Source organism: Acinetobacter sp. AS23 (assembly GCF_023612055.1).
Classification (GTDB): Bacteria; Pseudomonadota; Gammaproteobacteria; order Pseudomonadales; family Moraxellaceae; genus Acinetobacter; species Acinetobacter oleivorans.
Genome location: NZ_CP082274.1, coordinates 1,960,831 through 2,018,501 on the forward strand (window position 1 = coordinate 1,960,831; position 57,671 = coordinate 2,018,501).

Below are 57,671 nucleotides of genomic sequence, written 5' to 3' on the forward strand. Positions count from 1 at the left end.
AATCTTTGTTATTTTGGTAGAGCGTACTGTTTGCAATAGACCAATGGTCATTTAAATCTTTAATGACTTTTAATTGAGTGCTAAATCGCTTGGCACTATTTTTATCTTCACTACGCCCTGAAACATTATCATCTAGCTTGACCAATTCATTACCGGGGATTGATGGATCATAGACCCAACCTTTAATCGTTCCTGCTTGATCAGCAGTTGAGTTCGGTAACGGCGTGGTCTGAACTCCACCAACAGCAACATATTGGTTTTTATCGTTCTTCTGACGAGTTTGCCAACCAATCACTTTAGAATTTGCCGCACCCGATTCAAATACAGGAGACCAAAAAGTCGAACCATTTTGAATAATAGGCGTAGCCCTACCTTTGTAATAAAGGCCATTATCAACAGATTGCTGCGACGCTCTATTCCAGCCATGCGTCACGTTAAAATCGTAATAGTCATCGTAACTGATATTCCAATCTACCCTTAAACGATCATTTGGACGCCAAGCAAGTGCCCCATAAAATGCATTAAAGTTATTTTTCACATTGTCATAATAGTCATCTATTTTTTGTGTTGTTGCGCTTACGCGAAATGCTAATTCTTTTGAAATGGGTGCCGTATGATCAATACTGACAGAGAAATTAGGCTCTGCACCTTTACCTGAGTAAATGGAACCTACAGTCCCAGAGATATTGGTTTCGGCTTTATTAAAATTAGGCTTTTTGGTTAGGTAGTTAATATATCCGCCAGAACCTGAAGTCGGCGCAAAAATTACACCTGTTGGCCCTGCCACAATATCAGCTGCTTCATAAGCATTGAGATTGGTTGGATGGCGGGTACTGTAAATGCGTTGGCTATCTTGAAAAACTTCCGAGTTCTGTCCACGAATTTGTGGAGCAAAGTTAGCATTTTGTCCCCCGCCTCGCGTAATGCTAGGCGCATATTTGACGAGATCATCCGCACTACGAATAACATCTTCTCTAAATTGTTGTTCTGATACTTGGGATACTACACGTGGGGTATCCAATACAGAGCTATCCGTTCCATAAATTGAGGTAACTTTGCGTTTGGGAACAACGGTAGTTTTCTTGGTTGCTCCAGTAACGACTACATCGGACAAAGTAATTACATCACTTTCAGAATCACCTGCTTGTTGTGGTGTTTCTTTGGCAAAAACATATAACGGTAAAGTTGCCCCTAATACGCTAAGCGCAATAACTAAAGGTTTTAATTGAAAAGGCTGTCTCATATCACACTCAGTAAAGTAAATTTACAATGCGTTACGCAAAGCCTATGCCAACCATTAAAGGGTCAAATAATTTAACCTAACCATTTGATTTAGTTGTTTTTAATTTATCAGTGTTTACTTATCAATTCTATTCATGTTTATTTTTTCAACAAAGCTGTTGAAATAGAGACACTCACCAAAAACAATAATTATATAAGCTATTGATAAATATATTAAAATTACATAAAAATATTGGCATTTATTCTGCAATACCTTAGAAGATGAAGATCTAATCAGGTATTTATAATGACAAATCAAACATTTCAGTTATCACGTCGAAAATTTTTAACACAAAGTCTCACGGCGCTAGGTGGCGTCTCTTTGTTGGGCAGTTTATCGGGCTGTGGCCCCTCTCCAGATAATAGTAACGAATCAAAAACTACCTCTTCAGCACCTAAGCATGGAGGAGTTATACGCTTAGGTTTAATTGGAGGACAACAATCAGGCAGTCTAGATCCTCATCTTTCAGCATCGGGAAGTGGTATTACACGAGGTTTCGCTATTTATAATAAGTTATGGGAATGGGATGAAAATATGCTGCCCCGACTTGCTTTAGCGGAGTTTGCAGAACCTAATCACAATGCAAGTGAATGGACCATCCGTTTACGCAAAGGCTTAGAGTTTCATCACGGTAAAACCATTACGGCAGATGATGTAATTTTTTCAGTGAAACGTCTAACAGATCCTAAACTCGCTTCACCATTTCGTAATCTAGTGCAGTGGATTGACCGAGATCGTATTCAAAAACTAGATGAATACACCGTTCGTATTCCTTTTATTAGTACGATTCCTGGCTTTGTTGCACTGCCCGAAACTTGGGTAAACTTTGGAGGAATTGTACCGACTGACTTCGACCCTATTCATAATCCAGTCGGAGCTGGTCCATATAAAGTCAAAGAGTTTATTCCGGGGCAACGTTCTGTTTTTACCCGTTTTAATAACTACTTTAAAGCAGACAAACCTTATGCAGATAGTTTTGAAGTGATTGATTTTAAAGATCAGGTCTCTCGATTAAATGCTTTATTGGCTGGGCAAATTGACGTCGCAAATGCGATTTCACCCGAATATATTAAAATTTTGGAGCAAGCAAAACACATTCAAACCATACGCTCTGCGACCAATACGCATAATAGTTTTGACTTTAATACCCAACAAGCGCCGTTTAATGACCCTAGAGTGCGCCAGGCATTCCGTTTGATTGCAAACCGAGAAGAGTTGGTACAACGAGGCTTAAATGGGCAAGGTCGAATCGCTAACGATCTTTATTCGCCGCAAGACCCAGCCTTTCTTAATTTGCCGCAGCGCCAACAAAATATTGCCGAGGCAAAAAATCTATTAGCCCAAGCAGGTTTTAAAGATGGTTTGAATGTAGAACTTGTTACCCCAGTGAGTAGCGCTCAACCTGCATTAATTTTTGCCGAGCAAGCGAAACAAGCCAATGTGAATATTCGAGTTAAACAAGTGGATTTTGCAACGTTTAATGGCCCTGACCGCAGTAAGTGGCAGCTATCGAGTAATGCGACCAATGTCGGCACGCCTTATTTATCGACGGCCGTTGTTAACGATGCCCCAATTTCCACGACCAATCGTGTGAACTTTAAAGACCCTGAATATAGTGAGTTATTTTTTAAAGCACTGGCAGAGCCTGATTTAGCCAAACGCAAAATCCATTTAGCGCAAGCACAAAAAATTCAACATGAACGTGGTGGAATGCTCATTTGGGGATTTAGCCATACGATTGATGCGGCAGCTAAAAATATTGGTGGTTTAGCTCCTGAACATACGATTTTTCCAACATGGCGCTTTGAAAAACTCTGGAAAGCTTAATACTCACAATATAAAGAAGCTGCCGAAGCAGCTTTTTTTATGAAGGCCTAATTATTTAGGCACGGTAATCACAGAGAGTTTATCTACGCCTACACGTTCAATACTTGCCAATAATTTTGCAACTGTTCCATACGGTACGGTCTCATCAGCATTTAAGTTTAATGCTAATTTAGGGTTACTGCTTTTGCGTGACTTTATTTCTTGTTCAAAGTTCGCAAGTGTCACCTTATCTTTATCAAGGAATATTTCACCTTGTGGATTTACACTAATCACCACAGCTTTGTTTTGATCTGTAGATTGAGTTGGAGCCGCTTTTGGTAAGTTCACTTTCACCGTATTTGTTAACAAAGGAGCTGTCACAATGAAGACGATGAGTAAGACCAACATGACATCGACTAGCGGCGTAATATTAATTTCACTGACGACATCGTCTTCTTGAGAGGTAGAAATTGCCATTATGCAAACACTCCTTTCTCTTTCACTTCTTTAGCAGAAGTATCTTTAAGCGCCGTATTACCGGTTGTACCCTTTTTTGCAGTTGGTAGTTGGAATCCTGCTTTTTGATTCAGGCTCACGAAGTCCGTTGCAAAATCATCAAGATCTGCGCCAATTGTTTTTACTTTACGCACAAAGTAGTTATAGGCAAGTACCGCAGGTACAGCAACTGCGATACCAATACCCGTTGCAACCAGCGCTTCTCCAATTGGTCCTGCAACGACATCCATACTTGCATTACCTGAATGAGCAATTGCTTGTAATGCATGGATAATCCCAAATACTGTACCGAACAGACCAATGAATGGGGCGTTATTTCCAATAGAAGCCAGTAAGGCTGAACCTTTTTCTAATTGACGGCGCTCAGTTAGAACTTGCTTACTTAAATGGCGCTCTAATAAGTCCTGACGGCTCCAACTGTTTTGTAAATCTTGATGTGTCTTTTCATCTGCTTCAATTAAAGTCTGAAAACCAGTGTTAGCCACTCGCGCTGCTGGGCCTTCACCAAGTTCAGACTTAGTTACTGCATCTGATAAATTTTTTGCTTTCCAAAACTCTTCTACAAAAAGCTTACTTTGTTTTGTTGCTCGCTGCGTCTGGACCACTTTAACCACAATCAACACCCAAGTCACAATTGAGAAAGCAACTAATAACCAGATCGTGCCGTCATGGATCAATGAATTAATATCTGACATGAAAATATCCTCTTAATTTAAATTTTATTTCGGTAATTGATAATGAATTGGAACATCGACCCAGCCTTCTACAGGGGTTTTCCCTTTTAGCGCAGGTGAAAATTTCCATTGCTTTACTGTTCTTACGGCAGCACTGTCTAGAAGTTTTTTGCCACTACTTTGCTTGACACTGACTGTATCCGGGCTGCCATTTGCTAATACTTTGACCCGTAAAATGACAGAGCCTTCCCAACCACGTTCTAAAGCTTGTTCAGGGTATTCAGGTGCAGGGTTACTGAGATATCCGGCATAACCTTTGGCTTCAGTCACAGGTAAATTGTCATCTGACGCTTTTACAGGCTCAGCCACTTTTTTAACCGGTTCTGCGACTACTTCTTTTGTGACCACAGGTTCTGCAACTTTTTGTGGAGTTGGTTCAGCCACTGCTTTTGCAACTGGCTTAGGTTGCTCCACACTTTTTTGGACAGGTTTTGGCTGTTCCACTTGTTTAGGAATTGGCTTGGGTTTTTCCACCACAGGTGGAACTTTTGGCTTTTCAGTAATCGGTGGAATTTTGGGTTCAATCACTTTAGGTGGTTCAACCGGTTTTACGATTTCAATAACCACAGGTTCTGGTTTATGAATATCTAAAGCTGGTGTCGGCAATTGTTTTGCGACATACCAAATTCCAAGATGTGCTGAAGCAACCGCAATAATTGCGATTAAGACTTTATTCAACTTCACTGGAGCAGGTTGAATAACGTCTTGATCATGCCGTGCAAACGGATCTGCAATTTCAGTTGTGGCTGCAACTGTCGCAAATTGCTCAAAGAGCAAAGCCCGCTTATGGGGATTAAAGATTTGATCACGCATAAAAATTTAAACTAAAAATAAAAGATTAAGTGGTAAATTGCACAAGCCATGCCAAAACTATAAGTTATTATTTTTTATTAATTTAATTTGTATTTTTCAAATGATTGATACAAAAGATGTTGGTTTTCAGACAGTGTTATGCTGTTCAAACAACAAGATCCCTTTGATATCGCAAAGGGATCTAAGTTTATTATTTTAATTTATATCCTACTAAGGGTAAGACTTCTTCAGCTACTCGATATGCTTCTTCTAAGTGTGGATTACTGGCTAAAATAAAATGTCCCACCCCAATATCAATATATTCTTGCAAACGTTCTGCGACTTGCTCATAGCTCCCGACTAAAATACAGTTTGGGCCACCTCGTACATTTGACATTCCCGCCCACACATTCGCACTCACAAATAAGTCTTCAAAACGGTTGCCCTGTGCCAAAGCTTGTTGGCGCTTCGCTCCTACAGATTCAGTGTCTTTGCGTTCAAAAGCATTGCTATCGACAGCAATAGTTTCATACATTTGTTTCAGTTCTTGAAAGGCTTGTTCTTGGGTTGGGCGTGCTAAAATATCAATACGCATGCCAAATTTAACTTTTCGTTCCGGCGAATTCTGCTCAAAGAAATTTTGAGCCTGCTCGATCACTTTCTTCTGTTGGTCTACAGGTTCACCCCAAGTTAAATGGATATCTGCGTGACGTCCTGCTACTTGTAAAGCTGCATCGCTTGCACCTGCTAACCATAAACGTGGAACGTCATATTGATTCATTGGGTATTTCAGGCCACCTTGTTCAACATGGAAAAACTTTCCATCGTAATTGAAAGGTGCATGGTGCGAATAACCTTTCACAAATTCTAAAAATTCATTGGTCCGTGCATAGCGTTGATCATGTTCAATAAAGTCCCCATATGCGCGTTGTTGTGCACCGCCTCCCCCTGAAATCACATTCCACTCTACTCGCCCCTGACTTAAACGCTGCAAACTTGCAGCCATTTGGCTTGCATAAGCAGGATGAATAAACCAAGGCTGAATTGCGATGAGCAAACGAAGTCTTTTTGTCTCTCTTGCCAATGCAGACGCTAACACCCATGGTTCTTCAGTATGCGGAAAAGCAGGAATGAGTGCGCCATGAAAACCAACAATATCGGCTGCTTTCGCGACTTGCTCGACATAGTCATAGTAAGCAAATAACTGATCTTCATGTTGCGGTGCAACACGTTGTGGAGATTGAACTGCTGGAGTTAATTGATTCCATTCACCGCGTGTGTGTAATTGATGTGCTCGACGACCATCCCCATGAACAGGGATTCTCCATAAAAACTCAACTGACATAATGAATCTCGATAATTTAAAGATTTGACGATATTTAATTCGTTAAAAGTCTTATGAGCAGGAATCATGCCGTTATTTTTTTAAATTAATTTTTATCTATACTACTGTTTTATATGAATATTAAAAAATCGAGTTTAAAGGCTGTGTTGATATTTCAACAGTTAAACGCTAAAGAGTGTCCCAATCACAGCACAACGGCGGCATTTAACCTCAATAATAATTCTAAAAAATTATAATTAATTGATTTGTTTAATATAATTTTGTTGGCGTGGTTCTTGCTCAATACCCTTATATTTTTTAATTCTTATGATGATATGCGTATTTTTCCACGTCTAGTTTTAGGTTTTAGTTTTTTGGGTCTAGTTGCTTGTGGTGCACAAAAAACAGAAGAGACGACCCCAAAACAGTCTGAACAGCAACAACTCCGAATTGCTGTCGTTGCGAATGGCACTTCGGGTAGTTTGGACTTTATTGGTGTGCCACAACTCATTTCACAAGATCAAATTTTTCTAAAAGCATTAAAGCAAAATCACATTGAATTGAAATGGGAACCTGTGACCACTGCTGCTGTAGCAACTCTGGTTAATGAAAGTTTTCTAAATAATAAAATCGATTTTGCTTTTTATGGGAATCTTCCTGCTGTAGTCCTGAATGCCACAGGCGTTAAAACACAAATTGTTGTACCCGGAGGTATTGGTAATAACGTCTACCTTATTGTTCCAGAAAATTCACCTATTAAATCTATTGAAGAATTAAAAGGTAAAAAAATTGCATTACATCGTGGTCGTCCGTGGGAAATTAACTTTGGGCAACTCATACAAAGTAAAGGATTAAGCTTAAAAGACTTTCAAATTGTGAATTTAAACCCGCAAGCTGGGGCTGCCGCTTTATCTGCTAAAAGTGTAGATGCCTTTTTTACCTTAAGTGATGCACTTACTTTACAAGATCGCCATTTGGGTAAAATTATTTGGTCATCACAATCTTTGCCAGCAGACTGGAAAATGCGTGCCGAACTCTGGGGTAGCAAAAGTTATATTGAGCAACATCCAGATACCACACAATTACTTGCTGATGCGACAGTACGTGCAATGGACTGGATTGCGCACCATCAAGATGAGTTTCAGCAAAGTCAAACCAAGTTTGGCCAACCTCTGAGTGTGATTCAACGTGAAAGCCAGAACACGGCAAGCACATGGCAACAAGACTGGTCTCCAGACTATCAAGTCGATTTTCTGAAACAGCATTATTCAAAAGTCATTGATCATGCTGTGAAAAATCAGCTTATTCAAACACCAATCAAAGCAGATGAACTGTTGAATCCGAAGTTTACCCGTCAAGCGATTCAAAATTTACAGGCCAATCATGCCTCAAATAAGCAGGGAAACTAGACAATGAAAATACTAGTAAAGCCACTTATTGAGCAAAATAACGTTTTATTTAAAACCCCACTCCGTAAGAAATTTTCTTCTAAAAAGGTGTATGGGCTGCTCTCTGTGATTTCACCCTTATTAGTATTACTCATTTGGCATTTGATTAGTTCTTTACAGATTTTTCCAACCCAAATTTTGGTGCCGCCTAAAACTGTCTGGAATACTTTCATTGCGTTGTTACAAAGCGGTGAGCTTCAAATGCATCTCAAAGATAGTCTTTCACGTTTGTTTTTGGGATTTTCTATTGCAGCAATCAGTGCAATTGCTTTTGGTATTGCCTACGGGGCAAATACTCTCTTTCGCAATTACACTTATATTTTATTTAACGTTTTTTATCAAATTCCAATCTTTGTCCTTATTCCTATTTTTATTTTAGTTTTTGGGATTGGTGAATTATTTAAAATTTTACTGATTATCAAAGCCTGCTTTTTTCCAATTGCATTAGCAACGGCCGATGCAGTCAAAAATATTCCCAAAAAATATATTGAACTAGGACAAATCTACAAGCTTAAAACACGAGCTTGGCTCAGGCTTATTATTCTTCCATCCATACTCCCGCCGTTAATTGGTGGGCTACGAATTGCACTTGGCCGCGCATGGTTGATTTTAGTTGCCGTTGAACTACTGGCAGCTGGAACGGGTATTGGGCAAATGATGGAACTAGGACGTCAAATGTTGCGCTTAGATGTTGTGATGGTTGGTGTGTTTATCACAGGCGTGGTCGGGTTTGGTTTAGATAAAGTTTTACGTTTAGTGGAACAACGCTTTATCTCGCCTGCGCTCAGTTCGGGGGAGAAATAATGTCTCAGCGTTCATTTACTTTAAAACAGACATGGCAACGGCCAATCATTTTAGTACAAGGCTTAGTACTACCATTATTGTTATTAGGCTTATGGCAATACAACTCAAGCTTAGGTGCCAGTCATGCCTATGCATTTGTTCCTTTGCAAAACATTTATTTCGCATTTATCAAATTGCTTGAAACAGGTGAATTGTGGCTAAACACGTGGGGAAGTCTTAAAAAAGCTGGAATTGGATTCATCTTAGGTTCGATAAGTGGATTAATTTTAGGTACTTTGCTTGCCTATTCAAAAGTTTTAAATGCTTTAGTTTCTCCACTATTTAACAGTATTCGACAAGTTCCGTTACTGGGTTTAACACCTTTAATTGCCTTATGGTTTGGTAACGGAGAAGAAGCAAAAATCTTTATTATCGCGCTTGCCTCATTTTTTCCATTGGTCATTAATACATTTCAGGGCCTTAGCCACAACGATGCAAAATACGATGAAATCGCACGTATTTATCAATTTTCATTCTGGCGCAAATTTAAAAAAATACGCCTTCCCCAAGCCCTGCCCCATATTTTAACTGGTCTAAATTTAGCTGTGCCCTTTACTTGGATCACCACTACAGCAAGTGAATTACTATTCAATGCAGGTGCAGGACTCGGCAACTTAATGATGAAAGCCGAGATTAACGCTGAAATGGATATTCTGTTGGTTTGCGCGATAACTGTTACCCTTTGTGGGGCCTTTATGACAGCAAGTATTCATCTTATTTCAAAACGTCTGCTGCAATGGCGTACCTAATTTGTCTTTTTAAAAAATATTGTTAGGAATTTATATGTCTTTCTCACTACTTTCTATTAAAAAACTCAATAAATCTTTTCAACGTGATCAAAATACTTTGACCGTTTTAGATGGGATTAACCTCAACATTGAGCAAGGCGAATTTATCTCGATTGTTGGTAGCAGTGGCTGTGGAAAATCAACACTATTACGTCTTATTGCTGGATTAGATCAAGACTATGACGGTGAAATTTTACTAAATCAAACCCAGATCAAAGGCACAGATTTAAAACGAGGTCTTATTTTTCAAGAACACCGATTACTTCCATGGCTTACTGTTTTTGAAAATATCCATTTAGCACTTGAGGAGACTCCACTCACCCGTGAAGAGAGAAATTTACGGGTAAATGAACATATAGAAATTGTCGGACTGAAAGGTTTTGAAAAGGCTTATCCACATGAGCTTTCGGGTGGCATGGCACAACGTGTTGCAATTGCCCGTGGACTCGTCAATAAACCCGATATTTTACTTTTGGATGAGCCTTTTGGCGCTTTAGATGCCATCACACGGAGTCACTTACAAGCTGAACTTCAACGTATCTGGCAACACGAAAAAATCACCATGATTTTAGTCACCCACGATATTGAAGAAGCTGTCTATCTCGGAGACCGTGTCATTGTAATGTCAGCCCGACCAGGAAAAATTAAAGAAATTATTCAAGTTCCTCTGACACATCCTCGACATAAAGAAAGTGAACTTTTATTTGGTTTTCGCAATCAGGCACTTAATATGCTAGATCACACAGCATAATTAATTTGAATATTGATCGATATTAATATGATTTAGAAAATAGATAATATCGTGATATTAATATTCTTTACACTTAATTAATATAGGATAGAGAAAATGGGTTTATCTATTTGGCATATTTTACTGTTTGCAGTTATTGTTATTTTATTATTTGGAACTTCAAAGTTAAAAAACCTAGGTAAGGACTTAGGCGGTGCAATTAAAGACTTTAAAGATTCAGTTAATTCTGACGATCAAAAATTATTGCAAAACCAACAATACAAAGATATTAGTCCAGTTGAGCCACATAATGAAAAACAAAATAAAATATGAGTGATTTATTATTATGTTTAATATCAGCTTTGGAGAGTTATTAGCTTTTGCAATTATTGCACTTATTATTTTAGGACCTGAAAAGCTTCCTCACACGTTAAGATCAGTCCTCCTTAAATACAGAGCAGTTAAAAACCAAATTAGTAAAATTCAAAATGATATTGAAAATGAACTTGACCTGATCGAACTTAAGAGAGTCATGCAAGAAGAGCTGCAAAAAATAAAACAAAATGAAGAGCAGCTCAAACAACAACTCGCTCTTATGCAACAAGAAATTGAAAATGTACAAACATCTGTTTTTACGGAACAAAAAACCAAAGCACGGCGCATCAATGACTACATCTATACCCGCTCACAAGATGAGTTAAAGACACCATTTTTAGCTCATTTTAAAACAGCCAATAAATTCAGTGAGGATCAAGCCGCATGACGGAACATATTGTCAGTGAAAGCCTCACTGAAATGAAATATAGCGAACATTTAAAAGAATTAAGAAAACGGCTGATCTATAGCATTGGTATTGTTTTAGCGATTTTTTTATTATTACTCCCGCTTGCTCAGAAGAACTACCATTTTCTTGCTCATCCTTTAATTTCATTGCTCCCTAGCAATTCGACCATGATTGCAACAGATGTGATGAGTACATTTTTAGCGCCATTTAAACTCAATATTTATTTTGCGATTTTATTAAGTATTCCCTTTATTCTTTATCAGTTTTGGCAATTTGTAGCTCCAGCTCTTTATCAAAAAGAAAAAAGGTTCGGTATAGCACTTGTGCTTTCGAGTAACCTCCTATTTTATTTAGGAATTGTGTTTGCCTACACTTTAATTTTGCCACTTGCTTTAAAGTTCTTCGTATTGGCATCGCCCGATAATGTGTTACCTATGACGGATATCAATAGCTATCTGGATTTTTGTTTAAAGCTTTTTCTAGCTTTTGGTCTGGCATTTCAAATTCCAGTTTTAACTTATATTCTTATTTTTATTGGCCTTATTTCTATTCAACAGCTAGAAGCACATCGTAAGCACATCATTGTATTTTTCTTTTTTATTGCAATGTTTATTACCCCTCCTGATGTTTTTAGCATGCTTGCTCTTGCAATCCCAATGTGGTTGTTATTTGAATTGGGTTTATGGGTCACAAAATTCACAACGCAAAAAAACATCCATTAAAAAATGGATGTTTTTTCTATGTAAAACCCTTAAGCAATTTCATTTTCATTCTTATTAGGTAGTAAGTTATATCTTGATAAAAGATTACGTAAAACATTACGCGATAGGCCTAACATTTTTGCTGTCTTGACCTGATTATTCCAGCAACTTGAAAATGCAGTATTTACTATTTTATCTTCAATAATATGCCATGCTTCCCCATCATATTCTTGAAACAAACGCTTCAAAATACTTTCAAACTCTTGAATAAGATCATTGTCTGGTAACACGGCAGAACCCGTTTCCTCAGAAAATCTTAAATGCTCAAGATCAATTGTTTTACCGCCACTCACCAGCAAAGCATAATGAATATTGTTTTCTAGCTCACGAATGTTACCTGGCCAGCTATAGTTCAGCAGTGCATTTCTTGCTCTATCACTGATGTTTGGCTTAGTGGTGATAAGCTTCTGAGAGTATGAACTTAAGAAGAAATCAACCAGAGGTAAAATATCTCCTTTACGTTCACGCAGTGGCAAAATATTAAGCACAACTACATTCAAGCGATAATATAAATCTAGACGAAACTTGTTTTCTGCTACAGCTTTACGTAGATCGACGTGCGTCCCCGACAGAATACGGACATTAATTGGAATTGGTTTTCGACCACCCACACGTACGACTTCTTTTTCTTGCAATACCCTTAACAGCTTAACTTGTAAGGATAGAGGTAACTCACCCACCTCATCTAAAAATAAAGTACCACCATCGGCTGTTTCAAAAATACCAGCTCGAGTTTTGTTTGCACCCGTAAAAGCGCCAGCTTCATAGCCAAACAGTTCAGACTCAGCAAGAGTCTCGACCAAAGCACCACAATTGACCGCAAGAAAAGGCTTATTTTTACGATCACTTTTCAAATGAATTTCGCGTGCAATTAACTCTTTACCTGTTCCAGACTCTCCTTGAATGATGACACTAGCAGAGCTTGGAGCAATCGTTTCAACTTGATTTAATAATTTACGGGAGTTCTGATCTGAAAAGATAATTGCTTTTGCTCTTATTGGTTTTACAGGAACACCATTATCAGGCAAAGTAATTACTTTATAATCATTATCTAAAAAGGTCTTCATAATTACCCCATAAAACTTATGATATAAGCATTCTAAAAGGCTATATTACATTTCAGTTCGTTTTTTAATAAATAACAAATAAATATATTTAATCCAAAATTCACCTATTTTATTCTGAAAATATTTTCTCTTATAAATTAAAAATAAACACAATTCTTTTTTTATGATATGTTGCTTCTCAAACACAATGTTTATTTTTTGATTAAATCCAAACACTCTAAAAAATTATAATCCATTTCTATATTTGATTTATATAGGTATAAAGCTTGGCATTTATTTTGCTCATCTATTTAAAATCCACAAAATAGGTTTAATAATGAGCATCGAATTTGTAGGTATGGTTTTCCCTAACCAATGGTCTGAAACCAAAGGAACGCGAATTGGCCATAAAATTGACCTCGAATATCTACGTTACCACGCACGGGCACATGAATATGCGGGTTTTGATAAAGTCTTAATTGCTAGCGGACCAACTAGTCCAGACAGTACACAAATCGCGGCATACCTTGCCCAACATACAGAACGTCTTGGATTTATGATTGCCCATCGTCCTGCACTGCTCACTCCAAATCTTGCTGCGCGTTCTTTTGCTACGCTTGACCATACTACAGGTGGTGGAAGAATCCGTTTACATGCAATTACGGGAATTACAGCGGAGCCTCAAGAAGGTGATTATATTGTTGATAAAGTTCAGCGCTATGAACGGACGGGTGAATATCTAGATATCATCCAGAAACTTTGGAAAAGCGATCAACCGATTAGCTATGAAGGTAAATATTTTAAGTTAGATAATGCTTTTTGCCCGTTAAAGCCCGTCAACGGTACAATCCCGATTTCATTCGGTGGTTCATCAGACATCGCTTATGATATTGCAGTCCGCCATGCAGATCTCTATTCACTATGGGGTGAACCACTGGCTGGAGTAAAAGAGCAAATTACTAAATTGAAGCTCGCAGCAGAAAAAGCCAATAAACCGCAGCCTCCTGTTAGTTTATCTGTACGTCTTATCATTGGTGCAACCGAAGAACTTGCTTGGCAACGAGCAGAACAGATTCTTGCAGATATTCAAAATAATCCGACTTTTCAAAATAACGGCACATTGTCGGGACATAAAATCAAAGGCATCGGTTCACAGCGCTTATTGGCAGCAGCCCAGCAAGGTGATCGACATGACCGCGCATTATGGATGCCAACCGCAACTGCTGTAGGGGCTTATGGCGATACGACGGCCCTTGTTGGTACACCAGACACCATTATTGCCTCATTACTCGATTATGTAGATTTAGGGGTAACGACTTTTTTAAATCGGGGCTACGATCCGATCTATGATACGGTCGATTATGGTCGTTATATTATCCCCGCTGTACGTGAAGAGGCAGCCAGAAAATTAAAACAAATCGCTTAAACATTTAAAGCAAAAAGCCGCTCATTCAATATCTTTGAAGAGCGGCTTTTTTTAATAAAGATTTTCTTCAGTGAGAAAATCTTTAGTCCTTTTTTTATTGCAAGTCAGGTTTACAAATAGCCTGAATTTTCTCTCCCGCAATCACCTTTTTAGCAAACGGAACTGAATCTTTTAATGAGGCATTCACAGTTTCGCTATGTCCTAAGCCATGATACAAATGACCTTCGACCACAGTACCTGCTTTACAAGCATCTGCCACCAGCTTCATTTGAGAACGAGCATCTGGAGTTCGGTCATTTGCCCCTGTTCCAATAAATAATGGATGACTGATTTTTAATGTAGGGTAATAACCATAATCATTTGACTGTTTCTCTTGCAGCTTTTTATAGCTTGCCGGTGGATTGGGTTTATATGCTTGTGCTGGCGAAAGTCCTGCGGTTTGAATATCTCCCATAAAACTTGTTAAGCAGGCATTTCTTGCTTGTTCAACTAAAGGAGCAGCTTCAGGAGTGAAAATATCTTCTGTTTTAATTTCTGGATATAAACTTTGTGTCACTAAAAAACTATAGATGCCATAAGCCAGTGATGGGCTGACTTCGTAAGGATTTAACTTTAACTGATTTTTTTCAGGCGTCGCTTCAGGATCTTGATAAATCACGCCTGTACCAATTGAACCTTTAATATTTAAGTCAGGTGCATACGTTGCTGAGTAGGAAGAAGCCGCAACAGCCCCAGCGCCTCCTTGTGATTGACCAACAATCACAAACTTATTAGCAAGTGGCAACTTGGTTTTTAAAGCAGCTCTGCCACTATCTAAAATACTATAAGCCAGCATTGGGTTATTAATTAACAAGTGCGGTCCTGCAACACCTAACCCTTCGTAATCTGTGGCAACGACAGCAAATCCTTCTTTAAGCCAACGATTTAGATATTGTACATCTCGGTATGATCGTCCACTCCAAGACGGCGCACAAGCATCGGCCAACCCTACAGTACCATGTGCCCATAACACCACTGGCCAACCCTCTTTAGGCGGCGTTCCTTTTGGTAAGTGAATACTTCCTGAAACCACAATAGGTGTTTTGCTATCTTTACCACTCGTAGAACTGTAGAGAATCCGAATAGCCTGACTGTCATTTGCCAAACGAATATAAGGATTATGAATCGCTTCTGTTTTTAATAATTTTCCTGCTTGTTCAGGAATAGCCGATTTCCATGTATAAAACTCGGAAACTCGACCATCTCCATATTTATCTTCAGGTGTTGGAGCTTGTTGAGCGGTCGCCAAGCAACTTGAAGTTAATATCGTTGTGATTAAAGAAAACTTGCATAAAGTTGATAAAAAAGTATGTTGCATTGTCATTTACCTTAAAAACTGTCTCATGATTTTTGATTTAAAATTCGTAACTTACGCGGCCATATAAATACGTTCCAAATGCTCCTTCAGGCGCATTAAAACTATATTTGACAATGTTGCCGACCGAGGAATCTTTGGCTTGATCAGGATGGCTATTAAATAAGTTGATCGCCCCTAAATTGAATTTCAGGCCTTTCACGAATGCATCCGCTTTGTAGCCAATATCCAAATCTGCAATCCACTGAGGGTCAAAGGTTTGGTCTAGTGCAGTATTGGTATTATTTAAAGTGGTCCATTTATCGTAGCGACGGACTGCTGTATTCACGCTCCATGCTTGATTTGACCAAAGTGCGCCAAGCGTTAACTTTGTTTTCGGTGCAGCAGACTCAATGAGGCTTTGTGTATTTCGTCCTGCAATGCTTGAAACGGGAATTCGCTCACCTTTTGCGGTGATAGAATCTCGAGTTTCGGTAATTTCATTTTTGTTATAGGCCAGACCAAGGTTCAGATTTAACTTGCCATATTGTTCAAGGTTTAAATCATGCTTAAGCGCGAGCTCTAAGCCTTGAGTACGTGTATCTAGTAAATTATTAAAGAACGCTACATTGGCAATATTCGAATACGGTGTATTTGAAAAAGCATTGGTAATTACACTTCCAGTAATATTGTCTGAAAGCAAAATACGATTTTTAATATCGATTTGATAAAGATCTAAAGTTGCTGATGTATTAACAAATGGCTTCCAAACAAAACCTAAAGAATAATTCGTCGATTTCTCAGGTTTAAGAGCAGTTCCGCCAATGAGTAAAGCCGCCTCACTTCCTGCAACTAAAGTTCTTTGTTGAACATCTTGCCAACCTGAAGGGGTCTGCACTGTTTGTACGCTATAAGCCGAATAGCCCTGCTGTGCCAATGACGGCGCTCTATAGCCTGTATTTACTGAACCACGTACCGTAAATTTAGGTGATACATCATATTTAGCAAATAATTTTCCATTTGTGGTCGATCCAAAGTCTGAATATTTTTCACTCCGGACTGCTGCTCCGACATTCAAGTCTTTAATAATATCTGCTTCTAAATCTAGGTAGACACCGTAAACATCGCGGCTAATTTTTCGTTCATCTTGATCTGTAATTCCGGCATATATTCCCGGAACACCAACGCCTAAAGTTGTGCTTGGATTGAAATATGGACCGCGGGTATAGGCAATCGGATCACCAGCATTTTGCTTATATTGCTCCCAACGATATAAAACCCCTGTAGATAACGTGAGTGGGCTTGCTAACCAGTCAATTGCAATATCACGGCTGTAATCTAGCCCTGTATTTAATTGTGAAAAAATATTTTCACCCAAGTCATAGTTTGAAGGAGAATTTGGCCCGTAACTTGGATTAATGCCATTGCCTTGTTCTGTGCTGACTTTATTTTGTCCATAGGTTGCATAAAGATCATATTTACCTGACTTCTGCTCTCCTTTTTTAACTCCAACTGTCGTTGCAAAATCATCTACAGTGACTAAGCTTAATGGTGAGCGTCCATCTGGATAACGTTCTTTAAAATAGCTGGATTGATTCAGTACGGTTTTGGTTGTTGGAGGCTCATAAAAATTTTCCCCTATTGTTTTACGGTGTCCATAGCTACTAAAACCATAAAGTGCAACGTCATCTGTCAAAGGCAAATCTAGATTGGCAGTCACATTGATTTGATCTTTTTGTTCGGGGGAGCCAAATTTCCATGTTCTATAGGGTGTATTTTGTTCTGTATATTGAGCCTTGGTTGAACCATCATAAAAAGTTCGCGTATCAGCTGCCGTGTTACTTGCAGCTTCACGTTTGCCTAAATCTAATGCAACCGTCAATGCACCATCATTAGGGAGCGCAAAACCTTTCCAAAGATTAACTTTATGTTGTTCACCATCTCCTTGAGTGTAGCCACCCGTTTGATAGCTTACGCCACCGCCATGATCTCGTGATTTCAAAATAATATTAACGACGCCGGCAATTGCATCTGACCCATATTGTGCGGCAGCACCATCCCGCAAGATTTCTATACGCTCAATCGCGCTCACAGGAATTAAACTTAAGTCAGTTACCGCCGCGCCTCTTCCACCTGCATACGCTTGGCGGGTGAAATAAGCGGATGTATGACGACGTTTTCCATTAATTAAAATTAGAGTTTGATCAGCAGATAATCCTCTAAGTGCAATACTTGGCGGAACTGATGCTCCAAAACCACCTGCTGGAGAACTCGGTAAAGTTACCGAGGGAGACAGCCGTGTTAACGCTGCTGCAAGATCAGTCGCACCAGTCTCTTGTAACTCTTTGGCAGTTAAAATATCCACGGGTGCAGGTGCATCGAGAGAATTACTAATTGCTCGTCTAGAGCCTGTGACCACCACAGATTGTAATGTGATGGCATCCTCTTTCTCTGGCAAATTCTTTTGATCATTTGCCAAAGTAATTGAGGCAGTGAGTGTACTCAGTGCAAAAATTGAGGAGTGAAGAATGAATTGAGAAAAATATGTACGCATATTGGCTTCCTTAACGATCTAGACCGATATAGCAAAGCCGATGCCAAATATTTTATTATTTATTATCAATATATTAAGGTGATCAAATAAAAGAATCATTGTTTAAATTTAAACAATGATTCAAAAAAATGTTTATAAAACTACAGTTGTTAAATTTGCAGATCGTTTAAACAAGTTGGTTTTGTAAATATGACTGATATAACTGAAAGTAAGCTGACTGCTGCTGTATTAACTGCTCATGCGAACCTTCTTCTACGACATGGCCATTTTCAATCACGACAATTTTGTCGGCCTCACGAATAGTACTCAGCCGATGTGCAATAACAATACAGGTTCTATTTTGGCATAAGCATCTGAGCGCATATTGTATTTTTTGCTCGGTATAAATATCGATTGCAGAGGTGGCTTCATCTAGAATTAATATTTTGGGGTTTGCCAAATAAGCACGAACTAAGCAAACAAGTTGCCTTTGTCCATGACTAAGATTTTTACCAAGCGCCCCAACTTCGGTTAAATAGCCTTGCGGCAGTTGTTGCAATATCTCATCCGCTCCTAAGTCTTCAATAACTTGGATAAGTTTCTGATCTGAAGCATCAGGTTGAACTAGACGTAAGTTATCTAAAATTGTTCCACTAAATAAAACATTATCTTGTAAAACGATACTCACATGCTGTCTTAAACTTGCAAGATGAATACTCTGTATTGGATAACGATCTAGAAAAATTCCACCTTGCTGGGGTTCATAAAATCGCGTTAGCAACTGAACCATAGTACTTTTGCCATGTCCAGTTGGGCCTACAATCGCAATTATTTTTCCAGCTTCAATGTCCAAATTAAAGTTTTGTAAAACAGGTTTGTGAGTATAGGCAAAATCTACCGACTGAAATCGAATATGACCATTCAACTGTTCAAGCTTCACAGCATTCGATTGTTCTTGAATCGTAGATTGAGTGTCTAAAAGTAGAAATATACGTTGCGCACATGCCGCTCCATTTGCATAACGTTCAAATAAATCGGTCAGTTCCTGTAAGGGTGCTAAGAATAAAAACACATAGAAAATACTCTCTGCAAACTGCCCTATACTAATCATGCCATCACTATAAGCATAACTACCAATCACAATGAATCCGGCAGTAGCTAGAGTTGAAAGTAAACCTGTAAAGGGAGCAAACCAACTGGTTCGCTTGCTTCCATAAATAATAGAATTATTAAAGTCTTTTAATAATTCTTGATAACGAGATTGATTGGTTTCGGTGTAATTTAACTGCTGAATAATTTTTGCTCCATTTACTGTTTCAACTAAATGAGCAGTAAATCGACTGCGTTCCTCCGCAACTCGTCCCCAATGTTTTTGTGATGACTTTTTAAAAATAGCGGTCATTCCAAATAAAATAGGTAGCGTCGCAAATAAGCACCAGAAAAATGGTGGATAGATATGCCAAAGCAGTACTGAAGCTAATCCACAACGCAAAATTGCCGAAAGTAACTCTGGTGGTCCTTGTATTAAAACAGGCTCTAGTGTTTCGACATCACGATCAGCCCGTGAAATAATCCTGCCAGCCTTGGTACGATCAAAATAACCAATATTTAAACTTTGGATATGCTGAAATAACGACCGCCTTAAACCATTAATTACTTTCAAAGCTGCTCGGCCTGAAAGATATTTTGATACGCCCGCTAAAGCAAAACGACAAATCCAACTTAAGGTTAAAATGCTAATCGCAATGAATAAAACAGGCTGATTCAATACCATTTTTCCAGCAATGTGTTGAAAGCCCGAATCTAAAATATATTTCACCACCCAAGGCCGAACAAAAACGCTCATCACTTGTAAAATTTCTACTGCAATTAGAACTAGGAGCAAGTAACGGATGGGATAAACTAAAGGAATAAGTTTTTTTAGCATGCCTCTATGAATTGAGGTATTTGCCAAACTTTCTTCAATTTGTAGATCAGCTGATTTTGTAAATGGGCGGAAATTTTTAACACTGGTATTCATGTATCAATCTCCTGCTGCTCTAACTGAAAGCCCATCAACTCTCGATAAAACAAACAATCTTGAACCAATTCATCATGTGTGCCTTGGGCAATCATATGACCATGATCAAGCACAATAACGCGATCAGATAAAGCAATCGTGGTTTGTTTATTAGAGTTAATAATGATTGTTTTCTTAAAATGGTTTCCATTATCAGACAGCGCTGATAGACGCTGTAAAACTTGTTTTTCTGTAGTCGCATCTAAGGCACTGGTAGAATCATCTAACGCTAAAATTGGCGAATTTTTTAAAATAGAACGGGCCAAGGCAAGTCGTTGTTTTTGTCCTCCAGACAAAGTAACGCCCTTGTCCCCAATCAACGTGTCTAAGCCATGATCAAGTCTTTGTAATAGTTCAGATGCAGAAGCTAAATGTAAAGCCTCTTTCATCTCTTGCTCAGTTGCATCTTGCTTAGCAACTCTTAAGTTATCTGCCAGTGTGCCACTAAAAAAGAAATTTTCTTGAGGAATGATCTGAACCAAATGTCGTAATTCAAATAGGCTTAAATCTTTAATATTCGTCCAGCCCATTTGCTCAGAGCCAATCAAAACTTGCCCTTCTGTCGGGTCAATAAACCGATTGAGTAAATTCATCAAAGTCGTTTTACCTGACCCCGTTTTACCGACAACAGTAACGACTTCACCTGCTCGAAATTCAACACTGCATTGCTTTAAAATATAATTTTTTGTTGTTTTATCCTGAAAGCTGACATTTTCTAATTTAATGCTTAACTCATCACGCGATTGCAACGTTAGAGGATATTGTTGATCTTCAATTGCGGACTTCTCATCTAACATTTGCCAGATTCTTGTCGCGGACGAACGCGCATCAGCGAAAATATGTAAGACCTGACCAATGCTTTCAATGCGAAACACCAATAAATTTGCCATGAGAATGGCAGCTACAAATTGCCCTACTTGCAACTGATTTTGACCAATTAAATAAGCACCAAAAGCAATGACCCATAAGTAAGAACCCGCAATAATCACTTGCGGAATAGGCAACCTTTTTGCACTTGTCTTGATGGTCTGAATAGAATGATGAATAAATAGATCTACAGCATGGTTAAAACGTTGTAAAAGTTTCTCTTCGAGTTGAAACGCTTTGACCACCCGAATTCCATTCACGCTTTCTGCCAAGGTATCGCTGACTTTTTCATATGCAGATGCAACTTGATGGTCCAGAACCACCAATTGATTGGTCAGTTTAAAGAGGACCCACAGCCCTAAAAAAATAAATAATAAAGGGACTAGTCCGAGCCAAGGATGATACCAACACAAGAGTCCAACGGTTACAGCGACAACAAGACTGGATTCAAACACTTGACGCCAAAAATTGATGAGCGCTTCTTTTAATTTATCTGAATCACGTGTTGTACGAGATAATACTTCTCCTAGCCCATGTTTCCAGTGCCATGAAACATCTAAATGCTGTACTTGGCTAAAGATTCTTTCTCTTAAAATACTCAGTAGTTGCTGACCAATGGTTAAAGCACTTAACCCTGCCAGATACTGAATAACAGCTCTAATACTGGCAATACTCGCCAGTAGAATGAACCAAAACCAAGGATTTAAAGGATCAGTAATAGCATGCTGAAATAAGGTTTCTCGTTCACTATGTTTTAAGGTATCAATCGCATGTCCGATTGAATACTGTTGAAGTGCTAACCCGATATTCGCAATAACAAATAAGGTCGCCGTCAATACGAAACGAAATGGCATAAAACGATATAAAGCCAAACTTCGTAATAATGGATAATTTTTAAACATAAAAGATAGTAAAAATTTAAGATTCCGTTTTATTGCGAGATTCATGCCAAATTAATGGCCTTAAAAAATATTTTAAATTATTGTTTTATATTACTTTTATACAGCGATATTTATGGAGGTGTTGTTTTTAAAACAACAGCGTAATTCTTGTGTTGTAATCGCAACAAAATTTGATATATCAACATCACAAAAAAAGATATTAAAAATAATTAATAAATATCAATAAATTAATGAATGGCATCAATTTTGCTTTAAAGCATGAAAACCACTAAAGGATGTCATGATGACAACACTTCAAACTCAACCATTAAACACACTTTGGTATACACGCTGCCCTGTACCAACTGGTCTAGGCATTTCAATTCAAAAAGGTTGGCTCAAAGAAAAGTTTAATGAGCAACAGATTGAAATAAAATCAATTCGAGAATCAAACTCCAAAGATATTCGTAACTCTCATTTTAATCATACCCTTGCCAACTCTGTTCGACACGGCGGTAGTATTCCAGCTATCTGGGCGTTTGCATCGGGTCAAAAAACCAAAGTGATTGGCTTATCTTGGGCGGATGAAGTTCAATTGTTATTAACGCGCTACGATTCAAACATCAAAACTGTTGCAGACTTAAAAGGCAAACGTTTTGGTATTCCACTGAATCAAGATGCAATTATTGATTTCTCGCGTGCACAGGCGATTCGTGGTTTAGAAAATTCATTAAAAACCGTAAATTTGAAGGTAAGTGATCTTGAGTTGGTTGATTGTTTACGAGCAGACATTTTAGCCGCCCAACAACAACAGCCTGAAGAAAATGATTCTAGTTTTTATGGCAATCGCAACAAAATTAATGCAAGTGCAGAGATCGTGGCATTAATTAAAGGTGATGTTGATGCTATTTTCCTAAAAGGTGCACATGCTGCGCAAATTGCTCATGATTTCGCCCTGCATACCATTATTGATATTGGCTCACATCCTGACCCTATTCTACGCTCCAATAATGGAACACCAAGAACGCTGACTGTCGATGAAGATTTTCTAACACAATATCCAGAGCAAGCCCAATCAATTGTCGATGCTGTTTTACAAGCAGAACAATGGGCACATGCACATGCCGATGAAACCCATCGTTATTTGGCAAAAGAATGTAATAGTAGTGAGCAATGGGTACATGCTGCTTATGGTGCAGACGCACATTTGAAACTGAACACTAACTTTGATGAGACTTCTATTATTGCTTTACAAGACTTGAGTGATTTTCTCTATCGCTGGAATTTCATTCCTGCACAGATTAATGTTCGTGAATGGCTGGCGCAGGATATTTCTATTCAAGCTCAAGTGGCTTAATAGTACAAAAGCAAAAAGGTTGTCTTGATGACAACCTTTTTTATTTTTGAATCCAAATTCAAGTAACCGTAAACTATCGTAGTAGTTAGCATCGGTAATGTTAATCTCTTTAATAACAATTATTTTAACCAAGTTTTATCGAGTTTTTATCCAATTTTAGGAGATATTTCCGAGTACCATATTTCTGATCGAACTCAGATTAATTAAACCATTAATTGCCTTTGCTTGTGTCAATTCAAAATCTAAACTCACGAAAACATTTACTGGTGCAAAGGCGGCATGGATGCCGTCCGTTTGGCTGTGGCAACATGGACGTGCCATCAGCCAAACAAAGGATTTTTGTTACTTTTCATCCCTGAAAAGTAAGGCATCACTTATACAAAAAAACTTCTGACTAATCTTAAATTATGAGGCAGTATTAACCTATTTACATACCAGCCCTAAATTTAATTCCTATATTTAGATTATTTATTAAATTTAGTCACATTTTCCGCCTGTTTCTTCAGAAGCACTGAGTTGTATTCTCCTGGCGGAATATTATTTAAATAATAATTTCCAACATGATATAGCCTCCAGCGAATTGGATCATGCGTGGTGTGGGTTCGTGCATTACGCCAGAAACGGTCTAGGTTCCATTTCGATAAGGTTGAACTTGCCCCGAGTAATCCAAAAATTTCACTCGAAATTTTTAAAGATGCATGATCAGACTGACTACGGGTAGCAGCAACTGATAAAATCAGTTCAGTTTGTAAGTCTTCATCTTCTACATTTGCCAAATGCTGTTCAAAAATCTGTGCTGAACGATCTAACAATGCCTCAGCCGAACGAACCAAAACAGCAAACTCACCAATCTGTTTAATAATATGAGATTCATGTGTAGGTGAATCAACACCACTTTCCACCCAAGGACGAGCATGATGTTGTAAATAATCAATCCCGCCTTGTAATGCCCCTTTGGCAATTCCTGTGTCCATTGCAGCGTGTAGAATTTGAGGCCAAGTCAGTCCCGTACGTAGAACTGTACCTAAACCACCTGTATTTCGCTTGGCAACATAACGTTCATCAACAATCACATCTTTAAAATTAACAGTGCCACTGACGCTATTATTTTGTCCCATTGCATCCCAGTCATCGAGCAACTCTACTCCCTGTGTATCTCGATGAATTAAAATTGAAACTGGTCCATCATCACTACCAGCAAATAAAGAAATCCATTCTGCAAGTAAAGAGCCCGTAGAGTAAAACTTACTGCCATTTAAAATTAATTGTCCTTCTGCATTCCTTTCTACACGTGTTTTATGCTGGAACTTATCTTTGCCTCCCACTTCTGCAAGTGCATTGCCCAAACGCTTTCCACTTAATACATCGGCAAGTAATTGATCACGAATTTCATCGTCATAGCCAGTTAAAATTCCTCGGAACATAGTGAAGTGAATTTGTAATAACTGCCCTACACCACCATCGGCAGATGAAATAATTTTCACCACATTGACCAATGTTGAAATACTGGCACCTAAGCCTCCAAACTGCTTAGGCACAATAATCGAGGTTAAACCAGCTTCTGAAATTAAACGCGCCTGATCATAAGGTACTGTCTTGTTATAACTTGGATCTCGAGCAAATTGATTCAGTTGATTTGCCACCTCTTTTGCAATCTCAAGTGCTTCTTGCTCACTTTGAATATGTCTTACGCTACCTAATTCTAAAAAACTGCGTTGGTTAATATCGTTCATTTTTAACTCCGGAAAATCTGTTCTTTTTATGCGCTAACTTCAAGTACATTGTTTTTAAACAAGCTTGGCGCATGTGTAAGCAAAGTTTTGGTATATATATGTTGAGGATGACTGAGCACTTGGTCTGTTTCACCGTATTCAACAATATGTCCATTTTTTAATACGGCGACTCGATCGGCGATTGCACGAACAACCCCTAGGTTATGAGTCACAAATAATAAGGTCACACCTTGCTGCTGGAGATCTTGTAGCAGTTTCAAGATGGATGCCTGAACGGAAACATCTAAAGCAGATGTAATCTCATCACAAATCAAAACATCAGGTTGGCACAGCAAAGCTCGTGCGATAGCAACACGTTGTCGTTCTCCACCAGATAAATCTCTTGGATAGAGTTCCTGAACTTGTAAAGGCAGAGAGACTTGTTTAAGTACCTGTGTGACTTTTTCTATGGCTTCTTGTCGAGATGCTCCAAAGAAATGCTGCACCACCTTAACGAGTGTCTGACCAATCGTATGCGCTGGATTTAAGGCCTTATAAGGATTTTGAAAGATATATTGCAGTTTATGCCGCTGCTGCAAATGACGCTGTTGCCCACGCAATGACAAGACTTCATCTGCTAATGTGATTTGTCCATCTGCATTTTCATTCAACCCAGCAATAACACGAGATAACGTGGTTTTTCCTGAACCCGATTCACCAACTAATGCTAAACATTCGCCTTTTTTGAGTTGAAATGAGATATCAAAAAGAGCCTGTTGCTGCCCATACCATGCATTAATATGTTCAACTTTTAGCAGTGCTTCTCGATCAGTTTCTCGTTCAATAACCTGATGCTTAATCTCTTTAAAATTAATCACGCCAACATGATCCGAATGGTGACAAGCAACAAAATGCGGGTCAAACTCGTCTTTTAATTGAGTTAATTCAGGTTGTTTTTGACGGCATATGTCTGTGGCGAAAGTACAACGTGCAGCAAATGCACATCCTGCTGGGCGCTCATTTGGTGAAGGAGCATGACCTTCAATTGGAGATAAATACTTACGAATAGCCACATCAGGAATGGCGTTAAGTAAACCTTGTGTATAAGGATGTTTTGGCATTTCAAATAATTGAGTTAATACTGCATCTTCAGCAATTTGCCCTGAATACAGCACAATCACCCGATCTGCAATATCTTTCACCACCGTTAAATCATGCGATACATAAATAGCAGCAACATTATATTCGCGGCATAATTTACGAATGATATTCAGCACCAAGGTCTGTGTCGTTACATCTAATGCGGTGGTTGGCTCATCCAAAACAATTAAACGTGGTTGTAGCAAGAATGCTAAGGCCAATAAAATTCGTTGTTGTTGACCACCAGAAAGCTGATGAGGATAACGTTTTAGAAAAACATCATCATGTGGCAAACCCACTTCATCTAAAATTTTGGCAACCTTCCGATATCTTTCAGCACTCGATAACTGTGATTGATGGACTTCTAATAATTCAAATAAATGTTGCCCAATACTTAATGCTGGGTTAAGCGCTGTTCCAGGATCTTGGGCAACATGACTAATTTTATAACCACGAACCTGACGTAAAGCATGATCATCTAAACTGAGAATATCTTCATCGTCCAGTTCAATAGTTCCTTGAATAATCTTGGCGCCATGTCGTGCATAGCCCAATAAGGCACTCGATAATGTCGTTTTACCAGAACCACTTTCTCCGACCAGACCTAGAACTTCACCTTCTCTCAAGCTAAATGAAATATTAGAAACGATGTGATTGCCGGTGTTTACCAATGCCACGGTTAAGCCTGTTACGGTCAATACTGTATTTTTAAATGTATTTGCCATGTTTATTTTTCCTCAATCCGAGCTGCTGCACGTCCAACTCCCTCTGCCAATACATTCGTTCCGAGTGCAAACAAAGCAATTAAAATGACAGGAGCAAACACGGCCCATGGTTGAACTAATAAACCAGCACGATTTTCATTAATCATGAGTCCCCAATCTGCTGCTGGAGGTGCCACGCCATAACCCAGAAAAGCCAAACCAGACAGCATACCCACTGCCCATGTCAGCATCACACCAAGATGAATGAGTAAAGGCGTCAACATATTGGGTAAAATTTCACGAAATAAAATATAGGTTTTTGAATAACCAAGAATTCGGGCAGCTTCGATATATTCCTGTTCCACTAAATTAAGTGCAACGCTTCGTGCAAGACGTACGACTCCAGGAATAAAAGCAATTGAAACCGTTAAAACGATGAGCCAAGGCTGTCGACCTAACATCGAAACAATAAGTAAGACCAAAATAAGATCAGGAAAGGCCATAAAAACATCAGTCAGCCAAGTCACGAACTGATCAATCTTATTTCTGGCAAAAGCAGCTAATATGCCTAAACTAGAACCAATAACTAATGCGACCAAACTAGCAGCCAGCGTCATCCAGATAATTGAAGCACCGCCAGCAAGTACACGTGACCAAACATCATGACCAATATAGTCATAGCCTAAAAATGATTTTCCTTCGGGTGGTCCATAAGTCATGCCGACCAATGCAGTGGGCTCAAATGCAACAAATAACGGTCCAACCAGTGCAAAAATCAAAACTAGAGCTGTGACTACAAATCCAAAACGTACTTGTCTTTCACGAATTAATGTTTTAAAAAAGTTTCTTTGGTACCAATGAAGTGAGCTCATTTCCCACCTCCTTGCTGAATATTCTTTAAAGCATTGCGGCGATCGACAGGTTTTACCGTAATTGGTCGGCCAGACTTCCATAAACGTAATGCCTGACGTCGCCCTGGCGAACGTGCTTTATGTCTTTTTGCAGTTCGTATTTTTGGTGTGAGTAAAGTCGTGATTAAATCTGCAATTAAATTAACAACCACCACACAAATAGTGAGCAATAAAACGATTGCTTGAATAGTCGGGATATCCCTCATTTCGATTGCTGCATTAAGTGCATTACCAATACCGGGATAACTGAAAACCACCTCAATAATGAGAGCACCACTCAGCAAAACTCGTATGGTCAATGCTGTACCCTGCACCACAGGAACCAATGCATTTGGTAAAACATGTTTCCAAATAATCCGGCGCTCAGGAATACCTCGCAGTCGTGCAGAGGTTACATATTCTGACTCTAGCGCATCAATCATGGAACCACGTACTAAACGCATCAGATATGGAATGAGTGATAAAGCTAAAGTTAAAATTGGTAAAATTAAAAACTCTAGTTGGCTATAAGGCGACTCATTAGGAATCAGCAACGATGCGGCAGGTAATATGTGTAAAACCGATGTTGAAAAAAACATCATTAACCAAATCGCAATAACAAACCCCGGCACCGCTTTAAACACAATAGAGCTAGAGACAATAATACGGTCGAGTTTGCTATCGCGATGAAGCGAGAGCCACACACCTAACACGACTGAAAGCGGTACAGTAACGACAATCACGAGGCTCGTGAGTGCAACTGTGTTACCAAAATAATTCTGAATAATTTGTAAAACAGGCACATTGGAATCAATCGAGCGTCCAAAATTACCTTGTAACAATTGACTCAACCAATGCCAGTATTGAAGCAATATCGGATCATTTAATCCCAATTGTTCACGAAGTATTTGTACCGTTGCTTCAGGTGCTTCTGGTCCTAAAATGACACGAGCCGGGTCAGATGGAAGTGCTTGTGTCGCAATAAAGACAATGAGACTAATAACAAATACAACCAATACCCCTGACACCAAACGTGTCAAAAACCAAGGTAACCATGCAGGAAATTCAAATGACTTGGCAATTGCTGGCTGTTGAATAGAGGCTTCTATTTTGCTGGATTGAATTGTCATATCGGTTACCCTCTACGCCAGAATTCATCTGTACGCCACGCAGCAAAGCCTGTGCGATCAGGAGTTACACCACCAATTTGGTTGGAATGTGCATCAAGGACATTATTAAAGCCCCAAATGAGTAAACCACCTTGCTCATGCTGAATATGCTGTGCTTCATGAACAAGAACTTTTCGTTTTTCCAAATCGGGTTGTTGCAATGCCGCATGCACTAGTTCCGTAAAACGCTCATTCTTAAAACGAGTTTTATTATTTGCCGCACCCGGCCCATCAATTTGCAAAACTGTTAATAAGAAAGGACGTGAAACGTTCGAGCCTGTACTAAAGGCCCAATCTTGTTTTACTGCATCCGCAAAAGTAGCAGCTTCAACCTGTTTTACATTAACAATGACACCAGCCTGAGCAGCATGTTGAGCAAAAACTAATGCGGCATTGCTATCTGGGCCTGTATATAAATCGACCGTTAAACTGTTATTAAAACCAGCTTCTTTGAGTAGCGATTTTGCTTTATTTAAATCTTGCTTGCGCTGAGCAATACTGTGGTCATATACAGGATCGCTAAACGAATAAAGGTCATTTGCAACTCGTCCTTGCCCAGCTAAAGCACGTTTGACCAAATCGTCTCTATTAGCAATCAATCTAAAAGCTTGTCGTACCCGAGGATCATTGAACGGTGCTTTAGACGTATTCATATCAAATGATTGCCAAGCATCGGTTTCCGATGAAACTAGATTTAGTCGTTTATTAGATTGAATTAGAGCAATATGCTCAGCACTTACTCCAGATGCAATATCAATTTGGCCAGATTGCAAAGCAGCAAGACGCCCTGTCTGATCCTTAAAATCAATAATTTCTATTGCATCAGCATAAGGTTGATTTTCTTTCCAATAATTTTCAAAACGTACAAAACGTGAACGCTGGCCGGGTGTAAAACTTTCAAGCTTAAAGGGGCCAGCCCCGACTACATTTTTAACTGGGTCGTAATCTGTAGGAACAATACCACCCCAGCTCATCCATGCTTCTGGTAAAGCAACCAATCCTTTTCCTTGAGAAAAAGGAATTTCAACGGTGTATTCATCGCGCTTTTTAATTGCATCTCTTTGCAAAGAATAAAGATAAGCTGCAAATGGTGAGGCAAGTTTGGGGTCGGTTAATCGCCGTAAAGAGAAAATGACATCATCGGCTGTAATGGTTTTACCGTGGTGAAATTCGAGCCCTTTTTTTAAGCGAATGGTCCATTTGGTTCCGTCATTATTGGGTTCAGCAAATTCAGCAAGGGCGAGTTTTGGCTGAATATCTCTGCCCCATTCCCATAACTTTGCATATAAAGGCCAGCCTCTAAACGCACTGGACATACCAATAGGTTTATGTGCATCTAAGTTGCCTGCTTGGTTACCATTAATCACTCCAATTTTGATAACACCACCTTTTTTCGGCGTATCATTTTGGGGTGAAGCGGCAGTGGCGCTTTCAGAAGATGAAGAATCGGGCTTAGAACATCCTATAAGGCTCATTGCAGCAAAAGCACCAACACCTAATCCCGTCTGTTTAATGAGTTCTCTACGTGTAATTTTATTCATGCTTTCTCCCTTAAACCACGACTTCTTGATTCAAGAGGGAATCAATGGATGAATTTTTATTGAGCTTAGGTAGCTCAAAACCATGATCTAGCTCTAATAATGGAAACAATAAGTCTGCTACCCGATAAGCTTCTCCAATCAAAGGGAAACCAGACAAGATAAAGGCTGATACACCATAGCTTTCGTATTCTTTAATCCGCTTGGCAATATTTTCAGCACTACCCACTAAGGCAGTTCCTGCGGCTGGGTTTAAAATATCGAAACCAAATAAAGATGGGCCAGTCCAAACATTAGGATAAATTTCAAAATCCTTAGCTTGAGGCAAAACCCCTTGTCGTAATTGTTCTAAGTTTTTCTGAATAGATGGGTTGTTACTTTGATAACTCTCAAAACTTTCATTTGGAGGAAGCTGTCGTTTAACAGCTTCGATTGCATAATTTACATCAATCTTGTCAAGTAACGACTGAGCATATTGCCAAGCCTCTTCTTCTGTTTCCCGAACAATAATTTGTAATCGAGTCCCAAATTCTAAAGTTCGGCCAATTTTTGCTGCCTCAGCCGCAACTTTGCTAAACTTTTCTCCAAGTAATGGCGGTGTATTCGCAAAACTTAAATATACATCTAACAATTCAACAGAATGCTGAACGCCTTTGGCAGAAGTTCCTGCCCCCCACAAAGGAACACCTTGTTTTTGAGTTGGACCACGCCATTTCGACATTGGAGATCCACCCTCTAAGCGTGGAGCAATTTGAATAAACTCCCCCTCAAATCCAGAGGTATCACCTAAGTAGTTTTGCTGAAATGCACTCCAGTATTCTTTACTAAAGTCATAACGTTCATCATGAGTATAGTGAATACCTAAAGCTGCCAAACCCTTATCATTTCCATTAACGACATTAAATAACAAACGCCCTTTAGAAAATGCATCAAAAGTTTGTGCATATTTTGCCAAAACTGCTGGCTGGACTTCTCCAGGATGTTGGGCAACCAGAAACTTTAAACGTTCAGTAAATGGAATTAAACTTGCAGCAACAGCAAGTGTTTCATACTCACTTGTACCCATGAGTGAACCGTAAAAACCAAGTCGATCTGCGGTAATCGCAATCTGTTGCAAGTGTTCATAATCGGTATCCCATCGCCCAGATTCCAACCATGGGTATGGTCCATCTGGAGAAGTGAGATACCATAAAAGTTTTACAGCCATAGTATTCTCGATCTTTATTTTTTAAATCTTTATCTAATTCAGGGGAAGTAAGCCCAGCGATTTTGCTTTTTCAGTCAATCCGCTCATTTTCCATTGCTGATGTAAAACCCCTTGCCCGTATTCTCGGCTGCCACCAACTAATTCAGCGAGCAGCTGAATTTGAGCACCTTCTTCAAGCAATAAAATAAATTCAGCAGTTTCCTGTAGTCCTTGGCGTCCCCATACAGTCGCTCCGCCATTGGCCTCCAAGATGGCCCGATGTTCAATATCAACTTTGAGTTGATCTAAAATAAAATCCACTTCAGCTTGACGGCGATCAATGTAAATCGGCAACTCTTTAAATAAATGAAAGCGCTGAACAGGCACATAACGGATCGGTAAAGTACGATGGGTTTGAGCCCAAGCGCCTAAATTCGGCGCATGTACATGAGATATTGTGGTGACATCTGCATGTTCTTTAAAAAGCTTGTTATAGCGCCCACCTGCACTTTTTCTTCCCAGTAAAACTTCACCATCAATTGTCTCTACCAATACTTTGCTTTTTTTATCTTTAGACCACGGCCCTGCATAGTTAAAAGTGACTAAGGTATTTTCAGGTCCACGTTCAACAAAATTAACTGTTCCGTTTGCAGTAATTGTTCTTGTTTCACGGAATACTTCAAAAGCAAATTCAGCTTTTTCACGGTTCAATTCGATAAAGTCATTAAGTTCACGAGACAATGGCGTTTGAATAAGTGTTGTCATGATCAAATCCTCTTTAAAATTTTTTATTTTGACGACGTTTTAAAACTTCGAGTAAGGGACGATGATCAACCCATGTTTCAATATCGACGTCGCGCTCTAAGAAGCCATGCAACCAAAGAAAATCTTTTTGTTGTTTTAAAAGCTCTAAACGTTCTTCACTTAATGACGGATGTAAAGACTTATGAAAATTATTTCGATAGGCTGTAGCAACACTCTCTGCCCCTGCAATCGTTTCATCTTCTAGAATGACCAAGACCTCATCTAAGTGATCTTGTGCCCAATCTGCGGTATCAAACAATTCTTCAAGAAAATCGACTACCACATCAAAATGATCTTCTAATAGATCTTCATGGACTGTAATTGGACGAGGTGTGCCGTTATTAACACGAGAAGTCACATCTTCAAATTTATCTAAATCAATCCCAACTTTAAGGCCGCGTTTAGTTGCAGCTTCAACAGCAGATGCTCCTTTTACATATACAGCATCAACTTCACCTGTAATTAATGCGTCTAGACCTGACCAATACGTACTCGCATCACGATTCTCTTTAGATCCTGCACGCTCAGGTACTTCAATAAAATTCACATCTCTGAAAGTGAGATTGGCAAGTTGTAAAGCACCACGAATACCTTGCAATGACATGGCTCTAAAAATACTGCCAGCACGTTTGTCAGCGTATTCTGGTAAAGCAACTTTCACATTTTTTAAATGCTCTGGCTGGCTAATATCTGAATCAGGTCGCACAATAATGACTTGCCACTCATCAATCCAAGTCAATCCAATGAGTCGGCTGGGTGCTCCTTCAGAGCGTGCAGCTAATGCTGGTACATTTCCACCTTCTCTGAACAGAGCTGGTAATTGGTGATCAAAATGATGAACCGATAAGCCTTTACGCGCATCCTGCAAGACGGCAACATCAATGCCGTGCTTTTCAAACTTTTTAACTAAAGTACCGCGTTTTAATGAAATACCTGTTGCTGTAGGTACTGGACATCGAGTGACCCAAATTTCAGACAGGATGTTTTTTACAAATTCTTTAGAATTTTCTTTTTTATCTACTACAAGTGACATACGGATTCCTTAGGATAATTCCACTTTCATCACTTACATTGAGCAGCTTTTATGCCAACTTAATTTATTGTTTATTTTTAATTACTTATATAAATATAGCGGGATTGTAAATGTTTATATTTCATCATTTTTCAATGCCAGTGTTGTTTTATCAACATTTACTTCAGGCAAACATAACTTCCAAAATGCAAAAATATACGATCAGCTATCTTAGTACTCGCTGGAATGCAGCTTGGAGCTTTAGCAGATGGCCGGAATAAGCTTGATGACGACGTTTTTAAAGTGAGTATTTTTTATTTGGATAGTACTTATAGAACTTAACTAAATGTTGTCTGTCTGCAAACAAAGCTACGACCAAACTTCTTTAACTCTAAAAAGCTAAACGAATATTCATTATGCTTTTATCTCAAATAGGTGCACTTCTTTTAAATAATTTTTAAAGGTATCGCATTTAAACATTGCTACGCTTTTCTCTAACTCATATTTCTAATTGATATTGTTCAATCTTTAAAATCGTAAATATTTAAATTGTAGTTAGAAATAAAATTATATCTTACACCTCAATATATTCAAAAAGTGTGATGAAATTCAATATATTTATGGTGCGGTAAAATTTTTAATAAATAAAGTGCAATTAATTTTTAATTAATTTCTAATAAAGTTAAATTAGTCACATTTTAAATAAAATTGGTATCTTATTCCTCTGTAGTAATTCTGCAATATAAATATTAGAGGTAAAATAATAAATTACATATTTATTAAATATTTAATCATATATCATATGGTGTTTTTATATCATCCTGTTTATTTGTTAATCTTTAATTTTTTAAATTATATAAATATCAATAATTTAAATTAATTATTTTATTTTTAAATAATTACATGGATTAATATAAATTAAGAATTTTAACTATTACATTATTTAAAATGGTTAGTGTGATTTATATCACATGAAAATTAATAATTTTTATTGATTTAAACTTAATGATTGTTTTTGAATTAAAAATATTGTATCAAATATATATAAACTATTTTATAAATAGGTATATAAAATGAAAAATAATATTTTTAAATTTCTTATTCTGATGGTGCTTTCCACTTCCCCATTATTTTGTTATGCAAATAACACAATAATGATAAGAGGAAATATTGTTGAAGATACATGCTCAACACAGCATAGCGAGATAGAATGTGTTGAGGTAAACAATTTAAATATTAAACTTGATAGTGAATATTTAAATAAAAATAGTCTTTCTAACCTAGCTCAACATACTGAGAAAATGGACACTAGCATTGAAAGTATAGGTTCTAATCGCAAAGTGGTGGTTATCAACTACCACTAACTTAATAAGGCGTAGCTTTTGAGGCTACTCCTACAATAAGTAAGATTTAAGAGTGATTTGTCGACTTCATCGCACATTTTGATGAATTAAATGATGAGTCGCTCTTTTTTCATAAAAAATGACTATTTGTATGTTTTTTCTATATACATATGCATAAATTATTCTATATAATTGTATTGTAAGAATTTAAGCTTATTTTTCACATAATTTGTTCAATTCTTTCTTATTTACATAGTGTTCTTATGTAACTTGCTTATCTCTGTACCTCTTCTTTTTTCTAAAAAACAAAAATTATTTATAAACAGCTATATAGCCTGTAAAAGGTAGTCTTGAAGCATTTATTTTTAGTGTGATTTAATTTTTATTATGAAAAAATAATGTGATCTAGTTTGCATTTTGTTTAATAAGTGTTAATATCGCCGCATTACTTTTCAAGATGTCAAACACTGGAAAAGTAAGGAAATAAACTTTTATCCAGACTTTTGAGAAAACACTATGAAAAAACTTGCTTTGATCGCTGCTCTTTCGGTTGTAGGGATTGCGAATGCTCAAGCTGCTGATGGTACAATTACAATTAATGGTTTAGTTACAGACAAAACTTGTGACATCGTTACTCCAGCTGGTAAAGACTTCACAGTTACTCTTCCAACTGTTTCTAAGCAAACTTTAGCTGTTGCTGGGGATGTTGCTGGTCGTACTCCTTTCCAAATTAAATTAGCTAACTGTTCTGAAGGTAAAGTAGCTACTTACTTCGAACCAGGTGCTAACGTTGACTTTAATACTGGTCGTTTACTTAACAAAGACGCTACTGGTGCTAAAAACGTTAACGTTCAACTTTTAGGTAGCAACAACAACTTCATCCCAGTTCTTGCTGCTGGTGCAAACGGTGCTCAAGCTAACTCTCAATGGGTTGACGTAGCTGCAGCTGGTAGCGCAGACCTTAACTACTATGCTGAATACTATGCAACTGGTGCTTCTACTGCTGGTAAAGTAAACACTTCTGTTCAATACACAATTATCTATCAATAATTGATGGATGAGAGGGTTTCTATGTTTACATGGAAACCCTCTTTTTGTGACGCTTTCCCGAATCTTTGTTGGTTGAGAATTCTGAAATGAAATTGAACAGTTATAATTTTTTGTTAGGTTTGGCATTTGCTTCAGCAGTTGTTGCACCTGCTACTCAAGCAGAAATTGTAATTCATGGCACTCGTGTGATTTATCCTTCGGATGCTCGCGAAGTTACACTACAAGTTAGTAATAACGGTTCAAAACCAGCACTTGTCCAAGCATGGCTTGATGAAGGCGACTCAAAAAGTACTCCGGATCAATCAAAAGTACCTTTTATGATTGCTCCACCTATTTCTCGTGTTGAGGCTACAAAAAGTCAGACCCTTCGTATTACTGCTCTGCCAACAGCTTCTCAGCTAAATCAGAAGCAAGAAACAGTTTTGTGGTTAAACGTTTTGGATATTCCTCCAAGACCAACTTCAAAAACTGAAAATACGACGCCTGATAATTTCCTGCAATTAGCAATTCGCTCACGTATTAAATTCTTTTATCGACCAGCTTCGATTAAAGACGATGCGAATTTAGCAGCTGATAAGCTTCAATGGGTTAAATCTGGTCAAAATTTAACGGTAAAAAATCCAACTCCTTTTCATATCACAATGACTTCTGTTTACCAAAAGGCAGGTGATAAAAAAGTTGATTTATTACCTCAAGGTTTAATGATTAAACCTTTTTCTGAAGAGTCTGTTCAGCTTAAGAATGGCAATCTTCAAGATATGAGTTTTATGAATGTCAATGACTATGGTGGTCGAGTCGAACACCAAATAAAACTTCAGTAATCAGATTTATCTTTTTAATAAATTTAAGCACCTATTATGTGAGTAGGCGGACTTAGTTATGCCAAAAAAAAGGCAAGAATCTTATAAATTATTAAAACGCCATATTTGTTACTACTTGGCTTCTGGTGTTGTCACAATGACAATGCCTGTATTCGTGCACGCTGAAGAAACAGTCGCGAGTGCTCCTGTAGAAGCTGAATTTGATTCTGCTTTTTTAATTGGCGATGCTCAAAAAGTTGATATTTCTCGTTTTAAATACGGCAACCCTGTTTTACCAGGCGAATATAATGTTGACGTTTATGTAAATGGCCAATGGTTTGGCAAACGTCGTATGTTCTTTAAAGCATTAGAATCAAATAAAAATGCTGTAACCTGCTTTACAGGAAATACTCTTGCTGAATATGGTGTAAAACAAGAGATTTTAGCGCAACACGCTTCTCTTCAAAAAGAAAATAGTAGTTGTTACAAAATTGAAGAGTGGGTTGAAAATGCATTTTATGAGTTTGATAACTCTCGCTTACGTGTAGATATCTCGATTCCACAAGTTGCTTTGCAAAAAAATGCGCAAGGCTATGTCGACCCAAGTCTATGGGATCGAGGGATTAATGCTGCCTTTTTATCTTATAACGGCAGTGCTTACAAAACATTTACTCAGTCTAATGACCAAAGCGAAACAACAAACGCGTTTATGGGCGTGACTGCTGGACTAAATTTAGGCGGTTGGCAATTACGTCATAATGGCCAATGGCAATGGCAAGACACCCCTGCCGAAAATCAATCTAAATCAAGTTACGAAGAAACAAGTACTTACTTACAGCGCGCATTCCCTAAATACCGTGGTGTTTTAACCCTAGGTGATAGTTTTACAAACGGCGAAATATTTGACTCATATGGTTATCGTGGTATCGATTTCTCAAGTGATGATCGAATGTTGCCAAATAGTATGCTTGGTTATGCTCCGCGTATCCGTGGTAATGCCAAAACAAATGCAAAAATTGAAGTTCGTCAACAAGGTCAACTTATTTATCAAACAACGGTAGCACCAGGTAACTTTGAAATTAATGACCTTTATCCTACTGGTTTTGGTGGCGAAATTGAAGTTACTGTTATTGAAGCAAATGGTGAAATACAAAAGTTTGCTGTGCCTTACGCATCTGTTGTGCAGATGCTACGTCCTGGTATGAATCGTTATTCATTAACTGTAGGTCAGTTCCGAGATTCAGACATTGATATTGACCCTTGGGTAGTTCAAGGTAAATACCAGCAAGGTATTAACAACTACCTAACAGGTTATACAGGCATACAAGCTACAGAAAATTATGCCGCTGTATTGTTGGGTGCTGCTTTTGCTACGCCAATTGGTGCGATTGCACTTGATGTTACACATTCTGAAGCTGACTTTGAAAAGCAGTCTTCACAATCGGGGCAAAGTTTCCGTTTAAGTTATAGCAAGCTAATTACTCCGACCAACACAAACTTAACATTAGCAGCCTATCGTTACTCAACAGAAAACTTCTACAAATTACGTGATGCTCTACTTATCCGTGATTTTGAAGAAAAAGGTATTAATACCTACTCTGCTGGTCGCCAACGTAGCGAATTCCAAATTACCTTGAACCAAGGTTTACCTGAAGGTTGGGGTAACTTCTATGTAGTGGGTTCGTGGGTTGACTATTGGAACCGTAGCGAAAGTACTAAACAATATCAGCTTGGTTATAGTAATAATTTCCATGGCTTAACTTATGGTTTATCTGCAATTAACCGTAAAGTTGAATATGGCTCAACGAATCAAACACACGATACTGAATATTTAATGACATTATCGTTCCCGATTGATTTCAAAAAGAATTCAGTTAACGTCAACGTTACTGCTTCTGAAGACAGCCGCACTGTTGGTGCAAGTGGAATGGTTGGAGATCGCTTTAGTTATGGCGCTTCAATGTCACATCAGGACTATGCGAATCCATCATTTAACGTAAATGGTCGTTATCGTACTAACTATACAACTGTGGGTGGTTCTTATAGTGTGGCTGACTCTTACCAACAAGCGATGGTAAGCTTAACTGGTAGTGTGGTTGCGCACTCGGAAGGTATTTTATTTGGACCTGAACAAGGCCAAACGATGGTACTTGTGCATGCGCCAGAAGCTGCTGGAGCAAAAGTTAATAATGCTGTTGGTTTAAGCGTGAACAAGGCTGGTTATGCGGTAGTTCCTTATGTTACTCCGTACCGTCTTAATGACATTACCCTTGACCCACAAGAAATGTCGAGCGAAGTAGAACTTGAAGAAACAAGTCAACGTATTGCACCTTTTGCTGGCGCAATTGCTAAAGTAGATTTTGCAACTAAAACTGGTTATGCAGTTTACATTAATAGTAAAACTGTAGATGGCAACAGCTTACCGTTTGCAGCTCAAGTCTTTAACCAAAAAGATGAAGCTGTTGGTATTGTTGCACAAGGTAGTATGATTTACTTACGTACTCCACTTGCTCAAGACCGTCTCTATGTGAAATGGGGTGACGAAAGCAATGAACGTTGTTCAGTTGAGTACAATATTAGTAATCAGTTGCAAAATAAGCAACAAAGCATGGTAATGACTGAGGCTGTCTGCAAATGAAAAGAATATTATTAACAGGTTTCTTATTTACGGCTGGCCTTGGTGTGTATGGTGAGGCTAATGCTGCATGTCGTATATATAATTATGAGGCAAATGATGTCCTTATGTCTGTAGGGCGTGTTGTTGTACGCCCTAGTGACCAAGTCGGGGCAGTTTTAAGAAAAGCGACTTTTCCTATTAACCGTACTTCCACTGAAGCGCGCCTATGCGATAATTACGATACAGTAATTGCTGAATTAACCCAATCTTACCCTTTAAGTTCTTTAGGCAATAGCATCTATACCACGAACATTCCGGGTATTGGTATTCGCCTCTATCGTGAAGCAGACAATAATACGAATTTCTCGGGCTATTATCCTTATGTACGTGGTGGAATATCTGGTACTCGTTATTTAGGATCTGGTTATTTTGTGGTGGAAATTATTAAAATTGCTCCACAAACTGGCTCTGGAACGTTAGTACCGGGTAGATATAGTAGCTATTATGTCCGCGGTTTTCCAAATCAACCATTCTTAACAAGTACTGTTAATGCTAATGCGATTACCATTGCATCCTCTTCATGTGAAATTCAAGGGAATATTAACAAGGTAGTACAGCTTCCTACAGTTACAAAGGCTGGATTCAAAGGCGTTGGTTCTACTCAAGGCGAACAAACTTTTGATATGAACATTCTTTGTAATGGTGGTATTAACCCAACGGGTTATGAAGAGAAAAACCTCATTAGTTTAACTTATGACTTTACACAAGACGGCACAAACAATCAGGTTTTAACAAATACAGCTGCTGCATCTGAAAAAGCCAATGGTGTGGGTGTACAGCTATTGTGGAATTATCAAAATAAGAATCAGGTCATCAAAAAAGGCGATAAATTAGCCCTAGGTACATTGTCTTCTAACCAGACACTTCAATATAACATACCAATGACTGCTCGCTACTATCAAACAGCAGCAAATGTGACTGCTGGTAAAGTACGTGCAATGGCCACTGTAACTATTGAATATGATTAATCATATTCAATAGTTTATAAACCTAATAATTTCAAATATTTAAAAATTAATAATAAATTTTACTTTATCGCTACTTTCTAAAAATTTAATACTTAACTCGATAGGAATATTTTATGAAAAAAATAGGTTTAGTGGCTGTTAGCGCTATTACATTATGTTGGGCAATGTATGAAGTATCTTCTGATAATACTACGAGTACCAGACAGCGTAATGAATCGAACCAAAAAGTAGTATCTAAAAGCAGTTCATCAACTGCAAAGAATGAAAAATTAGCGCCTCAAATGCTTTTGGCTCAAACTACCTCCCTTAATTCTTCTGCCTCAGTCTGCAAATATAATTTTGACGCGACTCAAGAAGATTTTGATCTTTGGAATAATCAACATCCTGAATATTTTCCTATGAATATATTCCCATTAATAAGTGGGCAAAAATTTAGCTTTAAAGTAAAGCCTATACCAGAAAGTGAGTATAGCAATTTAGATTATATAGCTAGAAGTAAAGCTAGTCTTAATTCGACTAATGACATTGGAGATTTAACGATACCTCACACAGGTATTATTGCATTTGAAATGGAGCTTAAAGTGCCAACAATAGCACTTGGCAACTCATCATTTGGTAATTCTTCTTATATTTCTAACATTGGTTTTATGGGCGTAACAAATAATGGTTACACAGTTAGATCCAACTATGGGTTTGATATGGGGACTTATGATCCAGATTTTGGTGAAAATCCCCCTAGATTAAGCTATTCTGTAGCTTACCGACTTAGTGATAATAGCGGGCCTGATAATCCTTACTTCAAAAGTCAGAATATGACAAATAATACAAAGGAATACCAACGTTTGGGTATCTACATTAACCAGAATACTAGGCAGGTCGGTTTCATTTTTAATGGGGTTGATCAAGGATATAAATCTATTTTACCTGCTCCACTTGAAAATATAAGTTTTTCTGTTTTAAGTGGTATATCAATTTATTCTGAACAATCATTTACACAAGAATTGTCGAATGAACTCATTACTGACCGTAATGCGCTACAGTTTAGCTACCCTCAGGGTACAACTGACATGTGCGGTAATGCTATTTAAGATATAAAACTATAAGTCGTAAAAAAAGGGCTGAATCACAGCCCTTTTTTATTTCATTTAGAAATGAATAACAGTACGAATTGATTTACCTTCATGCATTAAATCAAAAGCGGTATTAATGTCTTGTAGAGGCATGGTATGAGTCACAAAAGGCTCAAGTTGAATTTCACCTTTCATAGCATCTTCGACCATTTTAGGAAGTTGTGTACGGCCTTTTACCCCACCAAAAGCAGTACCTAACCATTTACGGCCTGTAACCAACTGGAATGGACGAGTCGAAATTTCTTGACCTGCACCAGCAACACCAATAATGACTGATTGTCCCCAACCACGATGTGCACACTCTAAAGCTGAGCGCATTACATTGACGTTACCAATACATTCAAATGAGTGGTCAACACCCCAACCTGTCATTTCTACAATGACTTGCTGAATTGGTTTATCGTAATCTTTAGGGTTTAAGAAATCTGTAGCGCCAAATTGCTTAGCAAGTTCAAATTTATCTGGGTTTGTGTCTACCACAATAATTTGCCCAGCTTTCGCTTGACGTGCACCTTGTACAACAGCCAAACCAATTCCGCCTAAGCCAAATACAGCAACAGAATCACCTTCTTGTACTTTTGCTGTGTTATGCACGGCGCCAATACCAGTCGTCACACCACATCCAAGTAAACATACTTGTTCGTGATTCGCTTCAGGATTAATTTTTGCTAAAGATACTTCTGCAACTACCGTATATTCACTAAATGTTGAACAACCCATGTAATGGTAAATTGGTTCACCATTATAAGAAAAACGTGTGGTTCCATCTGGCATTACACCTTTACCTTGAGTCGCACGTACTGCAACACACAAGTTGGTTTTTCCAGATTTACAGAATAAGCATTCTTTACATTCAGCTGTATAAAGTGGAATCACGTGATCACCTGGTTGAACGCTTGTTACGCCCTCACCCACTTCAACCACAACACCTGCACCTTCATGACCTAAAATAGCAGGAAACACACCTTCTGGGTCATCGCCAGATAATGTAAAAGCATCGGTATGACATACCCCTGTATGGGTAATTTTTATTAAAACTTCACCCGCTTGAGGTGGTGCAACATCAACTTCAACAATTTCTAAAGGTTTTCCTGGGGCAAAGGCGACAGCTGCACGAGATTTCATCTTTGGGTTTCCTTTAAATCATTCGGTATTTATAGTCGAGCAAAATAGATTATGTAACAGTAATACAAGAGCTTAATTTTGCTTAAATTAAAATTGGCTTTCATGACAATCCATCACAGCATAGCCAGTCATGTACCTCTAAGCAAGCCTACATTTAAAAAAGAAGAAAACCTCTTACTTGAAGAGGTTTCATATCAAATCACTTATTTTATAAAAGGCTTATGTTTACTTAGAGGTAAATATCTGGTGGATATGGTGTGTTATCGCTAATTGGAGAATACAGTGTATTTTCAACGAAGAAGCCATTTGGAGCCTGAGTGGTATCGATGGTAATTGAATCAAACATAACTTGTGGGTAGGCCCAAATGAATTGCTTCATTAAACCTAAAGAAGCATTATTTTTCATGTCACCAAAAATTCGTTGCCAAATGGGCGTTCGATAAGGTTTAGTTTTATCAAACCCATAAATATAGGCAATAGATGCATCAGGAACGAAACCGGATAAGTAAATGACTTTATTGGCAGGATAGCCTAGTCCTTGTATCGGTATTTGTGAAACTGCTTGATGTGCCAAGTCTAAGCGAGCTTCCAATAGCCAGTCATAAGCTTCTGTCATCATGTAATCAAAATTAGGATATGAATAATGTTGGCTTGGATAGTTAATATAAGTGGCTAAAGTCTGAATCGGAGATTGAATAGAAGGAAAGAAAATAAGGGGGCTAACTTTGGCAGTGGAATATTTTGCTTTAATGACCGTGCGAATGTCTTGGCAGGTTTGACCTAATTTATTTCTGAGCCATGTTTTAAACTCATCATATGGCGTTCCTGTTTTATTCATTGCTTCATAAATTGTCCCCAAATCTGGTGCATATAAACCTGTATCTGCATTAAAGGCTAGTTTTGTTGGATAGTCATATACACAAGGTAAATTCGTATCGGTGTTGTACCACCACCAAGGTTCACCAATCTGCATGTTTACATCACATCCCCCTACTACCATTGCATCTGCAAATTCAATAAAGACTTTACGTAGATATGCCAAAGCATTCTGGTGACTTAAACTAAAAAAATAGCTCGGTGGTTGATAGCCTGTTTTACCCAAATTACTGTTCCAGTCACGCTGTGCCCAATATTCATTGGCCCCCAAGGAATACATTTCAAAGCTTACCCCAAAGATGGGTTGCAGACTGGCGCTATGTAAAGCCTGAGCATATTTCTCATGCCATTTACGCGTACATGAGTTAACGACCGCTTCACCTGTTACCAATGTATCCGGTATTTGCCATTTATTAATATCACTTTTCCATGTCATTTCAGGATAATGTGACATTCCACAATAGTGGTTAACCAAACCGTTATATCCCAAAGTCACCATATTGTTGACCAAGCGCTGAGGGTTTAAATCATAGTGATCGTCATAGCTCGTACAGATACCATAATTGTGCTGAGGTACAACCACACGGCTCAAATTTAACTTTGCATTTGTACCAGTTACAACTGAATTGGTCAGACGAATGTAGCCATCTTCAGGCTGGCTTAAAGGTATGGCTGATTGGCTATTATAATGGCTCGTGAAACCTGAAAATGAAATCCGTTGAATGTTCGTTACCGGGAAGCTATCTGTAGCAGAAAAGCCAGCTTTTACTGTATCCCAGTTAATATGAATATGTGCCGTTCGCGATGAAGGATTATTTGCATAGTTAAATAAGACAACATAGGCAACTTTATCTACGCCATTTTCATTATAGTACACCGTTAAAGTGGGCGTTAAACTTGGATTGTTAAGCACTGGCATCGTGGCAGATAATTCAATATCGAAGTCCCAAACCACCCCTGCATAGCTATATTTGGTTTGATACGCTAAAAATTTATGATCTTTAGTATCATTAGAATCCCACGTAATTCCTACTAGATCATTTGCCATTCGCGCTTTAAAAGATGCTTCAAAACCATTTCCATAATTCGTAATAGCAAAAGACATTGTTTGTGGGCCATCTATTCTCCAATAGATAGGACTAAACCGATCAATAAGTGTATTTTGAGTGATTGGATGTGGTGATGAATTAGAATTATTTTGTACATTTTGTGAGTTAGTTGTCATGTCTACATTCTCTTAATGTATTAAGAGGTTTTATATTAAATAATAATTTTTATTTTATTGTTCAGATAAGTAACAATGACGTTTAAATTATTTACAGTTAATATTTTTTATAAAGCTCAAAATATAGTTAAACAATTAAACTTAATATTATCCTAAAATATTTTTGCACCGAGGAGATAATAAATGTCAAATTTTATGCAGCCTACTCATTTTAGGATATTGTTTGTATTTACTCCTCTTGTTTTTGCACTAACAGGTTGTAGTGACACTTTATATTCTCAAAGAACCACACCAGTAAAGACTTCTTCGGAAAATGTTATTTATCCGAAGATCGATTCATTTTTAGGAGAAAAGTTACAACCTAATGAGGAAGTGCTAGCTCAAAACATAGCTCAAGTCATTGAAAAGTCAATTCGTGAACAATACACGGCAGGAAATGCTTTGCGTGATGCACATCCAAAAGCGCATGGTTGTGTGCGAGCCGAGTTCCATGTCTCAAAAAATATACCTGCTCAGTTTGCTAAAGGGGTTTTTATCCCAGATCAAAGTTATCAAGCATGGATTCGTTTTTCGAATGCATCTAATGACGCCACGAGTGCCGACATTGACAAAGATGCGCGAGGCATCGCCATAAAACTTTTAGGTGTATCTGGAGACAAAATTTTAGAAAGTGAAAAACAAGCGACTACTCAAGATTTCATCATGATTAATCATCCTGTCTTTTTTGCCAATGATGCAAAAAGATATCTTTCTTTTATGAACGATGTGAATAGCCATAATATGATCAGAAAACTTCATATTCCTTTTGCCTTAGGTTTTAAAGGAACCATGAATGCACTGGGAGCACGTAACTCACAAATTGCAAACCCACTCTATGCACGTTATTGGTCTATGGTTCCCTATCAGTTAGGACTAGGCAAAGATCGACAAGCAGTTAAATATTCAGTACGTGCTTGTTATGTAACACCAAATAATCTACCTAAAAACCCTAGTCATGATTTTTTAAGAGAAGCTTTAAAAAATACTTTGCATAATAATGATGCTTGTATGGAGTTCCTTATTCAGCCGAGAACTTCAAGTAAAATGCTAGTAGAAGATGCAATGACAGAATGGGATGAAAAAGCAGCTCCCTTTTATCAAGTAGCAACTATTCACATTCCAAAGCAAAACTTTGATACACCTGAACAAAACCAGTTCTGTGAAAATCTTTCTTTTACGCCGTGGCATGCTTTACCTGAACATAAGCCATTAGGTGCAGTAAACAGAATGCGTAAGGTCATTTATGAAAATATAAGCAGAGTTCGACATGATATGAATTCAGCCCCTAGACAGGAACCTTAAATATTTTATCCCTGATGGTTTGTCTAAGCTAACTATCTTTAGTCAATTCCTTTGCTTGTATCTATGGTGATACGATCAATAAAATCTGCTAACCATAAAACAAAGTCATCTTCATTTTTATGCTTTGGAATCAAACTCATATCTAATGTAATAGGTACTTCATTTTGACAGCTAATAACTGCACCCTCGAAATTCACAAAGTTATATAAAAATTTTAATTCTGTACCTGCAATGGCTTTTTTGATTTCTATGATGAGATTATTTAAGTTTTTAAAATGATTGCTAGAGTATTTATATTTAATATTTTTATTAATTTTTTCTGCTAATAGCAAGTATTTTGGCATTTATATCTCCTTTTTTAATTATTTATAAAATATAAGTATAATTTCAAAGTTATAAAAATAAATTTTTAATTTTTATTAAATTGTTTCTGCTTTTTTAATTTTAATTGATCAGTTGTGGTGATAATAACAACATTTTGTTTAAAAATGTGATTTATTTTTGACTTTTTATTCTGATTAAATTAGTAGGTATTAATATTGACTAAAATACTCAGATTTAAAATTTATATTAAATAGGCTCAATATATTTAAAAAACACCATTAAAAAACCGCCCCAGAAGGCGGTTGCTGAATTTACAGCGACATATAGAAGTGTAGTGGACGATCACTTCTATATTTTTTGAACTTATTTTTCTTCTTTTATAATTTTAGTAAAGGCATCTGATTTGAAATAATTAATAATCATCTCCCCATCATCACTTGTCGATGATGACACTTTAGGAGGTTCGTCATAGTTAAACTTAAAGTCTGGAGGAATAAATTTCGAGATTGGTGGAAGCTTGGCCTCTCCTCCCGTTGTAATTCTTTCAATAAAACCTGCGAGCCAAAGTATATATTCATCTTTATTTTTATGGTTGGGCATGAGGCTCATATCCAACTTAATCGCACACTCTTCTAATGGCTTGGTTAAGCACTCTTCAAAATCTATAAAATTATATTTAAGTTTAAACTTGGTTCCTTTAATTTCTTTACGGATTACACCAACCAACTGATTTAAGTTCTCTGCTGAGCTTTCAGAAAATAAATTTTTGTCCTCAATTTTTTTATACACATTCTCAGCAATGATTAAATATTGTGGCATTTTATTTTCTCCCTTTTATTGTCAGGCTACTCACTCAGCCCTTTAAGGAAGTATGATAGATATCATGTTTTCTAATGTAATTGTTGTGCTGCCAATTGTAATTAGTGTGTTTTTGTGAAACCTGCAAGCATAACCATCCGAAAAAATTAAAATTAATGCAAACTGAGTCTCGTTTTTAGATAAAAATTTATTCTAACCAAAAAATATTTTTAGCTCATCTAAAGTTGGAAGTTGATTATAAGATTGATCTGCAATTACGATATTAGCCCAGTTTGTCTTTGAAACTATACAAAAATTAAGCTTCTTTAGAACCTGAATGTCTTTATCTAATAGACCTAATGGAATCCACATAAAATGAGTAGTTCCTACCAAATTAGGTACAGGCGATCCACATTTACTACAAAATGAAGATGTGAAGCCAGTTTCTTTTTTATAAGTACGGATAAGCTCAGAACCTGAGAGCCATTCAAATTTATCCTTACTCACTAAAGTTGCTGCATTCGCTCCTGTTCCAGTTTGTTTACGACAGAGACTACAGTGACAATGGTACACAGTCTTGATTTCGTTATTGATAGAAAATTTGACTTCACTGCATAGACAAGAACCTACATGACTCATCTCGAGCATCCTTAGAAAATAATATTGAATATAGCACTACCCTTAAAAAGGTTAAATTTAACTTTATATGTTTAAATGGATAGGCTCTCTTAGAAGTGCCTATAAATATAAGGAATTGCTAGAGTTGAGGCTTGGCAGAATGCATTTATAGAGTTTAATATGAATTTTGACATATAAATTGAATATAAAAATGCTGTGATGTACTTATCTTGGATGCGAATTTAAAAGCTTACATGATTAATCAGTTCTATCAGCAGTACAGTAATATGGCATTAAATGCCTGGGGCTTTACACATACACCTTCGTATAACGATACATACGACCCTGATGAGAATGATACAGTGACAAATAGCTTTAATTGGTTGAATGATGAACAAGCTACAGAAAAAACTAAACAAGGATTAACTGCTTTTGTTGCATTAGATGATGCTTTTATCAGTATCGCCTCTCGTATGTATCTAATTAGAAATGCAAAAGAAAAAATCGATTTACAATATTATATTTGGACAAATGATTTTGTTGGGAACCTAATGCTGCACGAGTTATTAACGGCGGCAGATCGTGGTGTAAAAGTTCGGTTACTCATTGACGATCAAAATGGAGTAAAACTTGATGGTGTTCTAAGAAGCCTTCTACACCATCCTAACTTTGAAATTCGTTTATTTAATCCATACAAATTTAGATATGTAAGAATCTTGGACTATATTTTCCGGTTCAAGAAAGTAAACCATCGTATGCATAATAAATTAATTATTGCAGATGACGTGATTGCTGTAACAGGTGGTCGTAACATCAGTAGTGAGTATTTTGATGCAAGCAGTAAGTTTCAGTTTACAGATCTAGATATTCTATTTTATGGGCATACCGTACAGCATGCTCAAGCAGTTTTTAATGATTTCTGGCAAAGTGAATTAAGCCAAGATGCGACCAAACTGGTCGGGACTTGCGCTGTCCACCACTTGCAATCTTTACGACAGCATTATCATGATTTGCTTCATGAAAGTGAAAATCATACTCAAACCGAAGATAAACTTTATGATGCTCAAACTTATTTAAAAGAACTTTTAGAGCATTATCCAATTCAATGGTCAAAAGCATATTTTGTTGCAGATTCACCGAAAAAGATCTTAGGAGTAGCTTCTAAAGAAGAGATGCTTTATGGGCAAGTTATGGCCATTATGGGTGAACCAAAACAGCACATCGAATTGGCTTCAGCTTATTTTGTTCCTACACAACAAGGCGCTTACTATTTAAAACAGTTAAAAGTTCAAGGTGTTAAAGTTAGGGTTTTAACGAACTCTTTTGCTGCAAATGATGTAGCAATTGTGCATGCTTTTTATAGTCAATATCGGGTTGAAATGCTGAAAAGCGGTGTGGAGCTATTTGAGTTTAAGCCATTTTTAGAACGCAGACGTAGAACATGGTATGAAGTGGTAACTGGAAGTGTGATTCCAGCAAAAGGTAAAAATAAATCGAGCTTGCATGCCAAATTTTTTGATGTAGACGGTAAAGTATTTATTGGTTCTTTTAACTTTGATCCACGTTCGACTTACTTAAATACTGAGGTTGGTCTTGTTATTGAATCGAGTCAATTACAAGCTCAAATTTCGGTCATGCTCGATCAGCATTTACCTCAAGTCGCTTATCAGCTTAAGTTAAACAGTGAAGGTAAAATTATTTGGTTAGATTATCAGTCAAATGGACAAGTTGTTGAATATGAAAAAGACCCAGATACGAGCCTTTTCCAACGTACAATGATTAAAGCCGTTTCATATTTGCCAGTGGAATGGATGATGTAAGAAGACTTCAACTTGACTTATAAAATCCCAATCTCTTTAAAGAATTTTTGATAAGCCTCAGCTTTTTTCTCTAGTGCCAAAGGATAAGCTCGAGAAGAAGATGGTAAGCGATATAAATTAATATCTCTTCCTGCAAAGTAAGTCGACGTAGATGTCCCTATAAGGGGTTTTTCAGTGTTCTCGGGTAAAACTGAAATTAAGGTATCAGTTGCTTTATCACCTGTGGTCATGATGGTCTGACATAGAGGAATCTGCTGAAGCAAAACCGTAAGATCTGTTGGGGTTACGATTTCAAGAAATTTATCTGCGGCATTCCCCTTCAACCGCTTAATTTGATAAGCCGTGTCAAAGATTGCAATACCTGTTTCAATTAAGAAATTTCGGATACGTTCTTCATTAAAATTTTTTTGGTTTTCACTTAAAAAGTAAGTTTTGTCTTGGAAAAAAATTAAACCAAAAATTCGCCACATATCATTTTGGAAATTTGGATAGTAAAAATCCATCTTCCATTTATTACGCGGTGGTGGAAAGCTACCCAACATGAGTAACCGCGCATTTTCAGGTAAAAATGGTTCTAGTGGATGTGTTTCTATCTCAATTATCATAAAAAATCAGTGTTTACTTAAAAACTTTATAAACAAATTACCCTATTTTTTAGTTAATCACGAGTCATGAAATGCAATTTCTCTTAATTAAAGCGTTAATTGGAAAAATCAGCTCTTACTGAAAGACATTGAGGTGATACCTCATTAGGAATCACCTCAATAATTTGTAACGTATAAGTGAGCTGGTGAACTCAAACTTATTAAGAGTTCAAGACTTTAAAAACCTTACCTGTTCTTGGATGAGCAAAACTGTTATCCGGATCTAAATTAATGACTTTATCCGAAATCACAATTTTAGAAAGTGGCAACCAGCTTTGCTCTTGTTCAGCTTGAATAAAGTTTTTTTCATAAATATTTTCATAAATTTGTTCAACTACAATTTCCATACCACACATACTTTTTGCATTTACTTCTTTTAAAATATGGCGCTTTGACATTCTAGTCTCCTTTTTTATTATCCGCATCGCTAATAATAAAGACTCTACTGATACAATATGTAAATTTTAATAATGAAAGTGTTTTTTTTGTTTTAATCATACTTTTGTAATAATTAAATGAATAGTTGACTAATTATTAATTTAATTATTATCTTTAAGTTAATCTATTTAAAATAATTATGAGTTTTAATAAAATTAAAGGGTTCATTATTTGAACCCCTTTTTATTTAATTTTAAACTTGTACAGCGTTATCAATTGAGCCGTCATCTTTATTTTGGACCCTGTCTTTACTAGTCACTGAGTCGCTATCGTGATCTGTGTTAAAACTCTTACTGTTCTTTTGCTTCTTCTTGTAGACACACATCCCAATCGCAATACCTGTTCCTATCACTAAAATTGACTTTAACATTTTGCACCTCTTCGATTGACGGAGTAACTTTTGAAAAATCAGCTTTAATTAATAGCACATAATTTGTTATTTAACGGCTTTCATTTGCTCCGCTTTTGTAAGGTATTTAATTTTTATGTTAATTGAATAGTGTAATAGTTAAAAAATAAATTTTGATACAAAGCAAAAAGCCTATTCTATATTTTGAATAGGCTTTTTACTGTATTTCAGGATTAAGCAGTATTATCAATTGCTTTAAGCAATCTTATTATCTTTGAATACACTACAAATGTATTTAATGCTGAAATTTTAGTCAAGATGGAGTTGAGTGGTTATACCAATAATTAGTAGTTATTGTGATGGATATCACGTTTATTTGTTTCAGATAAGAAAAAACCCATTTCTACTTCTCATGAAGAAATGGGTAATGTGAAAACCACAAAAGACCTGAAATACCAAATGTTCTTACATTCAGTAAGGTTGAGTGTAGTGAATATACCGAATGGTTGACAATTAAACTATTTGTATTTTTTTTAGTCATTTCGGCCAATAAAAAAACTGTTATGATTCTGTAGATTAACTCTGTTTAGTCATTCATTATTAAGCCAAAATTCTATCAGATACCCTCACCCAATTATTAAGACATATATTTTCAATCACTGTTTTAGAATAACCACGCTGTTGCATACGCTCAATTAAGCGATATAGCCCTGTCACATCTTCAACTTCAGTACCAATAAGTGCACCGTCAAAATCAGAGCCAAAGCCTACATGTTCCTCGCCTAAATGATCCATTAAATATTCTAAATGTTCTAAAATTACATTGATGGATGTATCTGCATTGCGTTGTCCATCCGCTCGTAAAAACGCGACATCAAAATTTACGCCTACCATACCTTTACTTTCTCGGATTGCTTTAAGCTGCGAGTCAGTTAAGTTGCGTGCTTGAGCACATAAAGCGTGTGCATTTGAGTGCGTTGCTACAATAGGCTGTTGCAATATATCTACCGTATTCCAAAAAGCTTGTTCATTCATGTGTGAAACATCAATCACCATCTTTTTATCAGCACAGCGTTTTATAAAGTCTTTGCCATCGCTGGTAAGACCTGCTCCAGTGTCAGGCGAATGAGGAAATTTTGCGTTTAAACCATGTCCAAAGCGGCTCGGTCTATTCCAAAGTGGGCCAATACTACGCAGGCCTCTTTCATAAAATACATCGAGTAAATCAGGGTTATGTTGTAAAGCTTCGGCACCTTCCATATGCAACATAATTGCTAGCTTTTGCTCTGCTAAGCAATCTTGAATATTTTGAACTGATGTGCAAATTTTAATATTTTCAGAGCGCTGAGCAAGTTGATGAGCTAAATCGAGTTGTTCCAAGCAAATTTGTTCAATTTGCTGTTGGGTAAAATCAAAAGCATTTTGATCAAATAGCTTATTAGGATGGTTCTGTTGAACATAGCCATACGGAGGTAAAAAAATCGCAAACATTCCTCCTATAAAACCAGCTTGTTGACAGCGTTTTAGGTCAAGATGGCCCGCTAAGCGTTCATGAATAAAAGCATGTACAGGATCTGGGTGATCACTTAGCCATAAGCGTGTTAAAGCATCATTATGCCCATCAAAAACTGGAATATGGCTAGGCTTCATGAGCATTCCTATTGCTTGCTATATGTCTGTAATCGTGTGGACTGGAATATTTTGTGTGGCACTTAAAGATTTAGAGTTTCTACTATTACGGAATACTAAATTTTGCAAAGGTGCAGCCAATTGACTTTCTGCCCGCGCTTGTTCAATCATTTGATGATACGGCGATTTCCCACATACAGGATCGGCATTAGCCGCATCTCCAGTCAACATATAGGCCTGACAACGACATCCGCCAAAGTCACGATCTTTATCGGGACAGCTACGGCACCCTTCTGGCATCCATGCATCACCACGGAAATGATTAAATCCAGTTGATTTGTACCAAATATCTGACAATTTATGTTCGCGGACGTTTGGAAATGAAATTGGCAATTGTCGTGCTGCGTGGCAAGGTAGCGCCATACCATCTGGAGCAACTGTAAAGAAGATTTTACCCCAGCCATTCATACAGGCTTTCGGTCGCTCTTCATAATAATCAGGCACTACAAAAATAAGTTTGCAAGGATGATTTTGCGCTTTTAATTTTTCTCGATATTCATTGGTAATCCGTTCTGCACGTATCAGTTGCTCTTGTGTAGGTAATAAACCTTGGCGGTTTAAAAAAGCCCAACCATAAAACTGACAAATTGCTAGCTCGACTGTATCGGCATTCAGCTCAAGGCAAAGTTCAATAATTTGTTCAATCTGGTCAATGTTATGTCGATGAATAACAAAGTTAAGCACCATTGGGTAATCGTATTTCTTAACCAGTCGGCACATTTCATACTTTTGTTCAAAAGCATGCTTTGAACCTGCCAAGGCATCGTTTACCACAGGGTCACTCGCTTGGAAGCTCACTTGAATGTGGTCTAAACCCGCTTGTTTTAGATCAGCAATACGTTGTTCGGTAAGCCCCATACCCGATGTAATTAAGTTGGTATAAAACCCTTGTTGATGAGCATGTGCAACGAGCTCTTCTAAATCCTGACGTACCAGAGGTTCACCGCCAGAGAAACCGAGTTGAACAGCACCCATCTGACGTGCTTGATCAAAAACATCAAACCACTCTTGAGTGGTCAGCTCATTTTTATGCTGAGCATAGTCCAATGGGTTTGAGCAATATGGGCATTGTAGCGGACAACGATAAGTAAGTTCCGCTAATAACCATAAAGGTAGGCCAACACCTTCTGTCATACTAAATCAATCCAGTGTTGCTGTTTTGCGACCAGCATGTAATCCACTACATCTTGATCAATCTCAGCAATATCACCAAATTTTTGCTTTAACTGGGCAATAATTGCAGAAACATTCTGCTGCCCATCAATATATTGCCCGATTGCTCCTGCACTTTCATTTAACTTGATCATGCCTTCAGGATATAAAATCACAAAACCATTTTGAGCTGGCTCGAACTGAAAACGGTAACCTTGTCGCCATGTTGGCACAAGGTTTAAATCAAATTGCTCTTTATTCATTTAAATAGTCCTTTGTGCCAAACTCGTTTGCTTGTCACGCTGTGATATGGCGCTTTATTGTGAACATGTGCAAGTGTTAAAGCATCTAAAATGCTCCATAAAATATCCAGTTTAAACTGCAATATTTCAAGCATTCGCTCTTGTTGCTCATGAGTTGTAAATGAATCAAGTGTAATTGTTAAACCATGTTCAACATCACGGCGTGCTTGACTTAAACGAGAACGAAAATACTCATAACCTTTATCATCAATCCATGGATAGTGCTGCGGCCATGAATCAAGTCGCGACTGATGAATTTGTGGGGCAAAAAGTTCAGTTAAAGAGCTGCTTGCTGCTTCACGCCATGAAGCACGGCGTGCAAAGTTTACATAGGCATCTACGGCAAAGCGCACACCCGGTAATACCAGCTCTTCAGAAATAACTTGTTCACGACTCAAGCCCACAGCTTCGGCTAAGCGTAGCCATGCTTCTCGACCACCGCCATCTGGATATTCACCATCTTGATCGATCATGCGTTGAATCCATTCTTGACGGACTCGTTGGTCGGGGCAATTTGCCATAATGGCCGCATCTTTAAGCGGAATATTAATTTGATAGTAATAGCGGTTTGCAACCCAAGCCTGAATTTGTTGCTGGGTGGCTTTACCTTCATACATCATCACATGAAATGGATGATAGATATGATAATACTGGCCTTTATCAATAATGGCTTGTTTGAATTGTTCAGTCGTTAAAGCTTCAGGTGTTTGAGTCATGTTTCACCTTAGAGTTCAATCTGCATGCCGTCATAGGCAACTTCTACACCATTTGCTTTAAGCTCAGCAAACTGGCTAGAGTTTTCATTTAAAATTGGATTGGTATTGTTAATATGAATCAGTACTTTTTTAGGTGTACTCAGCTGATTTAAATAAGATAGTGAACCACCTTCGCCACTAATATATAAATGCCCCATTTTACGGCCAGTTTTAGTTCCAACCCCTGTTTGCTGCATTTCATCGTCTGTCCAAAGCGTACCATCAATCATGACGCAGTCTGAACTCTGCATAATCTGCATGATTTGATCGTCAATTTTTCCAAGACCCGGTGCATAGAACAACTGTTTTTGTGTCTTATGATCTTTGATAATTAAAGCGATATTGTCACCGTCATGTGGGTCATTTCGATGCGGTGAATATGGTGGCGCAGCACTTTTAATAATTAAAGGTAAAAATTCTAAATTTTCGAAACCATCAATTTTAAAGGCTTGTTTAGGATTAATTTCATTGTACTGAAGACCACCATTCCAGTGTTTGAGCATATTAAATACTGGAAAGCCGCTTGTTAAATCTTGGTGGACCATTTCTGTACACCATACATTCATTGGACAACCTTCACGTAAGGTTAAAAGCCCAGTCGTATGATCTAACTGACTGTCCATTAAAATAACGCTTGTTATTCCAGTATCACGCAATTTACGCGCTGGTTGAGCTGCTTTAAATTCGAAAAGTTGCTGACGGATATCAGGTGATGCATTTAATAAAACCCAGTCTGTTCCATTTTCAGAAACAGCAATTGATGATTGAGTACGAGCTTTGGCTTGGATTGAACCTGTGCGTACACCATGACAATTCGGGCAATTACAATTCCACTGCGGGAACCCGCCTCCGGCAGCTGAACCTAAAACATAAATATACATAAAATTAATATCTTATTAGAAAGAGATAAGCCCTAGAACAAGACTAGGGCTTATGACATATTTGGATGAAACTGAATTAACGTGCTTCGAAGTACATAGTAACTTCAAAACCAATGCGTAAATCAGTAAAAGCTGGTTTAGTCCATTGCATAAATTATCTCCGGTTCATATTAATCTTGTGAAATGAATCACTTGATTAAATCTTATAAGGTCATTAAAAATTTATTCTAAATAAAAAATTTGGGTTTGTAGACCACCCCTAGCCAAGATATTGTTCGATAATTGTGTTTTTTGTCCAAATTTTAATATTTCGAACATATTTGCTCATTGAAAGTTTCATCAAACATTCATACTAAAAGCGTATTTTTTATCCGTCTTAATTGATCAAATGATAAAAAAATGAAAAATTTAACAACACTTTTTAAAGTAACAACACTTTCTCTGGCAGTAACGTTATTGGCTGGATGTAATGATGATAATGACACCGCACCACCTGCTCAAAGAAGCAATCAAACCGTAAATATTTTAGCTTTTAATGACTTTCACGGAAATCTTGAGCCACCGAAGCGTTACGTCGAAGCACCAAATCCAAATGATGCTGCTCAATCTGTGCGTATTCCTGTGGGTGGAGTGAGTTACTTTGCCGATGCGATTAAAAAACTTAAAGCAGAAAATCCAAATAATGCTGTAGTTTCAGCGGGCGACTTAATTAGCGCCTCTCCTCTAACCTCTTCTTTATTTTTAGATGAACCGACCATTGAAGTCATGAATGATATTCAAATTGACTTTAATGCTGTGGGTAACCATGAATTTGACCGTGGTACAGATGAATTACGCCGTTTAAAGAACGGTGGATGTCAGCAATATACAAGCACTGCGCCTTGCCAAATTAATAAAAACTTTAGTGGTGCAAAATTTGATTTCCTTGCTGCTAACGTAGCAATGAAAAATGACGCCAGTAAAACGATCTTTCCTGCATATAAAGTCAAAACCTATGGTGGAATTCCAGTCGCATTTATTGGTTTAACCCTTAAAGCAACGCCAAGTATTGTTTCTGCTGCTGGCATTAAAGACGTTGAGTTTCGTGATGAAGCCGATACGGTAAACGCCTTGATTCCTGAGTTACAAAAACAAGGAATTGAAGCGATTGTAGTGGTGGTACATGAAGGTGCAGCGCCAAGTACGAAGTTTAATGAAAAAACATGTGATGGCTTAAGCGGGCCGATTTTAGGAATTTTGGATAAGCTTAATCCAGCAGTTGATATTGTTGTTTCAGGCCACACACACCAATCTTATATTTGTGACTATGCAACCAAAAATCCAGCAAAACCGTTCTTACTTACCTCAGCTGGACAATATGGCACGCTCATTACTGACATTAAGGCTGAACTTGATGGTAAAACTGGTGATGTAATTAAGAAGGATGCTAAACAAGTTCCTATACAAAGTGAGGCCTATACGTCTGGCACAACCATAGTAAGCCTTACCGATCTCTATCAAAAATTTAGTAAAACTCCAAGCATTGAAGCCATTTTAGATAAGTACCGCCAAGCGGTGACCACGATTTCAAGCCGTGTGGTTGGAACTGCAACAGCAGTAGTCAGTCGTACTCAAGTCGAAAGTGGTGAAAGCCCATTGGGTATTATGATTGCAGATGCTCAACAAGCGGCTGCCTTAAAAGCAAGTAACCAAGGCTCTGACTTTACCTTAATGAACCCAGGTGGTGTCCGTGCCGACCTACTCATTAACAGTAGTAACCAAATCACCTTTGGCGATGTTTTTGCGGTGCAACCTTTTGGTAACTCTATTGTGACTCTGAGCTTAACTGGCAAACAAATTAGAGATGTAATTGAACAGCAGTGGTCTGGTGCAAATGTAAACTCACCTAGAATTTTACAACC

At 37.7% G+C, this 57,671-nt stretch carries 50 protein-coding genes (2 of these 50 only partly in view); 19 read left to right on the plus strand and 31 right to left on the minus strand.

The window, feature by feature from the left end; genetic code table 11:
* On the minus strand, positions 1-1,243 hold the 5' portion of the coding sequence (locus K6I41_RS09160; RefSeq protein ID WP_250375712.1) for a TonB-dependent receptor. 1,370 nt of this gene lie to the left of the window's left edge; only the first 1,243 of its 2,613 coding nucleotides appear in the window; the start codon lies at positions 1,241-1,243; the stop codon falls past the left edge of the window.
* A gap of 285 nt (positions 1,244-1,528) precedes the next feature.
* Here K6I41_RS09160 and K6I41_RS09165 point away from each other — a divergent pair, with 285 nt between their 5' ends.
* On the plus strand, positions 1,529-3,109 hold the full coding sequence (locus K6I41_RS09165; RefSeq protein ID WP_250375713.1) for an ABC transporter substrate-binding protein: 1,581 nt from the start codon (positions 1,529-1,531) through the stop codon (positions 3,107-3,109).
* A 51-nt stretch (positions 3,110-3,160) separates the two neighbouring features.
* Here the strand turns inward: K6I41_RS09165 and K6I41_RS09170 are convergent, their stop codons facing one another.
* The 4 genes from K6I41_RS09170 to K6I41_RS09185 all read right to left on the minus strand — a co-directional run bounded on the left by K6I41_RS09170 (position 3,161) and on the right by K6I41_RS09185 (position 6,475).
* Positions 3,161-3,565 (minus strand): ExbD/TolR family protein, encoded by a 405-nt coding sequence (locus K6I41_RS09170; protein ID WP_001018517.1) that lies wholly within the window; start codon positions 3,563-3,565, stop codon positions 3,161-3,163.
* On the minus strand, positions 3,565-4,299 hold the full coding sequence (locus K6I41_RS09175; RefSeq protein ID WP_005040660.1) for a MotA/TolQ/ExbB proton channel family protein: 735 nt from the start codon (positions 4,297-4,299) through the stop codon (positions 3,565-3,567). The genes K6I41_RS09170 and K6I41_RS09175 overlap by 1 nt, the downstream gene beginning before the upstream one ends.
* 24 nt (positions 4,300-4,323) lie before the next feature.
* Positions 4,324-5,151: an energy transducer TonB gene (locus tag K6I41_RS09180; protein ID WP_022574524.1), complete on the minus strand. Its 828-nt coding sequence runs from the start codon at positions 5,149-5,151 to the stop codon at positions 4,324-4,326.
* 190 nt (positions 5,152-5,341) lie between these two features.
* Entirely contained in the window at positions 5,342-6,475 is a 1,134-nt protein-coding gene (locus K6I41_RS09185; protein ID WP_250375714.1) for an LLM class flavin-dependent oxidoreductase, read from the minus strand.
* Between the two features lie 314 nt (positions 6,476-6,789).
* On the opposite strand from K6I41_RS09185, the gene K6I41_RS09190 reads away from it, so the two are divergent.
* The 7 genes from K6I41_RS09190 (at position 6,790) to tatC (ending at position 11,769) form a co-directional block, all read left to right on the plus strand.
* On the plus strand, positions 6,790-7,863 hold the full coding sequence (locus K6I41_RS09190; protein WP_250375715.1) for an ABC transporter substrate-binding protein: 1,074 nt from the start codon (positions 6,790-6,792) through the stop codon (positions 7,861-7,863).
* Positions 7,864-7,866: 3 nt separating this feature from the next.
* Positions 7,867-8,706: an ABC transporter permease gene (locus K6I41_RS09195; RefSeq protein WP_250375716.1), complete on the plus strand. Its 840-nt coding sequence runs from the start codon at positions 7,867-7,869 to the stop codon at positions 8,704-8,706.
* Entirely contained in the window at positions 8,706-9,494 is a 789-nt protein-coding gene (locus K6I41_RS09200) for an ABC transporter permease (RefSeq protein WP_250375717.1), read from the plus strand. Before K6I41_RS09195 ends, K6I41_RS09200 begins: the two co-directional genes overlap by 1 nt.
* 19 nt (positions 9,495-9,513) lie before the next feature.
* Positions 9,514-10,284, plus strand: coding sequence for an ABC transporter ATP-binding protein (locus tag K6I41_RS09205; protein WP_014206755.1), 771 nt, complete (start codon positions 9,514-9,516; stop codon positions 10,282-10,284).
* Between the two features lie 96 nt (positions 10,285-10,380).
* On the plus strand, positions 10,381-10,596 hold the full coding sequence (locus tag K6I41_RS09210; protein ID WP_151768517.1) for a Sec-independent protein translocase subunit TatA: 216 nt from the start codon (positions 10,381-10,383) through the stop codon (positions 10,594-10,596).
* A 13-nt stretch (positions 10,597-10,609) separates the two neighbouring features.
* The gene (gene tatB / locus K6I41_RS09215) at positions 10,610-11,026 is read left to right on the plus strand and encodes a Sec-independent protein translocase protein TatB (RefSeq protein WP_000481985.1); all 417 of its coding nucleotides are present in this window, start codon (positions 10,610-10,612) and stop codon (positions 11,024-11,026) included.
* Positions 11,023-11,769 carry a twin-arginine translocase subunit TatC gene (tatC, locus tag K6I41_RS09220; RefSeq protein WP_199988052.1) on the plus strand — a complete coding sequence of 249 codons (747 nt, stop codon included), beginning with the start codon at positions 11,023-11,025 and terminating at the stop codon, positions 11,767-11,769. Before tatB ends, tatC begins: the two co-directional genes overlap by 4 nt.
* Positions 11,770-11,798: 29 nt before the next feature.
* Here tatC and K6I41_RS09225 read toward each other — a convergent pair whose 3' ends face one another.
* Positions 11,799-12,875 (minus strand): sigma-54 interaction domain-containing protein, encoded by a 1,077-nt coding sequence (locus K6I41_RS09225; protein ID WP_000846949.1) that lies wholly within the window; start codon positions 12,873-12,875, stop codon positions 11,799-11,801.
* A 316-nt stretch (positions 12,876-13,191) separates the two neighbouring features.
* Between K6I41_RS09225 and K6I41_RS09230 the strand changes: the two genes are divergently transcribed.
* Entirely contained in the window at positions 13,192-14,280 is a 1,089-nt protein-coding gene (locus tag K6I41_RS09230) for an LLM class flavin-dependent oxidoreductase (RefSeq protein WP_250375718.1), read from the plus strand.
* Between the two features lie 94 nt (positions 14,281-14,374).
* Here the strand turns inward: K6I41_RS09230 and K6I41_RS09235 are convergent, their stop codons facing one another.
* The 4 genes from K6I41_RS09235 to K6I41_RS09255 form a co-directional block, all read right to left on the minus strand.
* Positions 14,375-15,637: a lipase family protein gene (locus K6I41_RS09235; protein ID WP_502800634.1), complete on the minus strand. Its 1,263-nt coding sequence runs from the start codon at positions 15,635-15,637 to the stop codon at positions 14,375-14,377.
* Between the two features lie 37 nt (positions 15,638-15,674).
* The gene (locus tag K6I41_RS09240) at positions 15,675-18,167 is read right to left on the minus strand and encodes a TonB-dependent receptor plug domain-containing protein (RefSeq protein ID WP_250375719.1); all 2,493 of its coding nucleotides are present in this window, start codon (positions 18,165-18,167) and stop codon (positions 15,675-15,677) included.
* Positions 18,168-18,333: 166 nt separating this feature from the next.
* Complete coding sequence (locus K6I41_RS09250) at positions 18,334-20,166, minus strand: ABC transporter ATP-binding protein (protein ID WP_250375721.1); 1,833 nt, start codon at positions 20,164-20,166, stop codon at positions 18,334-18,336.
* Positions 20,163-21,974 (minus strand): ABC transporter ATP-binding protein, encoded by a 1,812-nt coding sequence (locus K6I41_RS09255; protein WP_250375722.1) that lies wholly within the window; start codon positions 21,972-21,974, stop codon positions 20,163-20,165. The genes K6I41_RS09250 and K6I41_RS09255 overlap by 4 nt, the downstream gene beginning before the upstream one ends.
* A gap of 283 nt (positions 21,975-22,257) precedes the next feature.
* Between K6I41_RS09255 and K6I41_RS09260 the strand changes: the two genes are divergently transcribed.
* The gene (locus K6I41_RS09260) at positions 22,258-23,310 is read left to right on the plus strand and encodes an ABC transporter substrate-binding protein (protein WP_250375723.1); all 1,053 of its coding nucleotides are present in this window, start codon (positions 22,258-22,260) and stop codon (positions 23,308-23,310) included.
* Positions 23,311-23,774: 464 nt separating this feature from the next.
* On the opposite strand, the gene K6I41_RS09265 is transcribed toward K6I41_RS09260, so the two are convergent.
* Genes K6I41_RS09265 through K6I41_RS09300 form a run of 8 tightly spaced genes read right to left on the minus strand, consistent with a single transcriptional unit; the run spans position 23,775 to position 33,486 of the window.
* Positions 23,775-25,043 carry an acyl-CoA dehydrogenase family protein gene (locus K6I41_RS09265; RefSeq protein ID WP_068527911.1) on the minus strand — a complete coding sequence of 423 codons (1,269 nt, stop codon included), beginning with the start codon at positions 25,041-25,043 and terminating at the stop codon, positions 23,775-23,777.
* Between the two features lie 26 nt (positions 25,044-25,069).
* A complete protein-coding gene (locus K6I41_RS09270; protein WP_250375724.1) occupies positions 25,070-26,887 on the minus strand; it encodes an ABC transporter ATP-binding protein in 1,818 nt (605 codons plus the stop codon).
* 2 nt (positions 26,888-26,889) lie between these two features.
* On the minus strand, positions 26,890-27,738 hold the full coding sequence (locus K6I41_RS09275; protein ID WP_250375725.1) for an ABC transporter permease: 849 nt from the start codon (positions 27,736-27,738) through the stop codon (positions 26,890-26,892).
* The gene (locus K6I41_RS09280) at positions 27,735-28,886 is read right to left on the minus strand and encodes an ABC transporter permease (RefSeq protein ID WP_005305257.1); all 1,152 of its coding nucleotides are present in this window, start codon (positions 28,884-28,886) and stop codon (positions 27,735-27,737) included. Before K6I41_RS09280 ends, K6I41_RS09275 begins: the two co-directional genes overlap by 4 nt.
* Positions 28,887-28,891: 5 nt before the next feature.
* On the minus strand, positions 28,892-30,466 hold the full coding sequence (locus K6I41_RS09285) for an ABC transporter substrate-binding protein (RefSeq protein ID WP_250375726.1): 1,575 nt from the start codon (positions 30,464-30,466) through the stop codon (positions 28,892-28,894).
* Between the two features lie 10 nt (positions 30,467-30,476).
* The gene (locus K6I41_RS09290; protein ID WP_250375727.1) at positions 30,477-31,670 is read right to left on the minus strand and encodes an LLM class flavin-dependent oxidoreductase; all 1,194 of its coding nucleotides are present in this window, start codon (positions 31,668-31,670) and stop codon (positions 30,477-30,479) included.
* A 33-nt stretch (positions 31,671-31,703) separates the two neighbouring features.
* Positions 31,704-32,414 (minus strand): class II aldolase/adducin family protein, encoded by a 711-nt coding sequence (locus tag K6I41_RS09295; RefSeq protein ID WP_000209266.1) that lies wholly within the window; start codon positions 32,412-32,414, stop codon positions 31,704-31,706.
* A gap of 13 nt (positions 32,415-32,427) precedes the next feature.
* Positions 32,428-33,486: an ABC transporter substrate-binding protein gene (locus K6I41_RS09300; RefSeq protein ID WP_250375728.1), complete on the minus strand. Its 1,059-nt coding sequence runs from the start codon at positions 33,484-33,486 to the stop codon at positions 32,428-32,430.
* 1,052 nt (positions 33,487-34,538) lie between these two features.
* Here K6I41_RS09300 and K6I41_RS09305 point away from each other — a divergent pair.
* The 6 genes from K6I41_RS09305 to K6I41_RS09330 all read left to right on the plus strand — a co-directional run bounded on the left by K6I41_RS09305 (position 34,539) and on the right by K6I41_RS09330 (position 41,391).
* Positions 34,539-34,829, plus strand: coding sequence for a hypothetical protein (locus tag K6I41_RS09305; protein WP_250375729.1), 291 nt, complete (start codon positions 34,539-34,541; stop codon positions 34,827-34,829).
* A 495-nt stretch (positions 34,830-35,324) separates the two neighbouring features.
* The gene (locus K6I41_RS09310; protein WP_000731817.1) at positions 35,325-35,858 is read left to right on the plus strand and encodes a fimbrial protein; all 534 of its coding nucleotides are present in this window, start codon (positions 35,325-35,327) and stop codon (positions 35,856-35,858) included.
* A gap of 86 nt (positions 35,859-35,944) precedes the next feature.
* A complete protein-coding gene (locus tag K6I41_RS09315) occupies positions 35,945-36,679 on the plus strand; it encodes a fimbrial biogenesis chaperone (RefSeq protein ID WP_004792379.1) in 735 nt (244 codons plus the stop codon).
* Between the two features lie 58 nt (positions 36,680-36,737).
* Positions 36,738-39,296 carry a fimbria/pilus outer membrane usher protein gene (locus tag K6I41_RS09320; protein WP_250375730.1) on the plus strand — a complete coding sequence of 853 codons (2,559 nt, stop codon included), beginning with the start codon at positions 36,738-36,740 and terminating at the stop codon, positions 39,294-39,296.
* Positions 39,293-40,303 carry a fimbrial protein gene (locus tag K6I41_RS09325; protein ID WP_151988163.1) on the plus strand — a complete coding sequence of 337 codons (1,011 nt, stop codon included), beginning with the start codon at positions 39,293-39,295 and terminating at the stop codon, positions 40,301-40,303. The genes K6I41_RS09320 and K6I41_RS09325 overlap by 4 nt, the downstream gene beginning before the upstream one ends.
* Positions 40,304-40,416: 113 nt before the next feature.
* A complete protein-coding gene (locus tag K6I41_RS09330; protein ID WP_250375731.1) occupies positions 40,417-41,391 on the plus strand; it encodes a DUF4882 family protein in 975 nt (324 codons plus the stop codon).
* A 57-nt stretch (positions 41,392-41,448) separates the two neighbouring features.
* Here K6I41_RS09330 and K6I41_RS09335 read toward each other — a convergent pair whose 3' ends face one another.
* Together K6I41_RS09335 and K6I41_RS09340 are read right to left on the minus strand one after the other, a co-directional pair.
* Complete coding sequence (locus tag K6I41_RS09335; protein WP_151988161.1) at positions 41,449-42,558, minus strand: S-(hydroxymethyl)glutathione dehydrogenase/class III alcohol dehydrogenase; 1,110 nt, start codon at positions 42,556-42,558, stop codon at positions 41,449-41,451.
* Between the two features lie 229 nt (positions 42,559-42,787).
* Positions 42,788-44,659 carry a non-contractile tail sheath protein gene (locus tag K6I41_RS09340; RefSeq protein ID WP_250375732.1) on the minus strand — a complete coding sequence of 624 codons (1,872 nt, stop codon included), beginning with the start codon at positions 44,657-44,659 and terminating at the stop codon, positions 42,788-42,790.
* Positions 44,660-44,842: 183 nt separating this feature from the next.
* Here K6I41_RS09340 and K6I41_RS09345 point away from each other — a divergent pair, with 183 nt between their 5' ends.
* Complete coding sequence (locus tag K6I41_RS09345) at positions 44,843-46,000, plus strand: catalase family protein (RefSeq protein ID WP_250375733.1); 1,158 nt, start codon at positions 44,843-44,845, stop codon at positions 45,998-46,000.
* 38 nt (positions 46,001-46,038) lie between these two features.
* Here K6I41_RS09345 and K6I41_RS09350 read toward each other — a convergent pair whose 3' ends face one another.
* The 3 genes from K6I41_RS09350 to K6I41_RS09360 all read right to left on the minus strand — a co-directional run bounded on the left by K6I41_RS09350 (position 46,039) and on the right by K6I41_RS09360 (position 47,770).
* Positions 46,039-46,344 carry a hypothetical protein gene (locus K6I41_RS09350; protein ID WP_192833339.1) on the minus strand — a complete coding sequence of 102 codons (306 nt, stop codon included), beginning with the start codon at positions 46,342-46,344 and terminating at the stop codon, positions 46,039-46,041.
* Between the two features lie 343 nt (positions 46,345-46,687).
* Positions 46,688-47,143: a hypothetical protein gene (locus tag K6I41_RS09355; RefSeq protein ID WP_151988159.1), complete on the minus strand. Its 456-nt coding sequence runs from the start codon at positions 47,141-47,143 to the stop codon at positions 46,688-46,690.
* 192 nt (positions 47,144-47,335) lie between these two features.
* Positions 47,336-47,770, minus strand: coding sequence for a GFA family protein (locus K6I41_RS09360; protein ID WP_250375734.1), 435 nt, complete (start codon positions 47,768-47,770; stop codon positions 47,336-47,338).
* A gap of 200 nt (positions 47,771-47,970) precedes the next feature.
* Here K6I41_RS09360 and K6I41_RS09365 point away from each other — a divergent pair, with 200 nt between their 5' ends.
* Positions 47,971-49,560, plus strand: a complete 1,590-nt coding sequence (locus tag K6I41_RS09365) for a phospholipase D family protein (protein WP_250375735.1) — start codon at positions 47,971-47,973, stop codon at positions 49,558-49,560.
* 17 nt (positions 49,561-49,577) lie between these two features.
* Here K6I41_RS09365 and K6I41_RS09370 read toward each other — a convergent pair whose 3' ends face one another.
* From K6I41_RS09370 to pqqA, 8 genes are all read right to left on the minus strand, one after another.
* Positions 49,578-50,165 (minus strand): uracil-DNA glycosylase family protein, encoded by a 588-nt coding sequence (locus K6I41_RS09370; RefSeq protein ID WP_087088664.1) that lies wholly within the window; start codon positions 50,163-50,165, stop codon positions 49,578-49,580.
* A 200-nt stretch (positions 50,166-50,365) separates the two neighbouring features.
* Complete coding sequence (locus K6I41_RS09375) at positions 50,366-50,602, minus strand: hypothetical protein (RefSeq protein WP_199943052.1); 237 nt, start codon at positions 50,600-50,602, stop codon at positions 50,366-50,368.
* Between the two features lie 989 nt (positions 50,603-51,591).
* The gene (locus K6I41_RS09380) at positions 51,592-52,641 is read right to left on the minus strand and encodes a dipeptidase (protein ID WP_250375736.1); all 1,050 of its coding nucleotides are present in this window, start codon (positions 52,639-52,641) and stop codon (positions 51,592-51,594) included.
* 18 nt (positions 52,642-52,659) lie between these two features.
* Positions 52,660-53,814 (minus strand): pyrroloquinoline quinone biosynthesis protein PqqE, encoded by a 1,155-nt coding sequence (gene pqqE / locus K6I41_RS09385; RefSeq protein WP_250375737.1) that lies wholly within the window; start codon positions 53,812-53,814, stop codon positions 52,660-52,662.
* Positions 53,811-54,095 carry a pyrroloquinoline quinone biosynthesis peptide chaperone PqqD gene (pqqD, locus tag K6I41_RS09390; protein ID WP_004792407.1) on the minus strand — a complete coding sequence of 95 codons (285 nt, stop codon included), beginning with the start codon at positions 54,093-54,095 and terminating at the stop codon, positions 53,811-53,813. Before pqqD ends, pqqE begins: the two co-directional genes overlap by 4 nt.
* Positions 54,092-54,850 (minus strand): pyrroloquinoline-quinone synthase PqqC, encoded by a 759-nt coding sequence (pqqC, locus tag K6I41_RS09395; protein ID WP_250375738.1) that lies wholly within the window; start codon positions 54,848-54,850, stop codon positions 54,092-54,094. Before pqqC ends, pqqD begins: the two co-directional genes overlap by 4 nt.
* A gap of 8 nt (positions 54,851-54,858) precedes the next feature.
* Complete coding sequence (gene pqqB / locus K6I41_RS09400) at positions 54,859-55,770, minus strand: pyrroloquinoline quinone biosynthesis protein PqqB (protein WP_250375739.1); 912 nt, start codon at positions 55,768-55,770, stop codon at positions 54,859-54,861.
* A gap of 76 nt (positions 55,771-55,846) precedes the next feature.
* Entirely contained in the window at positions 55,847-55,921 is a 75-nt protein-coding gene (gene pqqA, locus K6I41_RS09405) for a pyrroloquinoline quinone precursor peptide PqqA (RefSeq protein WP_001982218.1), read from the minus strand.
* A gap of 248 nt (positions 55,922-56,169) precedes the next feature.
* On the opposite strand from pqqA, the gene K6I41_RS09410 reads away from it, so the two are divergent.
* Positions 56,170-57,671, plus strand: the 5' portion of a protein-coding gene (locus tag K6I41_RS09410; RefSeq protein WP_250375740.1) for a bifunctional metallophosphatase/5'-nucleotidase. 274 nt of this gene lie beyond the right edge of the window; 1,502 of the gene's 1,776 nt are visible here — the first part of the coding sequence; it begins with the start codon at positions 56,170-56,172; its stop codon lies off the right edge, out of view.

Coding starts and splice junctions, on each gene's coding strand:
- K6I41_RS09165 (WP_250375713.1), top strand. CDS start 1,529: ATGACAAATCAAACATTTCAGTTATCACGTCGAAAATTTTTAACACAA.
- K6I41_RS09170 (WP_001018517.1), bottom strand. CDS start 3,565: ATGGCAATTTCTACCTCTCAAGAAGACGATGTCGTCAGTGAAATTAAT.
- K6I41_RS09175 (WP_005040660.1), bottom strand. CDS start 4,299: ATGTCAGATATTAATTCATTGATCCATGACGGCACGATCTGGTTATTA.
- K6I41_RS09180 (WP_022574524.1), bottom strand. CDS start 5,151: ATGCGTGATCAAATCTTTAATCCCCATAAGCGGGCTTTGCTCTTTGAG.
- K6I41_RS09185 (WP_250375714.1), bottom strand. CDS start 6,475: ATGTCAGTTGAGTTTTTATGGAGAATCCCTGTTCATGGGGATGGTCGT.
- K6I41_RS09190 (WP_250375715.1), top strand. CDS start 6,790: ATGCGTATTTTTCCACGTCTAGTTTTAGGTTTTAGTTTTTTGGGTCTA.
- K6I41_RS09195 (WP_250375716.1), top strand. CDS start 7,867: ATGAAAATACTAGTAAAGCCACTTATTGAGCAAAATAACGTTTTATTT.
- K6I41_RS09200 (WP_250375717.1), top strand. CDS start 8,706: ATGTCTCAGCGTTCATTTACTTTAAAACAGACATGGCAACGGCCAATC.
- K6I41_RS09210 (WP_151768517.1), top strand. CDS start 10,381: ATGGGTTTATCTATTTGGCATATTTTACTGTTTGCAGTTATTGTTATT.
- tatB (WP_000481985.1), top strand. CDS start 10,610: ATGTTTAATATCAGCTTTGGAGAGTTATTAGCTTTTGCAATTATTGCA.
- tatC (WP_199988052.1), top strand. CDS start 11,023: ATGACGGAACATATTGTCAGTGAAAGCCTCACTGAAATGAAATATAGC.
- K6I41_RS09225 (WP_000846949.1), bottom strand. CDS start 12,875: ATGAAGACCTTTTTAGATAATGATTATAAAGTAATTACTTTGCCTGAT.
- K6I41_RS09230 (WP_250375718.1), top strand. CDS start 13,192: ATGAGCATCGAATTTGTAGGTATGGTTTTCCCTAACCAATGGTCTGAA.
- K6I41_RS09235 (WP_502800634.1), bottom strand. CDS start 15,637: ATGCAACATACTTTTTTATCAACTTTATGCAAGTTTTCTTTAATCACA.
- K6I41_RS09240 (WP_250375719.1), bottom strand. CDS start 18,167: ATGCGTACATATTTTTCTCAATTCATTCTTCACTCCTCAATTTTTGCA.
- K6I41_RS09250 (WP_250375721.1), bottom strand. CDS start 20,166: ATGAATACCAGTGTTAAAAATTTCCGCCCATTTACAAAATCAGCTGAT.
- K6I41_RS09255 (WP_250375722.1), bottom strand. CDS start 21,974: ATGTTTAAAAATTATCCATTATTACGAAGTTTGGCTTTATATCGTTTT.
- K6I41_RS09260 (WP_250375723.1), top strand. CDS start 22,258: ATGACAACACTTCAAACTCAACCATTAAACACACTTTGGTATACACGC.
- K6I41_RS09265 (WP_068527911.1), bottom strand. CDS start 25,043: ATGAACGATATTAACCAACGCAGTTTTTTAGAATTAGGTAGCGTAAGA.
- K6I41_RS09270 (WP_250375724.1), bottom strand. CDS start 26,887: ATGGCAAATACATTTAAAAATACAGTATTGACCGTAACAGGCTTAACC.
- K6I41_RS09275 (WP_250375725.1), bottom strand. CDS start 27,738: ATGAGCTCACTTCATTGGTACCAAAGAAACTTTTTTAAAACATTAATT.
- K6I41_RS09280 (WP_005305257.1), bottom strand. CDS start 28,886: ATGACAATTCAATCCAGCAAAATAGAAGCCTCTATTCAACAGCCAGCA.
- K6I41_RS09285 (WP_250375726.1), bottom strand. CDS start 30,466: ATGAATAAAATTACACGTAGAGAACTCATTAAACAGACGGGATTAGGT.
- K6I41_RS09290 (WP_250375727.1), bottom strand. CDS start 31,670: ATGGCTGTAAAACTTTTATGGTATCTCACTTCTCCAGATGGACCATAC.
- K6I41_RS09295 (WP_000209266.1), bottom strand. CDS start 32,414: ATGACAACACTTATTCAAACGCCATTGTCTCGTGAACTTAATGACTTT.
- K6I41_RS09300 (WP_250375728.1), bottom strand. CDS start 33,486: ATGTCACTTGTAGTAGATAAAAAAGAAAATTCTAAAGAATTTGTAAAA.
- K6I41_RS09305 (WP_250375729.1), top strand. CDS start 34,539: ATGAAAAATAATATTTTTAAATTTCTTATTCTGATGGTGCTTTCCACT.
- K6I41_RS09310 (WP_000731817.1), top strand. CDS start 35,325: ATGAAAAAACTTGCTTTGATCGCTGCTCTTTCGGTTGTAGGGATTGCG.
- K6I41_RS09315 (WP_004792379.1), top strand. CDS start 35,945: ATGAAATTGAACAGTTATAATTTTTTGTTAGGTTTGGCATTTGCTTCA.
- K6I41_RS09320 (WP_250375730.1), top strand. CDS start 36,738: ATGCCAAAAAAAAGGCAAGAATCTTATAAATTATTAAAACGCCATATT.
- K6I41_RS09325 (WP_151988163.1), top strand. CDS start 39,293: ATGAAAAGAATATTATTAACAGGTTTCTTATTTACGGCTGGCCTTGGT.
- K6I41_RS09330 (WP_250375731.1), top strand. CDS start 40,417: ATGAAAAAAATAGGTTTAGTGGCTGTTAGCGCTATTACATTATGTTGG.
- K6I41_RS09335 (WP_151988161.1), bottom strand. CDS start 42,558: ATGAAATCTCGTGCAGCTGTCGCCTTTGCCCCAGGAAAACCTTTAGAA.
- K6I41_RS09340 (WP_250375732.1), bottom strand. CDS start 44,659: ATGACAACTAACTCACAAAATGTACAAAATAATTCTAATTCATCACCA.
- K6I41_RS09345 (WP_250375733.1), top strand. CDS start 44,843: ATGTCAAATTTTATGCAGCCTACTCATTTTAGGATATTGTTTGTATTT.
- K6I41_RS09350 (WP_192833339.1), bottom strand. CDS start 46,344: ATGCCAAAATACTTGCTATTAGCAGAAAAAATTAATAAAAATATTAAA.
- K6I41_RS09355 (WP_151988159.1), bottom strand. CDS start 47,143: ATGCCACAATATTTAATCATTGCTGAGAATGTGTATAAAAAAATTGAG.
- K6I41_RS09360 (WP_250375734.1), bottom strand. CDS start 47,770: ATGCTCGAGATGAGTCATGTAGGTTCTTGTCTATGCAGTGAAGTCAAA.
- K6I41_RS09370 (WP_087088664.1), bottom strand. CDS start 50,165: ATGATAATTGAGATAGAAACACATCCACTAGAACCATTTTTACCTGAA.
- K6I41_RS09375 (WP_199943052.1), bottom strand. CDS start 50,602: ATGTCAAAGCGCCATATTTTAAAAGAAGTAAATGCAAAAAGTATGTGT.
- K6I41_RS09380 (WP_250375736.1), bottom strand. CDS start 52,641: ATGAAGCCTAGCCATATTCCAGTTTTTGATGGGCATAATGATGCTTTA.
- pqqE (WP_250375737.1), bottom strand. CDS start 53,814: ATGACAGAAGGTGTTGGCCTACCTTTATGGTTATTAGCGGAACTTACT.
- pqqD (WP_004792407.1), bottom strand. CDS start 54,095: ATGAATAAAGAGCAATTTGATTTAAACCTTGTGCCAACATGGCGACAA.
- pqqC (WP_250375738.1), bottom strand. CDS start 54,850: ATGACTCAAACACCTGAAGCTTTAACGACTGAACAATTCAAACAAGCC.
- pqqB (WP_250375739.1), bottom strand. CDS start 55,770: ATGTATATTTATGTTTTAGGTTCAGCTGCCGGAGGCGGGTTCCCGCAG.